This window comes from Crossiella sp. NPDC003009 (assembly GCF_053591555.1).
Map to the genome: position 1 here is coordinate 1 of NZ_JBSFUA010000030.1, position 57,671 is coordinate 57,671.

Sequence of the window (57,671 nt, forward strand, 5' to 3'; positions counted from 1 at the left end):
ATCTCGCTGGATCAGACCATCGGCGATGAGGGCGACTCCCAGCTGGGTGACTTCATCGAGGACTCCGAGGCCGTGGTGGCGGTGGACGCGGTGTCGTTCACGCTGCTGCAGGACCAGCTCCAGTCGGTGCTGGCCACCCTCTCGGAGCGGGAGGCGGGTGTGGTGCGGCTGCGGTTCGGGCTCACCGACGGCCAGCCCCGCACGCTGGATGAGATCGGTCAGGTCTATGGCGTGACCCGGGAGCGGATCCGCCAGATCGAGTCCAAGACCATGTCCAAGCTCCGGCACCCCTCGCGGTCCCAGGTGCTGCGCGACTACCTGGACTGATCGCCCGGAACAGCTGTCACAGGGCCTGCCACCGAACGCCGGGGCGGGCCCTGTGGCATTTCCCACCAACGGGTCCGGGACCGGTGGCACACGGCGAGTGGGCTGCTACGGTCCGGCCCTATGAGGCGTGCCGTGTGCCCCGGCTCCTACGACCCGGCCACCAACGGACATCTGGACATCATCGAGCGGGCCGCTGGCCAGTTCGACGAGGTCACCGTCGCGGTCATGATCAATAAGAGCAAGCGTGGACTGTTCACCGTCGAAGAGCGGATGGACATGCTCTCCGAGGCGACCGCGCACCTGACCAACGTGCGGATCGACATCTTCCACGGCCTGCTCGTCGACTACTGCAAGGCCCACGACATCCGGGCGATCGTCAAGGGCCTGCGCGCGGTCAGCGACTTCGACTACGAGCTGCAGATGGCGCAGATGAACCACCAGCTCTCCGGTGTGGACACCCTGTTCGTCTCCACCAACCCGCTCTACAGCTTCCTGTCCAGCTCCCTGGTCAAGGAGGTCGCCACCTACGGCGGCGACGTCTCCCACCTGCTCCCGCCGTTGGTCAACGAGCGGCTCACCAAGCGCCTCGCCGAGCAGCGCGCGGAGAAGGAACAGGGCTAGCTCAACCCGAGCTTCATGCCCACGTGGCTGGCCACGAAGCCCAGCCGCTCGTAGAACCGGTGCGCGTGCTCGCGGCTGGCGTCGGTGGTCAGCTGCACCAGGCCGCAGCCGCGGGAGCGCGCCTCCGCGATGGCGAACTCCACCATCCGCTGACCGAGGCCGCCGCTGCGCTGGTGCTTGCTCACCCGCACCGCCTCGATCTGCGCCCGCCACATGCCCAGCCGGGACAGGCCGGGGATGAAGGTCAGCTGGAGGGTGCCGACGACCTCGCCGTCCACCTCGGCCACCAGCAGCAGCTGGTTCGGGTCGGCGTCCAGGGCGGCGAACGCCTCCTGATAGGCCGGGTCGCCCGGCCGCTCCCGGCCGGCGCCCAGCTGGTCGTCGGCCAGCATGGCCACGATGGCCGTCACGTCGGCCGCGCGTGCTCGCCGGAACTCCGGCTCTACCCCAGATGACATGGCCCCAAGCCTGCCATCGAAGGTTCAACTGGACGTCTGTCCCCGATCATCGGCGCTGGTTAGTTTCCGATCTCATGAGCCAGATCACATCTCGTGCAGTGAAAACCCTGCTCGCCGCCCTGATCACGCTGGCCGCCCTGCTCGTGCCCGTCGCGGGTTCCGCCACCGCCGACACGCTGTCGGTGAGCGCGGCCTGCGGGGACACCTCCGGATTCCGGCGCACCAACCTCTCCGCCCTGCCCAGCCAGGCCCGCGACACGGTCAACCTGATCAAGAAGGGCGGGCCCTACCCCTACCCGCAGGACAACACCGTCTTCCAGAACCGGGAGCGCCTGCTGCCGCTGTGCTCGGCGGGCTACTACCGCGAGTACACCGTGAAGACCCCCGGCATCAGCCACCGCGGCGCCCGCCGGATCGTCAAGGGCAACGCCAGCGAGTTCTTCTACACCGCCGATCACTACCGCTCGTTCGTGCTGGTCAACATCAACGCCTAGGGAAACCTTGGCGGACACGCCCCCGGCTGCATCACCCACAAGGCCGGACACGGCACACTGAAGGGGTAACCGTGGTCCAGGGGCGAGGAGTGCGACGTGTACCGGGTGTTCGAGGCGCTCGACGAGCTGGTCACCATCGTCGAGGAGGCACGGGGAGTCCCGATGACCTCCGGTTGCGTGGTGCCGCGCGGTGACGTCCTTGAGCTGCTGGACGACGTCCGCGACGCCATCCCCGCTGAGCTGGACGACGCGCAGGACGTGCTGGACCACCGGGACGAGGTGCTGACCAAGGCCCGGACCGAGTCCGAGACGTCGGTGTCCTCGGCGCGGGCCGAGGCGGAGCAGACCGTGTCGCAGGCCCGGGCCGAGGCCGAGCACATGCTGGCCGAGGCCCGGGCCCGCGCGGAGCGGATGGTGTCGGAGGCCCAAGCCGAGGCCGAGCGCACGGTCACCGCGGGCCGCCGCGAGTACGAGGACCTGGTCGGCCGGTCCCAGGACGAGGCGGACCGGATGATCCAGGCCGGGCGGACCAGCTACGAGCGCGCCGTGGAAGAGGGCCGCGCCGAGCAGGCCAGGCTGGTCGAGCAGACCGAGGTGGTGCGCGCCGCGCACGCCGAGGCCAGCCGCCTGGTGGACGCCGCCAACGCCGAGTCCGAGCGGCTGCGCGGGGAGTGCGACGCCTACGTGGACAGCAAGCTCGCCGACTTCGAGGACCTTCTCGGGCGCACCCTGCGCACCGTGACCAAGGGCCGTCAGCAGCTGCGCGGGCCGATCGGCGGGCCCTCCGCCGTGCCCTTCGACTACCAGGACGGCTATCGTGAGGAGGAGGTCGGCGGCCGCCTGCGCCGCTGATTTCCCTCTGCGCGTGCTCGTCCCGTACCCTGTTCAGGTTGCTCGAGCACGCGTAGCGCGACCCCCTTTGAAGACTGTGAGCATGTCCAGACACCACTCCGCCGACATCCGGCGCACCCCGTCCGGGCCTTGGGTCATCGACACCAGGGACCTCGGCCGTCGTGCCGGGCTGAGCCGTAGGTACCACCGCACGGTGACCACCGACGGCGACTTCGGCCTGGACCTGATCAGGTTGGCTCCCGGCCAGGACGTCGATGTCGAGGTGCTGGCCGAGGCGGTCGTGGAAGGCGTGTTGATCTCCGGGAGCGTGAGCGGTCCGACGACCGCGGAGTGCTCCCGCTGCCTCGACCCGTTCACGGGTGAGGTGGAGATCAGGCTGACCGAGCTGTTCGCTTACCCGGACAGCGCCACGGACGCCAGCACGGACGAAGACGAGGTCAGCCGGATCGTGGATGATCTGGTCGATCTTGAACCGGTGGTGCGGGACAGCTTGCTGACCGCGTTGCCGTCCTCGCCGCTGTGCACCCCGGACTGCAAGGGATTGTGTCCGGAGTGCGGCGGCAAGTGGGCCGATCTCGGCCCGAACCACACGCATGAGACGATGGATCCTCGCTGGGCCGCGCTACAGAAGCGGTTCGGCGGGACCGAGGAGGAGAACTAGTCGTGGCCGCTCCGAAGCGCCGTATGTCGCGGTCCAACACGCGTTCGCGGCGGGCCCAGTGGAAGGCCACCGCGCCGACGCTGGTCGCCTGCGAGAACCGTGCGTGCCGCAAGCCGAAGCTCCCGCACACCGCATGCCCCACCTGTGGCCAGTACGACGGCCGCCAGGTCGCCCGGCCGGCCTGATCGGGCGGGCGGGCATGGGAAGCAAGGGATCCCGAGGCCAGCCAAGTGACCGCAGCCTGCTGCTGAAGGCGCTCGGCGTCGATCTCGACGCCGAGCTGCTCACCCTCTCGCTGACCCACCGCTCGTACGCGTACGAGAACGGTGGGTTGCCCCCCAACGAACGGCTTGAGTTCCTGGGGGACGCGGTGCTCGGACTGGTGATCACTGATCACCTGTACCGAACGCATCTGGATCTGCCGGAGGGCCAGCTCGCGAAGCTCCGGGCCAGCGTGGTGAACATGCACGCGCTGGCCGGGGTGGCTCGTGAGCTGGGCCCCGGCGGGCTGGGTGCGCACCTGCTGCTGGGCAAGGGCGAGGAACTCACCGGCGGCCGGGACAAGGCGAGCATCCTGGCCGACGGGCTGGAAGCCGTGATCGGCGCGGTCTACCTGCAACACGGGGTGGAGGCCGCGCGTGCCCTGGTGCACCGGTTGTTCGACCGGCCGCTGGCCGAGGCCCCGCTGCGGGGCGCCGGCCTGGACTGGAAGACCAGCCTCCAGGAGCTGACCGCCGCCGCCGCGCTCGGCGTGCCCGAGTACCGGGTGGACGAGTCAGGGCCGGACCACCGCAAGGAGTTCGAGGCGACGGTGCTGGTCGGCGGGCGACCGCTGGGCAACGGCGACGGCCGGACCAAGAAGGAAGCCGAGCAGAAGGCCGCCGAGGCGGCCTGGCGCACGCTGTCCGAGCAGGTCCGGGTGGCCGCCGAGGAGAAGGCAGCCGCGGCGGGCGGCGAGACCGGCAAGCCGGAGGGCAACGGCAACGGCAAGGCCGGCCACTAGCCCCGGCCGACACTGGCTTTACTCAAAGACGCGTCAAGGTGACTTGACGCGTCTTTGCTGTTTTCCTGCGGTAGACCACTCCCGCCAGCTAGCGTTCGTTCGTCTACGGCCCTCTCAGGGGCCAGTACGGGCGTTCCGGGGCGGCGCCGGGGGGTTTCTCAACAGCGTTGTCAACGACTCGCCCGCGGGGCGGAGCGCACGGAGGGAGTCGGAGTGCCTGAGCTGCCCGAGGTGGAGGTCGTCCGGCTGGGCCTGGACCGGCACGTGGTCGGCCGCACGGTGGCCGCGGTCGAGGTGCTGCACCCGAGGGCGATCCGCCGGCACGAGCCGGGGCCGCTGGACTTCGCGGGCCGGCTGGCCGGGCGCACGCTGCACGCCGCGGTGCGCAGGGGCAAGTACCTGTGGCTGGAGCTCGACGGGCGGACCGAGGCACTGCTGACCCACCTCGGCATGAGCGGGCAGATGCTGGTGCAGCCGGAGGGCACGGCGGATGAGAAGCACCTGCGGGTGCGGATCAGCTTCGCCGACGGCGGACCGGAGCTGAGGTTCGTGGATCAGCGGACCTTCGGCGGCCTGGCGGTGGCTGAGCTGGCCGAGGTGGACGGGGCGCTGCTGCCGGACCCGGTGGCGCACATCGGCCGCGATCCGATGGACCCGGACTTCGACCTCGAACGGGCGGTGGCCGCGCTGCGGGCCAAGCGGACCGAGCTGAAGCGGGCGCTGCTGGACCAGACGCTGGTGTCCGGCATCGGCAACATCTACGCCGACGAGGCTCTCTGGAGAACTCGGCTGCACTGGGCCCGTCCGACCGCCACGCTGACCCGCCCGGCCGCGAGGGAGGTCCTGGGCGCCGCGACGGCGGTGATGGCCGAGGCATTGGGCGCGGGCGGGACGTCCTTCGATTCACTCTACGTAAACGTGAACGGACAGTCGGGATACTTCGACCGTTCGCTCGCCGTTTACGGAAAGGCTGGGCAGCCCTGCCCCCGCTGTGGCACTCTGATCGTACGCGAGCCGTTTATGAACAGGTCTTCGTATTTCTGCCAGAGTTGCCAACGACGGCCGGTGGCGCGCCAACGTTAAATCTATCCCAAGTTTCCCTGGGAAAAATGTCAACTTACGGCGAAGTAGATTCCGCCGCGTTGTTTCGCGGGCTGAACTGCTCAGTCTCTTGAACAAAAAAGTGGGCGGGCCCGAGGTTCGGGCCCGCCCACTTGAAGGCGCTGCTGATCTGTGTTCAGCCGGACTTGAGCTGGCTCCTGAGCTGGCTGGTGGCCCACTCGAAGCTGGTCGCGGGGCTGGGTTCACCAGGGCGAACCGACAGCTCCTTGATGCTGTCGATCAGCATCAGCACTGCCCGGACCGAAGGTAGGATCATCTGACCTTCTCGGGTGAGCCGGGCACCAGCGGGATCGCGGGTGAACAGCTTGGTCCCGAGGGACTGCTCTAGAGACTTGATCTGGTAACTGATTGCGGGCTGTGAATACCCGAGGGACTTCGCCGCCAGGTCCATACGGCCGAGGTCCGCAATCGAGACGAAAGCCCGGAACTCCCGCTCGTGCATTGTTTCTCCCCAGTGTCGCGCTGCGCTAAGGGCCCCAACGTGTCCGGCAGAAGTGCCCCGGATCACGCCATAATGAGGACATTACCAACGGCTCATGTGGAAGTCCACCGTTTGGGTACCCGTACCTCCGAGCGGAGTACAAAGTTACTCCCGGTTCACTACGGAGCGCCGTTGGGCACCGCAAAGTAGTGAGCGGATCGGGCAAAGCGCCGGGACAACCGGCTGGCAGGAACGCCGAACGCTCGTTCGCCTAGTTACCTCATCACAGTCGCATCTCGGGGCGGTATATGTCCAGCCACATCGTTATGTCGAGCAGCCGCTCCAGGAACTGTCTGGTGGCCCGGTCGATGTGCGCGGGCGCCGCGGTGGCCACCGCGCGCACCCAGTCCCGCTCGATCAGGTCGAAGACCGGGGTGTCCCGCCTGGCCAGCAGTTCGTGCAGCTGGTCCTGCACCGCGAGCAGGTACTTCACGTCCTGGGTCGACGGGTAGGGGCTCTTGCGGCGCTCCAGCACGGCCCTGGGCAGCAGCCCGTCGGCGGCCCCGCGCAGCAGGCTCTTCTCCTTGCCGTCAAAGGTCTTCAGCGCCCACGGCGTGTTGTAGACGTACTCGACCAGGCGGTGGTCGCAGAAGGGCACCCGCACCTCCAGCCCGGTGGCCATGCTCATCCGGTCCTTGCGGTCGAGCATGTTCGTCAGGAACTGGCTCAGGTGCACGTGGCAGATCCGGCGCAGCCGCTGCTCGCGCTCGTCGTCGGAGTCCAGCACCGGCGCCTGGGCCAGCGCGTCGGCGTAGCCCTGGCGCAGGTGGCCCGGCACGTCCAGCCGCGCGGCCAGCCCGGCGTTGACCAGCGGCCTGCTCTGACTCTGCGCACCGCCGATGCCGTGGATCCACGGGTAGATCGGGGCCTGCTGGGCGCCCTCGTCGTGGAACCACCAGTAGCCGGCGAACACCTCGTCCGCGGACTCCCCGGACAGCGCCACCGTGGCGCGGGCGCGGGCGGCCCGGAACAGCAGCAGCAGGGAGACGTCCATCTCGCCCATGCCGGTGGGCAGGTCGCGGGCGCGCACCGCGGCCGCCCGGTTGGCCGGGTCGGCCAGTGCGGTGTGGTCGAGCACCAGGTCGGCGTGCTCGGTGCCGACGTAGCGGGCGACCTGCTTGACGAAGGGCGCGTCCAGGCTGTCCTGCAGCACGTGCGGCACGAAGCCGTCCTGCTCGCCTGCGAAGGAGACCGCGAAGGTGCGCGGGATCTCGCCGTGCTCGTGCAGCACCTCGGCGGCCAGCGCGGTGAGCACGCTGGAGTCCAGGCCGCCGGAGAGCAGCACGCACTGCGGCACGTCGGCGACCAGCTGGCGGCGGGCGATGTCGTGCAGCAGCTCGCGCACCCGCGCCACCGTCTCCGGCACGTCGTCGGTGTGCGGGGCCGCGGTCAGCCGCCAGTAGGTCCGCTCGCGCAGGCCGCGGCGGTCCAGCACGGCCAGCGTGCCGGGCCTGAGCTCGCGCATGCCGGACCACACCGCGGAGCCGGGCACCTTGACGAAGCCGAAGATCTCCCGCAGCCCGTCCTCGTCGAGCACCTTGCGCGCCAACGGGTTGGCCAGGATCGCCTTGGGCTCGGAGCCGAAGAGCAGGCCGTCCGGGGTGGGGTAGAGGAACATCGGCTTGACGCCGAACCGGTCGCGGGCCAGCAGCAGCCGCTCCCGCCGGTCGTCCCAGATGGCGAAGGCGAACATGCCGTTGAGGCGCTCCACCAGGTCCTCGCCCCACTCCAGGTAGGCGGCGAGCACCACCTCGGTGTCGCTCACCGTGCGGAAGCGGTGCCCGCGCCCGCGCAGCTCGGCGCGCAGCTCGCGGTAGTTGTAGACCTCGCCGCTGTAGGAGAGCACCACCGCGCCGCCGGGGGTCTCGGCGATCATCGGCTGCGTCCCGCCCGGCAGGTCGATCACGGCCAGCCTGCGGTGGCCGAGCCCGGCATGCCTGCCGGTCCACAGGCCCTCGCCGTCGGGACCGCGGCTGGCCAGGGTAGCGGTCATGGCACGCAGGGTGACGGCTTCGGTGGTCAGGTCCCGGTCGTAGGCCACCCAGCCCGTCACACCGCACACGGAGCGCCTCCTCGCGCTTGGTCCCACGCCTTGGACAGGGAAGTTACCCACTTCCGAGTCGGGTTGGTTCCGCCGAGCAGACCTGTTCTCAGACGAGTGAGTCGACCAGGCAGATGCATGCGGAACGTAACCGCATCCGACCATCGGATCCCCTCGATGGGTGGAAACCGGGCGAGAGGTGGCTCACCGGGCGCGTAAAGATCACGTCAATGCCACCGTCGGTGCCGTCAAGGAGTCATCAGGCCCGGTCAGCGGCCCGGAACCGGGATGCACGCTGACGCCCGATGTGAACGACCTAGTCGAAAGGGGAGCGCGCAGATGGCCGACCTGGCCTACGCCGTGCTGCTGATCGGTGGCTTCCTCGTCCTGGCGCTGACGTTGCGCGGACTGGAGCGGCTGTGATGCCCGAAGCTCTGCTTGCAGGAGCGAGCATGGATACCGCCGCCGTGTTCAACCTGGTGGGCGGGGTAGTCGCGCTCTTCCTGTTGGTCTACCTGTTCCTCGCGCTGATCCGACCGGAGAAGTTCTGATGACCTCCCTGTGGACCGGCCTGCTCCAGGTCGGCCTCCTGCTCGTCGCCTTGGCCGCGGCCTACCGTCCGCTGGGCGACCACATGGCCAGGGTGTACGAGGACAAGCGGCACTGGCGGCTGGAGCGTGGCGTCTACGCGATCGTTCGGGTGAACCCGGAGACCGAGCAGCGCTGGACCACCTACGCCGCGGGCGTGCTCGGCTTCTCCTTCGTCTCGGTGGTGCTGCTGTACCTGTTGCAGCGCTTGCAGAACTGGCTGCCGTTCGGCTTCGACCGGGAGGTCAACCCGGCCACCGCGTTCAACACCGCGGTCAGCTTCGTGACCAACACCAACTGGCAGTCCTACGTGCCGGAGCAGACCCTCGGCCACTCGGCGCAGATGGCCGGGCTGACCGTGCAGAACTTCGTCTCCGCCGCGGTGGGCATGGCGGTCGCGGTCGCGGTGGTGCGCGGGTTCGTCCGGGCCAAGACCGACCGGCTGGGCAACTTCTGGGTGGACCTGGTGCGCGGCTGCGTGCGGATCCTGCTGCCGCTGTCGGTGCTGGCCGCGATCGTGCTGCTGGCCTTCGGCGCGGTGATGAGCCTGTCCGCCGGCGTCACGGTGACCACCCTGGACGGGCAGCAGCACGTGCTCTCGCTCGCCCCGGTGGCCAGCCAGGAGGCGATCAAGGAACTGGGCACCAACGGCGGCGGCATCCTCAACGCCAACTCCGCGCACCCGTTCGAGAACCCGAACTCCTGGACCAACCTGTTCGAGATCTTCCTGATCCTGCTCATCCCGGTCGCGCTCACCCGCACCTTCGGCAAGCTGGTCAAGGACGTGAAGCAGGGCTACGTGCTGCTCAGCGTGATGGGCCTGCTGTTCGCGATCATGACAACGGTGGCCTGGTGGGCGGAAAGCAACCCGAACGGGCTGGCCGCGCTGGCCGCCGGTGGCGCGATGGAGGGCAAGGAGGTCCGCTTCGGCATCCCCGGCTCCGCGCTGTTCGCGGTGGCCACCACCGGCACCTCCACCGGCGCGGTGAACTCGCTGCACGACAGCATGACCGGGCTCGGCGGCGGGGTGGCCCTGCTGAACATGCTGCTCGGCGAGGTCGCCCCGGGCGGGGTCGGGGCCGGCCTGTACGGCATCCTGGTGCTCGCGGTGATCGCGGTGTTCCTGGCCGGGCTGATGGTCGGCCGCACCCCGGAGTACCTGGGCAAGAAGCTGGGGCGCAAGGAGATCACCGCCGCGGCCATCGCCATGCTGGCCATGCCGACCGTGGTGCTGATCGGCGCCGGCCTCGCGCTGGCGCTGCCGGACACCCAAGGCGCGCTGGGCAACCCCGGCGCGCACGGGCTCTCCGAGGTGCTCTACGCCTTCGCCTCGGCTGGCAACAACAACGGCAGCGCCTTCGGCGGGCTCACCGTCACCAGCGACTTCTTCCAGGTGGCGCTGGGACTGGCCATGCTCTTCGGCCGGTTCGTGCCCATCCTGGCCGTGCTCACCCTGGCCGGAGCCCTTGCCCAGCAACGGAAGGTGCCGCCCTCGGCGGGCACCCTGCCCACCTCGGGCCCCCTGTTCGCCGGGATGCTCACCGGCACCGTCGTCCTCGTCGCCGCGCTGACCTTCCTGCCCGCGCTGGCCCTCGGTCCCATCGCGGAGGCCCTGTCATGACCGCACCCACCACCGAACAGCCCCAGCGCAGCCCGGCGCAGGCACAGCACGTGCACGCCGAACGCACCGGCCGGGTCTCGGCCGGGGTGTTCAACCCGCGCCAGCTGCTGGTCTCGCTGCCGGACGCGCTGCGCAAGCTCGACCCCCGGCACCAGCTGCGCAACCCGGTGATGTTCGTGGTCTGGGCCGGATCCGTGCTCAGCACCATCTTCGCCGTGGTCCAGCCGGACGTGTTCAGCGTGGCCACCGCGGCCTGGCTGTGGTTCACCGTGGTCTTCGCCAACCTGGCCGAGGCGGTGGCCGAGGGCAGGGGCAAGGCGCAGGCGGAGTCGCTGCGCAAGATGAAGACCGACACCGTCGCCTACCGGCTGCTGCCGGGGCTGCGGGTGGCGGGCGCGGCCAAGGCGACCAGCCTGACCGTGGAGGAGCTGGCCGCCAACCGGCTCGCGCCCGGCGACCTGGTGCTGGTGGAGGCCGGTCAGGTCATCCCTGGCGACGGCGACATCGTGGACGGCATCGCCACCGTGGACGAGTCGGCCATCACCGGGGAGTCCGCGCCGGTGATCAGGGAGTCCGGCGGCGACCGGTCCGCGGTCACCGGCGGCACCACCGTGCTCTCCGACCGGATCATCGTCAAGATCACCTCCAAGCCGGGGGAGACCTTCGTCGACCGGATGATCGCGCTGGTGGAGGGCGCGCAGCGGCAGAAGACGCCGAACGAGGTGGCGCTGACCATCCTGCTGTCCGTGCTGACCATCATCTTCCTGCTGGTGGTCGTGGCGCTCCAGCCGATGGCGGCCTACTCCGGCTCGCAGCAGTCGGTGATCGTGCTGGTCGCGCTGCTGGTCTGCCTGATCCCGACCACCATCGGCGCACTGCTCTCCGCGATCGGCATCGCGGGCATGGACCGCCTGGTGCAGCGCAACGTGCTGGCCAAGTCCGGCCGCGCGGTGGAGGCGGCAGGCGACATCGACGTGCTGCTGCTGGACAAGACCGGCACCATCACCTTCGGCAACCGGCGGGCCACCGAGCTGCTGCCGGTAGCCGGGTCCACTGTGGACGAACTGGCCGCGGCCGCGCGGCTGGCCAGCCTGGCCGACCAGACCCCCGAGGGGCGCAGCATCGTCGAGCTGTGCGTGCGGGAGTTCGGGCTCAGCCCCGAGGCCAGTGCGGCGGAGGCGGCGGCCGAGTCGGTGCCGTTCACCGCGCAGACCCGGATGAGCGGTATCGACATCGGGAACCGGTTGGTGCGCAAGGGCGCGGGCAGCGCGGTGCGGGCCTGGGTGAGCGAGCACGGCAGCGAGGTGCCGGCCGATGTCCAGGAGATCGTGGACCGGATCTCGGCCGAGGGCGGCACGCCGCTGGTGGTGGCCGAGGCCGTGGGCGGGACTGCGTTGGTGCGCGGGGTGATCCGCCTGTCCGACGTGGTCAAGCCGGGCATGCGCGAGCGGTTCGCCGAACTGCGCGCGATGGGCATCCGCACGGTGATGGTCACCGGGGACAACCCGTTGACCGCCAAGGCGATCGCGGCCGAGGCCGGGGTGGACGACTTCCTCGCCGAGGCCAAGCCCGAGGACAAGATGGCGCTGATCCGCAAGGAGCAGGAGGGCGGGCGGCTGGTCGCGATGACCGGCGACGGCACCAACGACGCGCCCGCGCTGGCCCAGGCCGACGTCGGCGTGGCGATGAACACCGGGACGGCCGCGGCCAAGGAGGCCGGGAACATGGTCGACCTGGACTCCGACCCGACGAAGCTGATCGAGATCGTGGAGATCGGCAAGCAGATGCTGATCACCCGGGGCGCGCTGACCACCTTCAGCATCGCCAACGACCTGGCCAAGTACTTCGCCATCCTGCCCGCCATGTTCATGGCCATCTACCCGCAGCTGGACTCGATCAACATCATGCGGCTGGCCACCCCGCAGTCGGCCATCATGTCCGCGGTCATCTTCAACGCGCTGATCATCATCGCGCTGATCCCGCTGGCCCTGCGCGGCGTCCGCTACACCCCCTCCAGCGCCTCCGCGCTGCTGCGGCGCAACCTGCTGATCTACGGCCTCGGCGGCATCGTCACGCCGTTCCTCGGCATCAAGCTGATCGACCTGCTGGTCGCTCTCATCCCGGGATTCGGGGGCTGAACGTGCACACCATCGGAACCCTCTGGAAGCAGACCATGGCCGGTCTGCGCGTCCTGCTCGTGCTCACCGTGCTGCTGGGCGTGCTGTACCCGCTGCTCATCTGGGGTGTCGGCAGGCTGCCCGGCCTCTCGGCCAACGCGGAGGGCTCGCTGATCTACCAGAACGGGCAGCCGGTCGGCTCCGAGCTGATCGGCATCGACCTGGTCGACGAACGGGCCAAGGACGACCCGGCCAAGGACCGCTGGTTCCACAACCGGCCCTCGGCCGCCGCGGACAGCGCCACCTCTGGCGGCTCCAACAAGGCAGGCGACAACCTGGACCTGCGCAAGGCGGTCGAGGAGCGCACCGCGCTGATCGTGCTGCGCGAGCAGGTCGACCCGGAGGGGGTGCCCGCGGACGCGGTGACCGCCTCGGCCTCCGGGCTGGACCCGCACATCAGCCCGGCCTACGCCGAGCTCCAGGCGGCCAGGGTGGCCAGGGAGAACGGCGTTGACCTGGCCGTGGTGCGGCGGCTGGTCGAGGAGAACACCAGCAGCGGGGTCGGTGATCCCGGTGTCAACGTGCTCAAGCTCAACCTCGCCGTGCAGGCCGCGCGGCGTTGATACCCAGGATCCGGCTGGTCCAGGTGCAGACTGAACCGGTGAGCCAGGAGTACGGCAGGCGGCGGCGCCGGGGTGAGCTGCGCATCTACCTCGGCGCCGCGCCGGGCGTCGGCAAGACCTACGACATGCTGTGCGAGGCGCACCGGCGGCTGGAGCGCGGCACCGACGTGGTGGTCGGCTACCTCGAGACGCACGGCAGGGAGAAGACCGCGGCGCTGGTGCGCGGGCTGGAAGTGTTGCCGCGCAAGGAGATGAGCCACCGCGGGGTGGAACTGACCGAGCTGGACATCGACGGGCTGCTGGCCCGCGCGCCCGAGGTCGCGGTGGTCGACGAGCTGGCGCACACCAACGCGCCCGGCTCGCGCAACACCAAGCGCTGGCAGGACATCGAGGAGCTCCTCGACGCCGGGATCGACGTGCTGTCCACGGTGAACGTGCAGCACCTGGAGTCGCTCAACGACGTGGTGCAGCGGATCACCGGGGTGCCGCAGCGGGAGACCGTGCCGGATGAGGTGGTGCGGCGGGCCGAGCAGGTCGAGCTGGTCGACGTCACCCCGGAGGCGCTGCGGCGGCGGATGGCGCACGGCAACATCTACCCGGCGCACAAGATCGACGCCGCGCTGGGCAACTACTTCCGGCCGGGCAACCTGACCGCGCTGCGCGAGCTGGCGCTGCTGTGGGTGGCCGACCAGGTCGACGTGGCGTTGCAGCGCTACCGGGCCGAGCACGAGATCACCGACACCTGGGAGACCAGGGAGCGGGTGGTGGTCGCGGTCACCGGCGGGCCGGAGAGCGAGACGCTGATCCGCCGGGCCAGCCGGATCGCCAACCGGGCAGGCGCGGAACTCCTGGCGCTGCACATCCTGCGCGGCGACGGGCTGGCCGGGGTGCCCGCCCAGGCGGTGGCGCGCTGCCGGAAGCTGGCCGACGACGTGGGCGCCACCTTCCACACCGTGGTCGGCGACGACGTGCCCACCGCGCTGCTGGACTTCGCCAGGGGGGTCAACGCGACCCAGCTGGTGCTGGGCACCTCGCGGCGCAGCCGGGCGGCCCGCGCCTTCGACGAGGGCGTCGGGTCCAGGGTGGTGCAGCAGTCGGGGCCGATCGACGTGCACATGGTCACCCACGACGAGGCAGGCGGCGTGCTGCGGCGGCACGGCACCGTGCCGCGCAGCGTGATCACGCCGTGGCGCAAGGCCCTCGGCTGGGTGGCCGCGCTGCTGCTGCCCGCGCTGGTCACCGTGATCGGGGTGGTGGCGCAGGAGACGCTGAGCATCTCCACCGACGTGGTCGGCTACTTCCTGGCCGTGGTGGTGGTCGCGCTGATCGGCGGGGTCGGTCCGGCGGTGCTGACCGCGGTGCTCAGTGGGTTGCAGCTGAACTTCTTCTTCAGCCCGCCGCTGTACACCCTGGACATCGCCAACGAGGAGAACGTGATCACCATCATCGCGATGGTGGTGGTCGCGGTGCTGGTCGCGCTGGTGGTGGACCGGGCGGGGCGGCGGGCCGAGCAGGCGGCCAAGGCACGCACCGAGGCCGCGCTGCTGGCCTCCTACGCGCGCACCGTGCTCACCCATCCCGAGCCGCTGCAACGGTTGCTGGAGAAGATCATCGAGAACTTCGGGCTGACCTCGGCGGCGATGCTGGAGGAGCGCGCGGACGACGAGTGGTACGTGGTCGCCGCGGCCGGCCCCGACCCGGCCACCGACCCGGACCAGGCTGACGTGGACGTGCTGATCAGCAGCGAGGTGCACCTGGCGCTCAAGGGCCGCGCGCTGCCCGCGGCCGACCGGGGCCTGCTGGAGGCGGTGGCCGGGCAGGCGCTGCTGGCGTTGCGGCAGCAGCGGCTCACCGTGAAGACCGCGGCCGCCGAGCGCAAGGCGGCCACCACCGAACTGCGCACCGCGCTGCTGTCCGCGGTGGGCCACGACCTGCGCACCCCGCTCACCTCGATCAAGGCCGCGATCAGCAGCCTGCGCGACCCCGAGCTAAAACTGTCCGAAGTGGACACCGCGGATCTGCTGGCCACGGTGGAGGAGTCGGCGGACCGGCTGGTCGGGCTGGTGGACAACCTGCTCGACTCCTCCCGGCTGGCCACCGGCGCGGTGACGCCGCAGCTGCGCGCGGTCGGCTACTACGAGGTGGTGGCCCGGGCGCTGCGCAGCGTGGACGACCCGGCCAAGGTCGAGGTCGAGGTGGACGAGAGTCTGGTCCCGGTGTGCGCCGACGTCGGCCTGCTGGAACGGGTGATCGCGAACGTGGTGGACAACGCGCTGCGGCACGGCCGGCGGACCGGGCGGGACGGCCCCGTGGTGGCGGTGCGGGCCAGCGCGCACGCCAACCGGGTCGAGCTGCGCGTGGTCGACCAGGGCGCCGGTCTGCCCAAGGGCGCCGCGGCCACCGTGTTCCAGCCGTTCCAGCGCCTGAACGACCGCGACACCCGGGGCGTCGGCCTGGGGTTGAGCGTGGCGAAGGGATTCACCGAGGCGATGGGTGGCAGCATCCATGCCGAGGACACCCCGGGCGGTGGGCTCACCGTGGTGATCTCGCTGCCCGCCTACCGGATGGCCGAAGAGGAGGCAGCCGGATGACCAAGGTCCTGGTCGTCGACGACGAACCGCAGATCGTGCGGGCGTTGCGGATCAACCTGACCGCCCGTGGCTACCAGGTGCTGACCGCGCACGACGGCGCCACCGCGCTCAAGGCCGCCGCCGAGGGCAAACCCGACGTGGTGGTGCTGGACCTCGGCCTGCCCGACATCGACGGCACCGAGGTCATCTCCGGCCTCCGCGGCTGGACCAGGGTCCCCATCCTGGTCCTCTCCGCCCGCACCGACTCCACCGACAAGGTCGAGGCCCTGGACGCCGGCGCGGACGACTACGTCACCAAACCCTTCGGCATGGACGAGCTCCTGGCCCGCCTGCGCGCCGCGGTCCGCCGCGCCAGCAACACCGGCGAGGAGGAGGAACCCGTGGTGCAGACGGCCTCCTTCTCGGTGGACCTGGCGGCGAAGAAGGTGCTCAAGGACGGCGCGGAGGTGCACCTGACGCCGACCGAGTGGGGGGTGCTGGAGGTGCTGGTGCGCGGTCGCGGGCGGCTGGTGGCGCAGCGGCAGCTGTTGCAGGAGGTGTGGGGGCCGAACTACGCGACGGAGACGCATTACCTGCGCGTGTACCTGGCGCAGCTGCGCCGCAAGCTCGAACCGGAGCCCGCCCACCCGCGGCACCTGCTCACCGAACCCGGCATGGGGTACCGCTTCGAGCCCTGAACCGCCCGAGAAGTTGCCCGGCCGGTCGGCGGCGTGCCCTCCGGCCCGGCGCGGACCTCCGGGAATTCTCCGTATTCACCCCAAGATCGGTTATCCCGACTTACTTGATTAAGTTACCGGGAATGGGCCAAATGGCCGCGGTTGGGCCGTTCGAGTCATCCTCGGGTCTTCCGGGCAGCATAAGCACAGAACCGGTTGACACCCGTCCGCGGGCGGCACAAAACTGGGCCACGGTCCTTGTGTGGCCGTTGTGTGAGGGGAAAAGGGGTGGGGATCCCGACGCGTTCCACGTGCTGAGTCGATCAATCGCGGTGTGCTGTTGATCGTTCTTGCCGTGGTTTCTGGGGGCCTTGTTTCGGCATGTGCTCTTTTCCTTGAACGCCGCTGTTTCGAGGAATGGAGGTGGCATGCCCGTCACGCCGACCTATCCAGGCGTCTACATCGAGGAGCTGCCCAGCCGCGTCCGCACGGTCACCGCGGTGTCGACCTCGGTGACCGCCTTCGTCGGCTACACCAGCCGCGGCCCGGTCAACGAGGCCGTCACGATCACCAGCTTCGCCGACTTCGAGCGCCGGTTCGGCGGCCTGGCCGGCGCCAGCGCGGTCAGCTACGCCGTGCAGCAGTTCTTCCTCAACGGTGGCGCCACCGCCGTGATCGTCCGGGTCGCCAAGGGCGCGGAGCACGCCACCGCCGGGATCTACAACCGCGGTGAGGGTGGCAAGAAGCACGTGCTGACCTTGCGTGCCCGCGAGCCCGGGAACTGGGGAAACGGGCTCCGCGTCGCCGTTGACCACGGCACCCCGACGCCCGATGCCACCTTCAACCTGCACCTGTCCCACCCCAGCGGGCAGCGGGAGTCCTTCACCGACCTGTCCATGGACGCCGAGCACGAGCGGCACGTGGCCGAGGTGGTCAACGGCAGCTCCCGGCTGGTCACGGTCACCGTCGAGGGCAGCCCGGCGGCCGGTCAGCGGCCGGACCAAGTCGGCACCTCCTCGGCGAAGTTCCCCGACGGCCCGCCCGACCCCTCCGGCGAGCTGGAGGTCTCGGTGCTCGGCGGGTCGACGGTGCACAAGCTGACCCTGGTCGAACCGGGCGATCCCAAGCCGGCCAACCTGATCGAGCTGGCGCTGCTGCTGGAGAACCGGCTGCGCACGCTGCCGGACGCGCCCGGCGAGCGGACCTTCGGCGCGGCCACGGTCACCGTGCGCGGCCAGCGCCTGCAGGTCGTCTCCGGCGCGGCCGACCCGGGTGTGGTGCTCAAGCTGGAAGGCGCGGTGGGCAACAACCTCGGCTTCGGCGGCGGGCGCAACGTCACCGCCTACGCCTTCGGCGGTGCGGAGCACGAGAGCCAGGCCCCCGGCACCCCCGGCGGCGACGGCGACCTGCCAGGGCACACCGAGCTGATCGGCAACGAGGGCGCCAAGACCGGCCTCTACGCGCTGCGCGACATCGAGGACGTGGGCCTGCTCGCGCTGCCCGAGGCGGCCGCGCTGCCCGGCGACACCGGCCTGACCCGGATGGTCGACGTGCTCGGCCACGCGACCAGGCTGTGCCGGACCAAGCGGATGTTCCTGCTGGTGGACAGCCCGGCGGCGTGGCGGAGCGTGGACGACGTGCGGGCCAACCTGCACCGGCTCGGCGCCATCCGCAGCGACCACGCCGCGCTCTACTTCCCCCGCCTCCAGCTGCTCGACCCGCTCAGCGGCAGGCTGCGCGCGTTCCCGCCCTCCGGCGCGGTCGCCGGGGTGATGGCCCGCACCGACGCCGAACGCGGGGTGTGGAAGGCGCCCGCCGGCACCGAGACCAGGCTCAGCTCGGTGCAGGGCCTGACCGTGCCGATGACCGATCCGGAGAACGGCCTGCTCAACCCGCTCGCGGTGAACTGCGTGCGGTCCTTCCCGGTGATCGGTCCGGTGGTCTGGGGCGCGCGCACCCTGGACGGGGCGGACGCGATCGCCTCGCAGTGGAAGTACGTGCCGGTCCGGCGCACCGCGCTGATGATCGAGGAAAGTCTCTACCGCGGCACGAAGTGGGTCGTTTTCGAACCCAACGACGAACGCTTGTGGGCGCAAATTCGGCTGAATGTCGGCGCATTCATGCACTCGCTGTTCGAGCGCGGCGCATTCCAGGGCACCTCGGCCCGGGATGCCTACTTCGTGAAATGCGACAAGGACACCACTACGCAGAACGACATCAACAGCGGCGTGGTGAATGTCCTGGTCGGCTTCGCCCCGTTGAAACCGGCGGAGTTCGTGATCATCAAGATCGAACAGCTCGCCGGACAGATCGAGGTGTAGGGATGGCCGAGTTCACCGTCAACCCACAGCGGTTCGACCCGTACAAGAACTTCAAGTTCCTGGTGGTCTGCGACGGCCGCGTAGTGGCAGGCGTGTCCAAGATCAGCCCCCTCAAGCGCACCACCGAGGTGGTCAAGCACCGCAGCGGCGGCGACGCCAGCTCACCGCGCAAGTCCGCGGGCCGCACCGAGTTCGAGGCGATCACCCTGGAGCGCGGGGTCACCCACGACCCGGACTTCGACCGCTGGGCGAACAAGGTCTGGCTGGTCGGCCAGGGCAGAGGCGCGGAGGTCTCGCTGCGCGACTTCCGCAAGGACATCGTCATCCAGGTGCTCAACGAGGCAGGTCAGGTGGCCTTGGCGTACAAGGTCTACCGGGCTTGGCCGAGTGAGTACCAGGTGCTGGGCGAGCTGGACGCGAACGCCAACGCGGTTGCCATCCAGAGCCTGAAGCTGGAGTGCGAGGGCTGGGAACGGGACTACGAGGTCGCCGAGCCTGAGGAACCCTCGCTCAGCAACCCGGCCTGATCCGATGACATCGGCGAGCGAGCTGCTGGCGGCCTGGGAGCACGGACTGCCGTCCGGGCACACCCAGCGGGCGCTGCTGCTGCACCGGCTGGTCCGCCCGGCTGCCGGTGCGGCGCAGCTGCTCGGCGTGCCGGTCGGGCAGCGGGACCGGGAGCTGTTCGGCCTGCGCCGCGAGCTCTTCGGCGACCGGCTCACCGGGCGGCTGTCCTGCCCGGACTGCGCCGAGGAGCTCGAGTTCGACTTCGCCGCGGGCGCGGTGCTGGCCATCGACCCGGCCGACGGACCGGTCTGGGTCGAACACGGCGGCTACCGGGTGCGGTTGCGGCCACCCACGCCCGCCGACGTGCTGGCCGCGGGACAGGCAGGCCGGAACGCGCGCGGCGAGCTGCTGCGCCGGATCGTGCTGACCGCCACCCACAACGGGAAACCGGTCGGCGCGGAGGAGCTGCCGCCGCCGGTGCTGGCCGCGGTGGCCTCGGCCGCCGCCGAGCTGGACCCGGCCGCCGAGGTGCTGCTGGACGTGCCGTGCGTGGCCTGCGGCGGCCGGGCCAGGGCGCTGCTGGACATCGCCGGCTACCTGTGGGCCGAGCTGGACTCCTGGGCCCGCGGCCTGCTCCTGGAGGTGCACGCGCTGGCCGGCGCCTACGGCTGGACCGAACCGGAGGTGCTCGCGCTGAGCCCGGCCCGCCGCCGCCACTACCTGGAGCTGGTGGGACATGAGTGAGCCCGACTTCCTCGACCGCCTGCTCGCCCGCTGCCTGCCCGGGGCGGGCCTGCCCACCGACGCCACGCCGGTGCGACCCCGGCTGGCCCAGCTGTTCGAACGCGGCGAACCCGCGGCGGCGGAACCCGGCTCCGCCGAGCCGCCGCGGGCCGCCACCCCGGGCGTCGTAGGCCCGGGGAGCCCGGCGGCAGCGCCGAGCGCCGTCCCACCACCGGCCGCCGCTGTCTCGGCGGAACCGGTTCCGGCGCACTCGCCGACGGCAGGCCCGTCGGCGACCGCGTCCGCCGGGGCCGGGCCGGTGCCGACGCCGGCGCTGCCGCCGGTGCGCACCGTGGTTGAACCGGTGCGCCACGAGATCCGTTCTGTCCACGAGAAGACCATCACGGAGCGGCGGATCCCGGTTACCGCCGCTCCACTCCACGGGCCGGCCGATGTGGAATCCCCAGCCGCGTCGGCCGGCCCCGCAGCCCCACCGCGGCCCGGACCCCGGCTCCGGGCCGCGGTGACCTCCCGCCGGGGGCGCGCGCCGGAACCGGCCGCGCCGTCGGTGACGGTCACCATCGGCCGGGTCGAGGTCACCGCCGTGCTGCCGGAAACCCCCGCGCGGCAACGGGAACAGCCCCGGCGGGCGGAACCGGCGGTCGGCCTGGCCGAGTACCTCGGCGGTGACCGATGAGCAACACGCTCGCCGTCGCGCACGTCACGCACGCGCTGTGCGCCTACCTGGCCCGCTCGCTGGACATCGACGTCGCGGTCAACGTGCATCCGCAGAAGCCACCGACCGAGCCGCCGTCGGACCCGCTGATCTCGGTGTTCCTGTACCAGGTCACGCCGAACGGCTCGCTGCGCAACGCGGACGCGCCCACCAGGGGCCCGGACGGCGCGGTGCTGCGCAGGCCACAGGCCGCGCTCGACCTGCACTACCTGGTCAGCTTCCACGGCGAGGAGGCCAGCTCGCTGCCGCAGCGGCTGCTGGGCAGCGTGGTGCGCGCGCTGCACGAGGGCCCGATCCTGTCCCGCAAGGACATCGAGGACGCCGCGCTGTTCCACCCGTACCTGGCGGGCAGCGACCTGGCCGCCGCGCCGCACAAGGTGCGCTTCACCCCGGCCCAGCTGGACCTGGACGAGAAGTCGAAGTTGTGGTCGATGCTGTTCCAGACCCCGTACGCGCTCTCGCTGTACTACCTGGCCTCGGTGGTGCTGGTGGACGGGCGCAGCCTCCCGCAGGCCGGTAAACCGGTGCTGCGCAGGCACATCCAGGTCGAGCCGTTCGTGCGGCCGGTGGTCGAGCAGGTGCTCTCGCTGCCTGCGGGCGCCGCGCCGGGCACCCAGCCGGACACCGCGCCGATCACCGGTGACCGGGACCTGGTGCTGACCGGGCTCAACCTGGGCCGCCCCGGCCCGGTGGCGCTGGTCGGCGGGCTGCCCGCGCCGGTGCGCCGGATCGCCGAGGCCCAGGTGGTGCTGGGCCAGCCGGCGAACCTGCCGCCCGGCGTGCACACCGTGCAGCTGCGCTACCCGGTCCAGCTCGACCCGGCCAGCGAGCCGAGGCCGCTGCTGGAGTCCAACGCCACGCCGTACGTGCGCAGGCCGAAGGTGGTGCGCGCGCAACGGCAACCGGGCGGGGTGCGGGTCCGGGTGGACCTGCCGGTGCGGCCGGAGCAGCGCGCGGTGCTGCTGCTGGACGGCAGCGGCGCGGGCGGCTACCAGTTCACCGCGCCGTTCCCGCTGTTCAGCGGCAGTGCGCCGGGGCACGAGTTCACCGTGCCGATCAACGACGTGGTGCCGGGCCGCTACCTGGTGCGGGTGCAGGTGGACGGCGCGCAGAGCCCGCTGGAGTTCGCCGACGGCGCGTTCACCGGACCGAGCGTGGAGATCACCGGCTGAGGAGAGGGGGTCGGCGGGTGCATCAGGACGCGGTGGTCACGGCGGTGCGCCGGGTGCTCGCGCGCCTGGACGCGCACGCCGCCGGTCTCGGCCCGGCAGTCGAACCCGTTGCCGCGCCGGGGGAACTGACCGCGCTGGACGCCTTGTGCGTGTGCTTCGGCCTGTCCGGCTTCGAGCGGGACGTGCTGCTGCTGTGCGCGGCGATGGAACTGGACCCCAGCACCGCGGCCCGCTGCGCCGCCGCGGCCGGTGATCCGGAACGCGGCTACCCGACCTTCTCCCTGGCCCTGGCCGCGCTGGCCGAACCGCACTGGAGCGCGCTGCCGCCGGTCGCGCCGCTGCGCCGCTGGCTGCTCCTGGAACTGGACCCGGGCTCGCTGACCACCGCGCGGCTGCGGATCAGCGAGCGGGTGCTGCACTTCCTGGTCGGACTGCCCTATGTGGACAGTCGGCTGCACGGCCTGCTGCACCGGGTCGGCGCGGAGGCCGAGCTGCCGGACTCGCAGTGGCAGGCGGCGCGGGAACTGCTCGCGCACTGGCACGAGCCAGGCGGCCGGCCGCAGGCGGAGCTGGTCGGCGCGGATGAGCGCACCCGCTGGGAGGTCGCCGCGGCCGCCGCCGAACAGGGCGGGCTGTCGCTGCACGTGCTGCGCGCGGAGGACCTGCCTGCCGACCCGGCCGAGCGGGAGCTGCTGGGTCGGCTGTGGGAGCGGGAGGCGTTGCTGCTGCCGGCCGCGCTGCTGCTGGAGGTCGCCGAGCCGAGCCCGAGCCGGCGGGCGGCGGTGGCGCGGTTCGCCAGCGGACTCGGCGCGCCGGTGGTGGTCTCCAGCACCGACCCGGTCTCCGGTGACAGCGCGATCCGGGCCCGGATCACGGTGCCCGCGCCGACTGAGGGCGAGCAGCGGGAGCTGTGGGCGGGTGCGCTCAACGGCTCCGGCGCGGCCATGTCCGACACCGACCTGCGCCGGCTGACCGCCCAGTTCTCCTTGCCCGGCCACGTGATCAGGGCCGCCGGTGAGTCGGTGCGCCGGGGCGCCGGCGAGGGCGGGGACCCGGCGGAGCTGGCCTGGCAGGCCGGTCTGGACCAGGCCAGGATGGCGCTGGAGGAGCTGGGGCGACGGGTCATGCCGCGCGCCGGGTGGACGGACCTGGTGCTGCCGAGGGCACAGCGCACCATCCTCACCGAGATCATCGCGCACGTCCGGCAGCGCGCGGTGGTGCACCAGGACTGGGGTTTCGAACGGGTGCTGCGCCGGGGGCTGGGCGTCACCGCGCTCTTCGCCGGGGGCAGCGGCACCGGGAAAACTCTGGCCGCCGAGGTGCTGGCTGGTCAGTTGGGCCTGGACCTGTTCGTGGTGGACCTGTCCCAGGTGGTCAGCAAGTACATCGGCGAGACCGAGAAGAACCTGCGCCGGGTGTTCGACGCGGCCGAGCGCGGCGGCGCGCTGCTGCTCTTCGACGAGGCGGACGCGCTCTTCGGCAAGCGCAGCGAGATCAAGGACAGCCACGACCGCTACGCCAACATCGAGGTCAGCTACCTGCTGATGCGGATGGAGTCCTACCGCGGCCTGGCCATCCTGACCACCAACATGAAGAAGGCCCTGGACTCGGCCTTCCTGCGGCGCATCCGGTTCGTGGTCGACTTCCCGTTCCCCGGCCCGGCCGAACGCGCCGAGATCTGGCGCCGGGTCATCCCGGCCGCCACCCCGACCGACGGCCTGGACGTGGCCCGGCTGGCCCAGTTGACGGTGGCGGGCGGCAGCATCCGCAACGTCGCGCTGTCCGCGGCCTTCCTGGCCGCCGAGGAGGGCGCGGCGCTGGGCATGCGGCACCTGCTGGCCGCCGCGCGCACCGAGTACCTGAAGCTGGAGCGCGCGCTCACCCCGCCGGAGGTGGCCGGATGGGTGTGAACATCGAGATCGGCGAGCTGTCCTTCACCGGCTTCGGCCGGGTGGACACCGAGCGGGTGGCCGAGTCCTTCCAGCGCGAGCTGACCAGGCTGCTCACCGAACATCCCGTCCGGTTCACCGGCCGGGAGATCGACCTGGTGGGCGGGGTGCCGCCGCTGCCGCCCACCAGGTCCGCCCGCGGGCTCGGTCAGGCGCTGGCCAGGGCAGTCCACAGTGGACTGACCGGGGCGGCCCCATGACCAGGTCACTGGACCGCAGGCCCAAGCAGCCGGAGCGCACAAAGCCGGAGGCCACCGCCGCCCGCGTGCCCCGCGAGCTCCGCGAGGTGCTCGCCGCACCAGGCCACCCGGTCGACCCGGCCCTGCGCCGCGAGCTGGAGTCCCGCCTCGGCCACGACTTCAGCCGCGTCCGGGTGCACACCGACACCGACGCCGCCACGGTCGCCGAGCTGGTCGGGGCCGAGGCGGTGACGGTCGGCCAGGACATCTTCTTCGCCAAAGGCCGCTACCGCCCGGAAACCGTCGAGGGCAGGCACCTGCTCACCCACGAGCTCCTGCACACCATCCAGACCCCGCACCCCCTCGGCGACCTGGCGGCGGGCCGCGACCCCGGCGCGGTCAGCACCCCGGACCAACCGGCCGAACGCGAGGCCGAGTCCCTGGCGGAGGCGCCCGGCGAGGTCAGGGAGAAGTCCAGGGCAGCGGGCTGGATGCGGTATGCCACGGTCACCGCCGACCAGCTGCGCACCGAACAGCTGGACCCGGCGACGCTGGTGGACCGCCTGGTGGCGGCGGTGCTGCGGAGCCTGCGCGGGGACCCGACGGACGCGGCGGGGCGGGTGCGCGCGCAGCTGGGCCGGTTCACGCCGGAGCTGCGGGAGACGGTGCTGGCGCGGCTGGAGAACCGGTTGCCGTCCCCGGAGTACCGGCGGGTGCTGGAGCTGCTGGCGGAGGTCGACCAGTCAGCGGCCGCTCCGGAGGTCGAGACCGGTGCCGTTCCCGAGCCCGTGGTGGAAACCCCAGAGCCGCAACCGGAACCCGAGCCGGAAGTGGAACCGCAGCCGGAGCCGGAGCCGGAGCCGGAATCCGAGCCGGAGCCGGAATCCGAGCCGGAGCCGGAACCCGAGCCGGAGCCGGAACCCGAGCCGGAGCCGGAGCCGCGTCCCGAGGAGCCCAAGCCCGAGGAGGAGAAGAAGGAGGACGCCGAGCAGGAAGACACCGCGAAGGAGGAGATGCCCCCAGCCGAACAGCCCGCCCCGGCGCAGGAAGCCGTCCCCCAGCCCGCGGCCCAGCTCCCCGCCGCTCCCGCCGCCTCCGCGCCCCCGGCAGGCGCCACCCCGGCCCCCACCGCGCCCCGAGCCGAGCCCCAGCAACCCTCGGCCGAGCCGGAACGCGTCGAAGCCGCCGTGACCGGCCCCGACAGCCCCCTGGCCCGCCACGGCCCGCTCGACCGCGAAGAGCCCCCGGAACAGGAAAAACCCCTCGGCCTCGAACCGGACGCCGAGTCCGAAGTGGACACTCCGGACCCCGAGCCGCCCCCGGAGCCAGCCGAGCCCGAGCTGAAGCCGGAGGACCACCTGCCGGCGGCTGACCTGGATGTCTCCGGGGTGCCGACGGCGGATCGGTTGACGCTGCCCGCGAGCGGGACGCCACCGGCTCCGAGCTTCCCCGCACCGCCGCCGACCAAGGCCGAACAGACCCCGGAACCGTCCGAAGTGGACGATCCAGAGCCCGAGCAGCCGACCGCCCCGGCGATGCCCGCGGCGACAGAACCCGCGCCGGAGCCCGCCCACCCGGGAACGCCCGCCGCAGCATCCGTCGCTGAGCCCTCCGCCCCTCAGCCCCCCGCCGAGACCCGCTCGCCTGACTCCACAGCCCCGACGACCTCCGCTCCGGAGCCCGCCACTCCGGAGCCCGCCACTCCGGACCCCGCCACTCCGGACCCCGCCGGTCCGGTGCCCGCCGGTCCGGTGCCCGCCGGTCCGGTGCCCGCCGGTCCGGTGCCCGCTGCCGCGGAGCCCGCCGCCCCAGCCCCGGTAACTGCCACGCCTGGCCCCGCCGCCACGCTTGGCCCCGCCGCCGGACCTGGCCCCGCCTCCACCGCCTCCACCGCCTCCGCTTCCCCCGCCTCCGCCTTTGCGCCCGCTGGTCCTGGCCCCGCCCCCGTCCTCGCGCCCACCACCCCGACCACCGCTCCCGACCCCGCCGACCCGTCCCCGGGCGGCCCTGCTCCCGTCGGCACCGCCCCCGAAGCCTCCCTCGAACCCGGTGGCGGAGCCTGCGCCGGAGCCCCCGAGGCCACCACCACAGCCGCCGCCCCCGAATCCGCTCCCACCGGCGGGGGCGGCGGCGCGGCCCCGGCCCCAGCCCCAGCCGAACCGGAACCCGCCGCCCCCGACGTCTCCGCCCAGCCCCCGGAAGCCGCGCTCGCCTCGGTCGGCGCCCTGCCGATCGACCGGATGCAACCCGCACTGTCCCAAGTGGACTCCTCGGTCACCCGCAGTGTCGGCGAGCAGCAGTCCGCGCTCCAGGCCGCGCCGCCCAGCATGGAGCGGCCGGTGGGGGCGCCGCGGACGCTGAGCGGGCCGCCGCAGGTCGCGCCGCCTGCGGAGGCGGAGCGGGCGGAGCTGGAGCGGGTGCGGGCGGCGGAGGCGGATCGGCAGCAGCAGGCCAGGGCGGAGCAGGTGCGCAGCGAGCAGCAGCCGGTGCCGCGCCCGCACCTGGCTGGTGACACCCAGGGCAAGGTGACGCCGGGAGACGTGCAGAACGTGCAGCAGGCGGTGCGCAATGTGCCGACCACCGACCCGGCGATGAACACCACGGTCGCGCCGCCGCCGAAGGTCGAGCTGACCGGGCAGGCCGATCCGGCGCGCACCGACCAGCAGAAGACCCAGCTGGCCGAGCAGTCCCAGCAGCTGCACAGCACCGGGCGCGCGGAGTCGGCCAAACCCCTTGGCGAGGACCAGGTCTTCCCGGACGTGCCCGGGGAGACCCTGGCCGCCGAGGTGCCCGCGCCCGCAGGCGGGCAGGCCGCCGGTGGCGCGGGCGGGGCTCCGGCGGACAAGGGCGTCGCCGTGGTGGCGCAACAGGAACGCGGGCCCCAGGTGCGGGCCGCGGTGTCCCAGGGACAGGGTCAGCTGGGCGCCGAGCGGCAGAACCACGAGCAGTCGGCGGCGCGGGAGAACGCCAGGCACGAGTCCGAGGTGACTCGCACGGTCGCGGAGAACTCCGAGGCGCAGGCCGCCGAACGCGGCAAGGTCGCCACCGACGCCGCGGCCAAACGGGAGGAGTGGCGGGCCGAGCAGGACCAGAAGATCGAGGAGAACAACGAGCAGGCGAGCAAGGAGCACACCAAGGCCAACGGCGAGGTGGTCAAGAAGAAGACCGAGACCGACGAGGCCAACGCGCGCAAGGAAACCGAGGAGAACCAGCGGATCCAGCGCGAGCGGCAGGAGGCCGAGCGCAAGGCCGAGGAGGAGAAGCGGCGCAAGGAGAAGGAGGCCGAGGGCGGCGGCTTCTTCAGCTGGCTCGCCTCGAAGGTCACCTCCTTCTTCAACGACCTGCTCGACGCGGTCACCGGCTTCTTCAACGCCGCGATCCAGGCGATCAACGGCATCGTGCGCACCTTCACCGACCTGGTGATGAAGGCGATCGACCTGGTCAGGGACGCGATCGTGAGCCTGATCAACGTGCTGGCCGACGTGCTGATCGCGCTGTGCGACGTGCTCGCGGTGTTCTTCCCCGAGCTGGCCGCGCGCATCCGCAAGGGCATCGAGGACCTCCGCGACGCCGCCATCGCCGCGGTCAACGCCCTCGCCGAAACCCTGAAGGCGGGCGTCAAAGCCCTGCTCGATCTGCTGGCCAAGGCCCTTACCGGCCTGCTCCGCCTGCTGGAGGCCGGGCTGAAGGCCGCGGTCGAGGCGGTCCGCGGCGCGGTCAACGCCGCCATCGAGTTCGCCAAGGCCGCCATCCAGATGCTCGGCGAGTTCGCCGCGATCATCGCCGACATCGCCGCCGACGGCGTCGGCACCTGGCTCGGCAAACTCGGCGGCAGCGCCAAGGACGGCGTGCAGAACCACCTGTGGGGCGCCATCCAGACCGGCGTCAAGGAATGGTTCAACGGCAAGGTCGAAGAAGTCCTCGGCCTGGGCAAAGCCGTCATGGACATCCTCATCCGCGGCTGCCTGTCCACGGGCAAGATCGCCAAAATGGCCTGGGACGGCATCATCGCCGCCCTGCCCGTGATCATCGTCCAGGTCGTCGTCGAACGCCTGGTCTCCCTGATCATCCCCGCCGCCGGCGCGGTGCTCGCCGTCGTCCAGGGCCTGATGGCCGCCTGGGGCACCATCAGCAAGATCCTGGCCGCCATCGGCGCTTTCGTCGCCTTCCTCAAGGCGGTCCGCGCGGGCCCGGCCGCCGCGCTGTTCGCCAAGGCGGTGGCCGCGGGCGTGGTCGCGCTGCTGGAGTTCATCACCAACTTCCTGATGACCAAGCTCAAGGGCGCGGCGAAGGGGGTCGGCAACACGCTCAAGGGAATCGCGGCCCGGATCGACAAGGGGCTGGGGCGGGCGGCTCGCGGCACCCGCCGGGCCGCGGGCAACGCGGTGAACTCGGCCCGGCGCGGCCTCCGGTCCGCGAGCCAGGCGCTGCGGCCACCTCGGCGGTCAGCGGCTCCGGTGGGTCGGCGGCGGCCAGGTGGGGCGGTGGCTGGTGCCAGGGGTCGGCCTGGTGCGGCCCGGCGTCCGGCGGCCCGGCGTCCGGCTGCGCCTGCCCGGCGACCGTCCATAATGGATAGAGCGAAGGGGGCGGTCCGCACCGGGCTGACCCGGGTGCGCAACGCGGCCAAGGCGCTGGGCACGCGGCTGCGCAACAGCAAGCTCGGCAAGGCGCTGGCCAACAGCGCCCGCCGGATCCGCGACCGCTTCAACCGGCTGCGCGACCGTTGGCGCGAGCGCCAGCGCCGTCGTGCGGCCGCGCGTCGCCGCCGCCAGGAAGCCGAGCGCGGCAAGCACCACGAAGACCGGCTGGCCAAGGCGGTCGAGCGGATGCGACCTCGCGTCACCGCGCTGCTGCGCCGCGGTGTGCGCCCGTCGGTCCTGCGCGCGGTGCTCGCGGCGATGCGCCTGTGGTACCGGCTGTCCAGGGTCGCGGCGGAGGGCTCGCGGAAGTTCCAGGTGAAGGCGTGGGCCAGCCCGCCCAAGGTCGTCGTGCCCGGCCTCAACGTGGAGATCGAGCCGCGCGAGGTGCTGGCCTTCATCGAGGCGTTGAGCGGCAAGCTCGCGGAGAACGCCCGGTTGCGCGCACAGCCCGGGGACATCCAGAACAAGTCGAGCGAGAGCGTTCCGGGTGAGATCGAGTCCGTGTCGGCTGGGTCGAGCGTCGGCGCGGGACAAGTCTTCGAGCACTTGGAGGGATTGGAGCGAACCGGCGGCTTGCCCAAGCCGAGCAGGCAGACGCGGGCGGCGACCGAGACCGAACCGGCGAAGGAGGTCACCGTCCCCGGCAAGTGGTCGCTGAAATGGGGTGACACCAGCGCCGGTGACACGTTGTTCCACGAGCAGGGTGGGGCTAACCGGATCGGTCACCGCAGGCCGGCAGGCATGGCGAAGGGGCACGACCTGACCTATGCCGAGATCGCCGAGGACGAGCGCAAGTTCGGCGAACTGCTGAAGCTGGGCCAGGACTACCTGAACCTGTTCGCGGGCAAGGCGGTCAATCCCGCTGCTCCCGTGCAGCAGATCATGAAGGCGCGGTTCCTGATCACGCTCACCTCCTACATCGAGGGCCGGCGGGACCGGACCGCGCGGGTCTACGCCGCGATGCTGGCGCTGCGGATCTCCTCGGCCTCCCAGCGCAGCGACGCGCTGCAGATCATGCAGGCAATCGAGGACTTCCCGATGGCGGCCAGGGGAGCGCAGGCCGCCGCCCCCGGCAAACGCAGCTGGGTCGAAGGCGCCGAGGTGGACCAACAGGTCGCGTCGGTGAACGACCGGGCCACGCAGGCGCGCAAGCAGATCAGGGAACGGACCGATATCGACGCGAACGAGCGGAAGCGGTTGCTCAGACAGGTCAACAGCCGGGCCAGCGCTGAGCGATTCGCGATCAAGGGCGGTATGCGAAAGGCGAAAGGCAGGGCTGGAAAAGGTCCGGATGGGAAGCGCGAAATGGTCGTGGGCGCTGAAGGGCTGGCGAGCCGGGAGCTCGCGTATGTGCAGGCATGGTTGCGCGACTACGACTTCAGCTACCTGGAGGGCACTGATCCGGATCAGGTGAAGCGAGAGGTTTTCGAGAAGATCGAGAAGTTGGTGATGTCCACGTACGGCGTTTGAACGAGGGGTCCCTATCCTGCCGATGTCCGATTTCGTTGACCGCGAAGAGGTTTTCCGGTGAGTTCAGCCCAGACGTACCGCACCAGGCGACTAGTGCTCCGTGACGGTCGCCAGGCCGTGCTGCGCAAGATCGAGGAACTGGGCTGGCCGTTGACGCGAACCAGGTATGACGAGGACCGCAGCTTTGAGCTGGGCTGGACGGTCGGCGGGGAAACCGAGTTCTGCTACGTCGAGGATCTGTCCTCCGGCGTGCGGTGCTGCTTCCTGCGGGGAACCGACCGGACGCGGTTCGACGAGTTGTTCAACCTCGTACGCACGCTCCTCGATGTCTGGACCATGACGGAGCTTGTCGACGAGGTGCGGAAAGACCTGCCCCCGATGGAGCTGGTGACCGCCGTGTTCCAGCTCGGACTGGGCGCGCCGACCGGATATTCCGAGGACTATTTCGCCGTGCTGAGCGAGTCGCTCGCACATCCCAATCCCATGATCCGCGCGGCCGCGGTGCGAACCATGGCGTACACGGAATGGCCGGAACTGCGGGACGCACTTGTCTTCGTGGCCGAGAGCGACTCGGACACCAGGGTGGTGGACGAGGCCCGGCTGGTGCTCAGAGCCTTCGACGAGGTGGGGGATCCCAACACATGACCCGATATCTCGACATCCCCAAACCCATCCGCTCCGGCATCGTGATCGTCGACCCGGAACGCGGCACCCCGCAACGCGTCATCGTCATGCAGTTCAACCCCGACACCCTCGAACGCACGCTCGCCCCCCAAGCCTCCGGCGCCGAACAAGGCGACCGCACCGAGGCCCTGCGGCTCAAGGGCCCCGCGATCGAGACGTGGAAGTTCACCGCGGAGATCGACGCCACCGATCAGCTCGACGTGCCCGCGCCGTTCGGCATCCACCCGCAGCTGGCGGTGCTGGAAATGCTGGTGCACCCCACCAGCGCCCAGCTCCGCGCCAACCAGCGACTGGCGGCCGCCGGCACGTTGGAGATCACGCCCATGGAAACCCCGCTGACGTTGTTCGTGTGGGGCACCAGGCGGGTGATGCCGGTGCGGATCACCGAGCTCGCGGTCACCGAGGAGGCCTTTGATCCTGAGCTGAATCCGATCAGGGCGGCGGTGAGTCTGGGGTTGCGGGTGTTGTCGGTCAACGATCTGCCCGCGGGGCATCGGGGGGCGGAGCTTTATCTGGCGCATCTGGCGCAGAAGGAGCGGTTGGTGGCCGGCAGTGGGGTTGGGCGGTTGGCGCAGCTGGGGTTACCCAGCATCTAGGGAGGGGACGAGGATGGCTGATCCGCTGGAGTTTCTGCCTGATCCGACGGCTTATCCGCGGACCAGTCGGTACCACGGGATTCCGGCCGCGGAGCTGGTGACCGGGGATGGGCGGCGGGTTCCTTTTCTGCCCCGGCGGTTGTTGCCGGATCCAGCGGAGTTCGCCGAGCTCGGTGCGCACGTGGTGCGGGAGGGGGAGCGGGTGGACCTGATCGCGGACCGGCAGTTCGGGGACGCCGGGCTGTGGTGGCGGATCGCCGACGCCAACCCGGTGCTGGATCCCCGGGAGCTGGACGCACCGGGGCGGCGGTTGCGGATCACCTTGCCAGCCGGGGTTCCCGGGCCGGTGCTGGACTAGCCATGGCCGCTGACCGCACGCCGATCCACCTGACCCTGTTGCTGGGCAGGCGGATTCCGGTGCCCGCGCCCCGGGAGGTGACAGAGGCCCTGCTGTCCGCGCAGGTCACCGTGACCGCGGGGCAGCGCAGCGGGTTCCAGCTCTCCTTCGACCTGTCCAAGAAGGGGCTCATCCACAACGAGCTGCTGCCGGCCGGGTTCTTCGACCCGCAGGTGCGGGTGGTGCTGATGGCCACCGTGCGCGGCACGCCGTCGGTGCTGATGGACGGGGTGTGCATCCGGCAGGAGGTGGGCATCAGCAACCAACCTGGGCAGTCCACGCTGACCGTCACCGGCGAGGACCTGACCGTGCTGATGGACCTGGAGGAACGCGCGGGCGTGCCGTTCCCGGCGATGCCGCCCGCGGCCAGGGTCGCGGCGATCATCGCGCAGTACGCGGGCTACGGCATCGTGCCGGTGGTCATTCCCGAGCTGTTCCCGCAGGCGGCCATGCCCACCCAGCGGATCGACTTCCAGAAGGGCACCGACCTCGGCTACCTCAACGAGCTGGCCAAGGCCAACGGGTACGTCTTCTACCTCGACCCCGGCCCGGCGCCGGGGGTCAGCAAGGGCTACTGGGGGCCGGAGGTGCGGCTCGGGGTGCCGCAGCACGCGCTCACCGTCAACTCCGACGGATCGTCCACAGTGGACCAGCTCACCTTCAGCTTCGACGGGTCGGCGCGGGAACAGCCCGTCGCGATGGTGCAGATCCCGTTCACCAGGGTGTCCGCGCCGGTGCCGGTGCCCGAGGTAGGCGTGCTGCGCCCACCGCTGGCGCTGCGGCCGGCGCCCGCGCTGAAGAAGAAGGTCATCGCCGACACCGCCAAGAAGGACACCCCGATGGCGCTGGCCGAGACCCTGGCCAAGGCGGCCGAGTCCGCGGACGCGGTCACCGGCTCCGGGCAGCTGGACGTGGTGCGCTACGGCCACGTGCTGCGGCCGCGCGAGCTGGTCGGCGTGCGCGGCGCGGGCATCACCTACGACGGCCTCTACTACGTCAAGAGCGTCACGCACAACCTCCAGCGCGGCAGCTACACCCAGAACTTCACCCTCGCCCGCGAAGGCCTGATCGCCCTGCAGCCCAGGGTGATCCCGTGAACCCGCCAGGAGAGCGCCGATGAGTCCTGAGCCGAACCGGTACCTCGGCAAGTTCCGGGGCACGGTGGTGGTCAACGTGGATCCGCTGCGCCAGGGCCGGATCCAGGTCCAGGTGCCGGACGTGCTGGGCAGCGTCCCGTCGTCCTGGGCGATGCCGTGCCTGCCGGTGGCCGGGCCGCAGATGGGCCAGTACGTGGTGCCGCCGGTCGGCGCGGGTGTGTGGGTGGAGTTCGAGCAGGGCGATCCGAGCTTCCCGATCTGGACCGGCTGCTGGTACGGCTCCCAGGCCGAGGTGCCCGCGGTGGCGCTGCTCGGGCCGCCGGTCGCGCCCAACATGGTGCTGCAAACCGTTGCCGGGCACCACGTCCTGCTCTCCGACCAGCCCGGCAACGCGGGCATCACCCTGCGCACCGCCACCGGCGCCACCCTGTCGGTCACCGATCGGGGAATCGTGCTCGACAACGGGCAGGGCGCGGTCATCTCGATGGTCGGCGCGACCGTCACCGTCAACCGGGGAGCGCTCACCGTCAACACCTGAATGGGGGCAAGGCATGTCGATGAACCTGTTGCACGTCAACGCGACCGTCACCTGTCCGCACGGCGGCCAGGCCACCGTGCGCCCAGGGCAGAGCCGGGTGGCGGTGAGCAGCCAGCCGGTCGCGGTGCAGACCGACGTCTACACGATCGCGGGCTGCGGCTTCACCGTCAGCGGGTCCCCGCACCCGTGCGTGACCATCCGCTGGGTCCAGCCCTCGACCGCGATCCGAGTCAACGGGGTGCCCGCGCTGCTGGAGAACTCGGTCGGCCTGTGCCTGGCCGCGGACCAGGCGCCGCAGGGGCCGCCGAGGGTGATCACCGTGCAGCGCCGGGCGGGGGGACGCTGACATGGCCGCCAGCGAAGACCGGCGAGTGGTGGAGCTGCCCGCCGCGCGCACCCGGCCGGGCAGGCTGGACTGGGCGTTCCCGTTCCGGATCGACAGCCGCGGCCGCACCGCCGACCGCGGCTACGACGAGCACGTGCGGGACATGATCGAGGAGCTGCTGTTCACCAGCCCCGGTGAACGGGTGATGCGCCCGGACTTCGGCTGCGTCCTGCTGGACCTGGTGTTCGCGCCGAACAGCCCCGAGTTCGCCTCCGCGCTCCAGCTCTCCGTGCAAGCCGGGTTGCAGCGCTGGCTCGGCGACGTGATCGACATCTACTCGCTGGAGGTCATCAGCGAGGAGAACCTGCTGCGCGTGCACCTGGTCTACCTGGTCCGGCCGACCGGAACCCAGCGCACCGACGTGTTCGAGCGGAGGGGGACGGCGTGACGGCCGAACAGGACTGCCGCACCGACGGCAGACGCCGCAAGATCCGCGCCGCGCGGTGGAACGGGATCGACGGCGTGGAGGTGGCCGAGGACGGCCGCACGCTCACGGTCACCTTCCTCGGGAAAGTACCCAAGGACCTGGCCCGCAACAACTTCCGCGTCGACGGTGGCCGCCGGATCACCGGACTGCGGGTGGTCGAGGTCCACCTGGAGACCCAGCCGGACCCCGAGCTGGACGACCGGGTGCGCCTCCTGCTGGACCGCGCGGGCGACTCCTCGACCTACACCCTGCACCTGGTCCGCCCCAACGCCTACGGCCGCCCCGGCACCGAGCCGCTGCCCGGCTTCGACCCGCGCTACTCCAGCGCCACCTTCGACTTCCGGCGCGACTGTCCGTCCGATGTGGACTGCTTACCCGTGCCCTGCCCGCCGGGTGGCGACGGCCCGGCACCGGAGATCAACTACCTGGCCAGGGACTACGACACCCTGCGCCGCCTGCTGCTGGACCGGATGACGCTCACCGTCCCGGCCTGGCTGGAACGGCACGTGCCCGATCTCGGCGTCACCCTGGTCGAGCTGCTCGCGCACGCCGGCGACCAGCTCAGCTACCGCCAGGACGCGGTGGCCACCGAGGCGTACCTGGACACCGCCCGCCGCCGCACCTCCGTCCGCCGCCACGCCCGGCTGGTCGACTACGCCATGCACGACGGCTGCAACGCCCGCGCCTGGGTGGCCCTGGAGACCGCGCACCCGCACACCATCGACGCCGGGGACTACCGGTTCATCAGCATCGACCTCAGCCACCTGCCGCCCGGCGAACGGCCGGAGCTGGGCACCGTGCTCTCCGACGAGCAGCTGGAAACCCTGCCGCCCGGCGCGGTGGTGGAGGTCTTCGAGCCGGTGCGGGACTGCCCGCTCACCGTCCGCCCCGAGCACAACGCAATCCGGTTCTGGACCTGGGGCGATGAGGAATGTTGCCTGCCCGAGGGCACGACCGCGGCCACCCTGCGCGATGACAAGGACCGGCCGCTGTGCCTCAAACCCGGCGACGTGGTGATCATCGAGGAGGTCCGCGGCCCGGTCACCGGCGCGCCGGCCGACGCCGATCCCACGCACCGCCAGGCGGTCCGCCTCACCTCGGTCACCCGCGGTTGCGACGACCTCTACGACCAGCCGGTGCTGGAGGTCACCTGGTCCGCCGAGGACGCGCTCACCTTCAGCGTGTGCCTGTCCGCGGTCGGCGGCCCGGACTGCTGCCTGCTCACCGACCTGAGTGTGCTGCGCGGCAACGTGGTCCTGGTCGACCACGGCCGCACGCTCACCTTCTGCGGCGCGGCGCCGGAGGAGGTCCTGGTGCCGCCGGGACCGGTGGACCCACCCAGTTGCGCGCCGCCGGAGTTCGGCTGCCCGGACCGCGCCGCCGCCGATCCCGCCGTCGGTCAGCTCCAGTCGCTGATCAGCCAGACCGGCGCGCACCAGCCGCTGGAAACCGGCGACGTCCGCGGCCTCACCGAGGTCTTCGGCGCGGCCGCGGTCGCCCGCGCCGGACTCGGCATCTCGCTGTCCAGAGACAGCACCGAGCACGAGGTGGTGGTGCCCGAGGTCATCGCCGACCAGCACACCGCGCTGCGCACCCTGCTCGCCCAGGTCAGCTACCCGCCGCTGCCGCGCCCGTTCCGGCCGCTGCCGCGCCCGTTCCGGCCGGTGCTGCGCAACGCCCCGGTCACCCAGCGGGTCCCGTTCCCGTTGCCGCGCATCGCGGCCGCGAGCCAGGCCGAGCTGCTGCGGGCCATTCCCGGCCGGGTGCACGCCTGGCTCACCGACCTGTGGCGGGCGGCCCGCGACGGCACCCCGCCCGGACGCCGCGAGCTGGCCGCGCTGGCCGTGCTGTTCACCGAGGAGCTGCTGACCCGCCTGCGGATCGCCGAACGCCCCGAGCCCGCGCTGCGCGAACTCCTGGCCCGCCAAGAAGAACTGCTCAAACCCAAGCTCGACCGGCTGCACGTGCTCGCCGGACGGGCCGCCGCCGGGGTGGTGCTGACCGAGGGGATCGCCTGGGAGATCAGGCAGAGCTGGGGCCGCGAGCACGCCGAGGGCCTGCACCCCGGCTCGCCGGCCCTTGCCGGATCCGCCCGCTCCGCGCTGCGCACCGATCCCAGGGCCGCGCTGCCCGCGGTGCTGGTCACCGAACAGTCCGAGGACAGTCCACAGTGGACACCCCGGCGAGACCTGCTGGCCAGCGGAGCGCGCGACCGGCACTTCGTCGGCGAGCTGACCGAGGAGAACCCGGCCCAGATGCAGCTCCGCTTCGGCGACGGGAAACGCGGTCTCGCGCCCCGGCCGGGCAGCACCATCGAGGTCGCCTACCGGGTCGGCACCGGTGTGGCGGGCAACGTCGGCGCGGAGGCGATCACCCACCTCGCGCTCTGTTGCGGGGTCATGCACGACGGCGTCACTCGGGTGCGCAACCCGCTCGCGGCGGTCGGCGGCGTGGAGCCGGAGCCGATCGAGCAGGTCCGCCAGCTCGCCCCGCTCGCACCCCGGCGCGGCCTGGTGCGCGCGGTCACCGCCGCCGACTACGCCCGGCTGGCCGGAGAAGTCCCTGGCGTGCAACGGGCCGCGGCCCAACTGCGCTGGAACGGCAGCGGCCGCGAGGCGCACGTGGCCATCGACCCACTCGGCGAAGCCAGTCCCAGCCCGGCACTGCTGGCCGCCGTCACCGCAGCCCTGGAACCCGCGCGCCGCATCGGACACCGGCTCTTCGTCGGCCCGGCGGCCCTGGTGCCACTGGACATCGAGCTGTTCGTCTGCGTCGACCACGGCTACCAGCGCGGGCACGTGCTCGCCGCGTTGCGCGCGGTGTTCGGCACCCGGCGGTTGCCTGGCGGGGCGCTCGGCTTCTTCCACCCCGACGCGCTCAGCTTCGGCGAACCGGTCCGGGTGTCCCGCCTGATCGCCCGCGCCGCCGCCATTCCCGGCGTGGTCACCGCCCAGGTCCGCCGCCTGCGCCGCCGCTTCGGCCAGGACAACGGTGAGCTCGCCGCCGGTCTGCTGGCACTGGGGCCACTGGAGATCGCCCAGCTCGACAATGACCCCGACCGGCCGGAGAACGGCCGCCTGAGCTTCGTGCTCGGAGGTGCGAGATGACCGAATGCGACTGTTGTGCCGGGACCGCGGTGGTGACCCCGGCCGAGGTGGTCAACCCGCCGTCCCGCACCGAGATCACGCACCGGGCCGGCACACACGCCGAGTTCCTGGCCACCATGCGCGCCAGGCTGTCCAGCCCCGCCTACCCGGCGCTGGCCGCGCTCACCGTGCGCGGCACCGAGGATCCGGCGATCGGCCTGCTGGACGCGGGCGCGGTGCTCGGCGACCTGCTCACCTTCTACACCGAGCGGATCGCCAACGAGGGCTACCTGCGCACCGCCACCGAGGAACGCTCGCTCACCCTGCTCGGCCGCCTGGTCGGGCACACCCCGCGCCCGGGAGTGGCCGCCGGCGCGTTCCTGGCCTACACCCTGGACGCCGATCCCAGGCAGGGCAGGGACTTCCAGGTGCGCATCCCGCGCGGTGCGCGCACCCAGAGCGTGCCGGGGCCCGGCGAGGAGCCGCAGTCCTTCGAGACCGTGGAGGACCTGCTCGCCCGCTGGTCTTGGAACGACCTCAAGGTCCGGCAGACCCGGCCCTACCAGTTCGGCAAGGAGGACCTGGCCAAACGCACCGCGGTGCACGTGGCCGGGGTGGCCGCCAACCTCAAGCCCGGCGACCAGCTGCTGTTCGTCTTCGGCGCGGAACCCGGCCGCCAGCAGCTCACCGTGGTGCCGGGGATCACCCTGGACCGCGAGCGCGATGTCACCACCATCGGCCTGCCCCAGCCCGCGCTGCCCACCCTGACCGAGCTGAACACCAGGCTCAGGAAACTGCTCAAACCCCTGGCGAACCCGGAGACCGGTGACCCGGACCCGACGCCGGAGGTGGTGCAGCGCAGCGCGATCCTGCGCCGGTTCGTCGAAGGCCCGGTCACCCTCCTGTGGCAGGACCTGGCCAAGCTGACCACGCCCACCCGGTTCGCCGACGCGGTGGCCGGACTGCGCGGGCACACCGCGGAGACCATCGCGCTGGCCGAGCACTACCGGCACATCGCGGGCTGGCTGGAAGCCTTCGACGGCAGGCTCCGCGAACTCGAGGAAACCGCCCGCAAACTGGAACCGGCCCAGGAATGGGAACCCGAAACCGAACGCCTCTACCACGCGCTCGCCCTGGACGCCGAGGTCCCGGACCGCAGTGAAGCAGTGCTCGGCCTAGGAGCCCTGCTCGGCGTGCTGCGCACCAGCACCGTCCGCCCACCGGCCGGCTCGCGTTACCTGGCCCGGGAGCTCAGCCGGATCTACGCGCCCGGCTCCGACCTCGGCGCGCAGCTGCTGTCCACATTGGACGACCGCCTGCGGGACACCCTCTACCCGGCCTGGCGGCAGGCCGACCTGAGCGCCCCGCAGGCGTTGCAGGAACTGCACGTGATGCGCGTGGTGGCCACCCCCTTCGGCGCCACCGCGCCGGCCGAGGACTCACTGCGCACCCTGCAAACCCTGCGGGTGCAGGTCGACTACGACGAGCAGGTGAAACCCAGCCGGACCCTGCTCAGCTTCACCTCGGCCAAGGACACCTGGGAGCACAACCTCACCGACCTCACCGAGGAGGTCACCATCGACCTCGGCCCCGGCCGGTTCACCTTCAACCCCAGCGGCACCCGGCTGTCCTTCACCTTCGCCAGGCAGCTGCCGGAGCGGAAGCTGGAAGTGCACCAGGAGAACGCGGAGAAGAAGATCAAGGTCCGGCTGGAGGGCCTGACCGGCTCCGGCCTCGACCCGGTCGAGCACAGCCTGGCCGTGGGCGACGCGCCACCGGGACAGGTGCACGGCAAGGGCTTTGTGATCTGGTTCCGGCGCACCGCCGCCGACGAGAAGGACCCGCAGCGGGTCGTGTTCACCATCCAGACCTACGCGCTCAACCCGCCCACCATCCTCGCCCTGGACGGTGTGTACGAGGGCATCGGGCCGGGCAGCTGGGTGGTGGTCACCAGGCCGCGCAAGGGCCAGGAGATCGGCGGCGACGAGCAGCTGTCCACCGTCACCGCCAGGGTCACCACCGCGCGCACCGTGGCCAAGCAGGCCTTCGGCATCAGCGGCAAGGTCACCGAGCTGACCCTGGACCGGCCCTGGCTGGACGAGTACGACACGCTGCTCTCCCACCTGCGCGACGCCACCGTCTACGCCAGGGGCGACCGGCTGGAGCTGGCCGAGGAGCCGGTGCCGGAACCGGTGGCGGGCAACGTGATCGAGCTGGCCGAGCTCTACGACGGCCTCACCCCCGGCCGCTGGGTGATCGTCACCGGCGAACGCGCCGACCTGCCGGGCGGCACCACCGGGGTGCGCGGCACCGAGCTGGCCATGATCGCCGGGGTGACCCAGACGGTGCAGAAGAACAGGCCGGGGGAGAAGGTGCACACCACGATCACCCTGGCCGCCGCTCTCGCCTACCGCTACGTGCGCAGCACCGTGCGGGTGCACGGCAACGTGGTCCGCGCCACGCACGGAGCCAGCCGGAACGAGCCGATCGGCAGTGGTGACGCGAGCCAGCCCAACCAGTCCTTCCTGCTCCGCCAGGGACCGCTGACCTGGCTGGCCGCGGACAACCCGCTCGGCGCGGAGAGCACCCTGGAGATCAGGGTGGACGGGGTCCGCTGGCGGGAGGTGGACAGCCTGGCCGGACACGGCCCCACCGACCGGGTCTACGTGACCGCGTTGGCGGACAACGGATTCCTCAAGATCACCTTCGGCGACGGCAGACGGGGCGCGCGACTGCCCACCGGCGTGGAGAACGTGCGCGCGAGCTACCGGGTCGGCCTCGGCAAGGCGGGCAACCTCACCGCGGGCCAGCTCACCCAGCTCACCACCCGCCCGCTGGGCGTCTCCGCGGTCACCAACCCGCTGCCCGCCGACGGTGGCGCCAACCGGGACGACGCCGGTCAGCTCCGGCGCAACATCCCGTTACGGGTCACCGCCTTCGACCGGCTGGTCTCGGTGCCCGACTACGCCGACTTCGCCCGCGCCCGCGCCGGGATCGGCCGGGCCGAGGCGCGCCGGCTCTACAACGGCACCCGGCAGGTCGTGCACGTCACGGTCGCGGGCGTCGAGGACATCCCGCTGCACCCGGACTCCGACATCGTGACCACGCTGCGGGCCGCCTTCGCCGCGCACGGCGACGCCGGGCTGCCCGCCGAGGTCGCGGTCCGGGAACCGGTGCTGCTGGTGATCGCGGCCAACATCCGGGTGCACCCCGACCACAGCTGGGACCTGGTCGAACCCGCCGTGCGGGCCGCGCTGCTGGCCCGCCTCGGCTTCGCAGGCCGCGAGCTCGGCCAGCCCGCCTACCTCTCCGAGGTGCTGGCCACCGCGCAGGCCGTGCCCGGCGTGGACCACGTGGACGTGGACTCCTTCGCCGGGGTGCCCGGCAGCATCACACCCGTTGGCCTGCAACAGCTGGCCACCGACCTGGCCCGCCCCAACCCCTCGGTGTCAGCCCGGCTCGCCCAGTACACAGTGGACAGATACCGGGTCGAGCCCGCGGAAGGGAAGACCGAGACCCTCACCGCAATCTGCGCCAAGCACGGCATCTCGCTGGCCGAGCTGCTGCGGCTCAACCCCGACATCACCGACGCCAGCCCGCTGGAACGCGGCCGGGTGGTCGTGGTCTTCCGCGGTGTGCGACCGGCCCAGCTGGTGCTGCTGTCACCGACCCTGCCGGACACGCTGATCCTGAAGGAGGTGCGGTGATGCCCGCGCCCGAACCCGACCGCCTGTTCGACCGGCTGCCGCAGTTCCACCGGCTGCGCGACGCCGAGACCGGCGGCCAGTTGCGCGCGCTGCTGGCCGTGCTGGCCGAACAGGTCGAGCTGGTCGACGCCGATGTGCAGGCCCTGTACGAGGACTGGTTCATCGAGACCTGCGCCGACTGGGCGGTGCCCTACCTCGGCGACCTGGTCGGCTACCGCATGCTCCGTGGCTACGAGGAAGCCGTCAGTCGCGGGGACCAAGCGGCCCAACGGTTGACCGCCCGCCTGGCCCCACGCGCCGACGTCGCCGACACCGTGGCCAACCGCCGTCGCAAGGGAACGTTGCCGCTGCTGGAAGAACTCGCCCGCACGGTCGCGGACTGGCCGGCCCGTGCGGTGGAAGTGCTGCCGCTGCTGACCACCCACCAGCCGATCCGGCTCTACCCCAACCGCCCCGCCGCGGCCGACGCCCGCGCGGCCTTCGGCGGCGGCTACGTCGACCTCCGTCGCGGGGCCGACCTGGACCTGCTCGGCTCGCCCTTCGACACCAGCGCGCGCGGCCCGGCCGGGAACCACGGGCCGCCCGAGGTCGGCGTGTTCCTGTGGCGGCTCAAGGCCCACTCGGTCACCCGCGCCCCCGCCTACTGCATCGACCGCGCCCGCAACCTGTTCACCTTCTCCATCCTCGGCAACAACCTGCCTCTGGTGGCCAACCCCGAACCGGAACCCGGACCCGCGCACCTGGCCGGCGCGGCGAACGTGCCGGGGTTCATCCGCCGCCGCGCCCTCGCCGACGCCCTGCCCGACTACTACGGACCGGGCAAGAGCTTCCAGCTCTGGCGGGACCGCGAGGACGAGCCGGTGCCCCTGCCGGACCTGGTGGTGGCCGATCTGACCGGCTGGGCCTACCGCCCGCGCGGCAGACAGGTCGCGGTGGACCCCGTGCTCGGCCGGATCGCTTTCAGCCCGCGCACCGCGCCCCGCACCGGCGTCTGGGTCACCTACCACCACGCCTTCAGCGATGACCTCGGCGGCGGCGAGTACCCACGCCCCGCCCAGCATCCGTCCACAGTGGACAGATATCTGGTCGGGCCTGGCGAGCACGGCGGGATCATGGCCGCCTTCCAGCAGTGGCGCGCCGACCAGCAGAGCGGCCAGGCCGGTCCGGAGGCGGTCATCGAGATCACGCACAGCGGCGCCTACCAGGAGCAGATCGAGCTTGCCCTGACCCACGGCGAACGCCTGGAGGTCCGCGCCGCCGAGGGCGTTCGCCCGGTGATCCGGCTGCTCGACTGGTACAGCAACCGCCCGGACGCGCTGCTGGTCCGCGGTCCCGGTTCGGACGCCGAGGAGGGCTGCTGCCCGGACAAGCCCCGGCTGGTGCTCGACGGCCTGATCGTGGCCGGACGCGGCGTGCACGTCACCGGACCGCTCGGCGCGGTGGTGCTGCGGCACTGCACCCTGGTGCCCGGCTGGTCGCTGGAACCGGAGTGCCGGCCCTCGCACCCGGAGGAACCCAGCCTGGTGCTGGAGGACACCACCGCCTGCGTGCAGGTCGAGCGCAGCATCCTGGGCACCATCCTGGTCATCGCCAACGAGGTGGACACCGACCCGCTGCCGATCTACCTCACCGACAGCGTCCTGGACGCCACCGCACCCGACCGCGAGGCGCTCTCCGCGCCGGAATGCCGTCACGCGCACGCGGTACTGGCCGTGCGGCGCAGCACCGTCATCGGCGAGGTGCACACCCACGCCATCCGGCTCGGCGAGAACAGCATCTTCCACGGCCGCGTGCACGTGGCCAGGCGGGGCATCGGCTGCCTGCGGTTCTGTTACAGCACACCGGGTTCGCGCACCCCGCGCCGCTACCGCTGCCAGCCCGGCGGCGTGCGCGGTGAGGTCGAGCAGCTGCGCGTGCGGCCCCGGTTCACCAGCACCCGGTACGGCACACCGGGTTACGCCCAGCTCGCCGCCGACTGCGCCCCGGAGATCAGCCGCGGCGCCGAGGACGGCAGCGAGCTGGGCGCTTTCCACGACCTGTGCCAGCCGCAGCGCCTGGACAACCTGCGCGCCCGGCTCACCGAGTTCCTGCCGGCCGGTATGACCGCCGCGACCGTCTTCGTCTCGTAAGGGGGACAACGAACATGCACGGCGACTTCTCCCGGCTGACCTTCCGGCCGGACAAGCGGTTCTCCGCGGTGCTCGCCCAGCAGGGCCGGGTGCAGCTCGACGCCGAGGCCAACGAGCAGGTGCTGATCAGCCAGCACCGGCACCGCACCGCGATCAGCGACCTCATCGGGCGTCGCGGCGGACCACGGGATGCCAACGGCTTCCGGCTCGCCTTCGTGCCCAAGGGCAAGGAACCCGCGGACCTGAAGATCCACGGCGGCCGCTACTACGTGGACGGCATCCTGGTCGAGGCCACCCGCCCGCCCCGCGGCGTGCCGGTCCCCGACGACCCGGAAACCGATCCCGCGCCCCCACCGGCCGCCGAGTGGACCTACTGGGACCAGCCGGACGCCCACCGCGACCGGGAACGCCAGGACGAGGCGCACCACCTGCCAGGCCTGCCGTTCCTGGCCTACCTGCTGGTCACCGAGCACCTGGTCACCGCGATCCAGGATCCGGAGATCAGGGAGACCGCGCTCGGCCCGGCCCTGCCGGACACCACCGCGCGCACCAAGGTCAGCTGGCAGGTGCTGCCGCTGACCGCCAAGGACGGCCTCCAGATCCCGGACCGCCCCACCCCGGAAAGCCTGACCGCCGCCTTCGACGGCTGGGTCGAGCGCGGCCGCGCCACCGGCCGCCTGGCCGCCCGGGCCGAACGCCCCGCCCGCACCGAGGACGACCCCTGCCGGTCCGCCCCCGACGCCCGCTTCCGCGGCCTGGAGAACCAGCTGTACCGGGTCGAGGTGCACCTCGGCGGCAAGCAGCCCACCTTCAAGTGGTCGCGGGAGAACGGCTCCGTCACCCTCCCGGTGTCCACAGTGGACAGGACCTGGGTGACCCTCGCCGAGGGTGCGCGGGACCGGAAGCTGGGCCTGTCCATCGGCGACTGGGTCGAGCTGGCCGACGACGCCTCGGTGGCCCGCGGCGAGGCCGGCCCACTGGCCCAGGTCCGCGACATCGACACCGAGGCGCTGCGGGTCGAGCTGTCCAGGGAGTCCGGCACCGGCGTGGGCAGACCGGGCAGGCACGCCTTCCTGCGCCGCTGGGACCAGCGCGGCGACGCGGTCCGGATCGAGGAGGGCAGGTGGCTGGACCTGGAGGACGGCGTCCAGGTCTGGTTCGCCGCGGGCGGGAAGTACCGCGGCGGCGACTACTGGCTGATCCCGGCCCGCACCCTCACCGGCGAGGTCGAGTGGCCGCGCAACGAGCGCGGCGAGCCGCTGCTCCAGGAACCGCACGGGATCCGCAGGCACTACGCCCCGCTGGCCTGGATCCCGGCCGGGAACCAGCTCACCGACCTGCGCCTGACCTTCGCGCCGCTGGCGCAACACGTGGCCAGCGGCACCTAGTCTCGGCCGCATGACCGCCGAGCTGACCGTGCACGAGACGATCGCGCTGCTCCAGCAGCACGGTCGCACCGAGTACAGCATCTGGTCCGAGCGCAACGGCCTGCCGCTGCGCCGGATCGACACCGGCTGGCAGGTCACCGACACCGGCCACGACTGGCTCATCTACCGCACCGAAAGGGGCGAACGGGTCACCCAGTGCCGCTGCTACACCAGCGAGTCACAGGTGTGCGCCGAACTGCTCGCCAGCCTGCTCGGCGCACCCCCGCCGCCCCCGCGCCCTGGCGCCGAGGCCGCCTTCGGCACCCTGCTGGCCCGCTGGCGGCACACACACCCCGTGGCGGCTGCGCCCGGCCACCCGCGCCCAGCTCAGGGACGCGCTGGCCTGGCTCGGCGTGCCCGGCAGCGCGTACTCGCTGCACGGCGGCGCCTTCGAGGGCAGGCTGTGCCTGGAACAGCGGACCGAGGGCTGGCGGGTCTACCGGATCCGCTCCGGCCAGACCGAGTCCGGCACCGCCTGGATGTCCGAAGCCGAGGCCTGCGCCGAGTTCTGGCACCGCCTGGTCGATGAGGACCTGCCCACCCTGCTCGGCGCGGACCCCGCCGCACTGCCCGCCCGCCCCGAACCCGTGGCCGCCCCCGACGACCTGACCATCCCGGAGGCCCTGGCCATCCTCAACCGCTCGGGCTCCCGCCCACCCCTCGGCCTGCTCGCACCCAGCCACGGCATCCACCAGCCGATGCCCGGCGGCGACGACGTGGCCAACCTGCACGAGCTGCCCAACGGCCACTGGGAGCTCCGCTACACCGAACGAGGCCAGACCAGCGTCCGCGCCGGCTACGTCCGCGAAGGTGACGCCGCCGCCGACCTGATCGCGCCCGGCCTCACCGTGCCCGGCATCGCCTCCCCCGACCGCCACGCCGACCGCTTCGCCCCCCACCCGCTACGAACAGCTCCTGCACCACTGGCGCCAACACCCCTGGCACACCACCCCTGCCTCGATCCATGACCTGGCGATCGCCTTGCGCGACTTCGGGTTCCCGTACGACAGCTACCGGCTCGCGGGCGGCCGGGCCGGCGACGGACTGCGGCTGGCGGAGCGGCTGGACTCGTGGCGGGTGTACCGGGTGCACGACGGCGAGCTGCTGGGGGAGACCCGGCACGCCGCGGCAGGGGAGGCCTGCGCGGAGTTCTGGCGGCGCGCGGTCGACGAACTGCTCCCGGGGTTGTTCACCCGGTAGTGCTAGGCCACGGCGTGGTGTGCCCTCGTGGCAAGCACTACGAATGTGGTTATGGAGCACGTCCCCGAGCACAGTGGACCCGTCGAGGTCTCGCCGTTCGCGAGGCTGGTGGCCGAAGGAAAGATCATCCCGGCGGCCAGGGCCGGTCCGATTCCGATGCCGACGATCCCGGGCGGAGACAGCTCCGGGTCCGATGCGCTGATCGCCATGCGTGCGGAGGAACGCTGGTGATCGCACCCGTCACCGGCTAGTCCCGTTTCGCCAGCTCCGCGCGCACGCAGTCCGGGATCCGCCCGGTGTGGTCGATCGGCGTCCACCCCTCCGACCGGATCCACTGCGACCCGCACCCCCGGCAGGCCAGCACCGGCAACCCGTCCAGCTCCGCCCTGGTCTCCGCCCACGCGCACAGCGAGCGGCACGGGTGGATGGCCAGCCCGCTCAACTGCCGGTGGGTGGCCGGGAGGCGCTGGTGGTGGTCGAGGTGGTGCTCGGCACCGTCGACTGGCTGGTGGTCGTGGAGGTCGTGGTGGTGGTCGTCGTGGTCGTGGTGGTACGCGGCGGCAGCTCGATCTGCTTGCTGGTGGTCGGCTGGCCGGGGTCGGAGCTGCCGGTGGTGGTGCTGGTGCTGCTGTTGCCCGAGGTGCCCGTGCTGCCGGTCTTCGAGCTGCTGGTGGCGCTGGCGGACGGGGTGGTGGACACCGTCTCGGTGACGGTCACGGTGGTGCCGTTGGAGACCGTCGTGCGCAGCACCACGTTGTCCAGGCGACCGTTGTTCGTGGTCACCGGCGGGGGCTTGCCGGTGGAGCTGAGCGCCGCGATCCCGGCGAAGGCGGTGGCGGTGGCCAGCGCGACCGCGGCCAGCGCGGCGCCGCGCGGCACGTCGGAGCGGCGTGGGCCAGTCTCGGCAGGAGGGGTGTCCATGCTCATCGGCCGAACACCTGCACCCAGTGCGGCCCTCTGGCCTCATGGCCGACGCCGATCGCGACGAACGAACAGTTCAGGATGTTCGCCCGGTGACCTGATGAACCCATCCACGACTCCATGACCTTCTCGGCGGTGCGTTGCCCCTTCGCGATGTTCTCACCGCCTGGCGCTGGGTAACCAGCCGATCGCGCACGGTCAACGAAGGACGTGCCCTCCGGTGCGGTGTGCGAGAAGTAGCCACGGTTGGCCATATCGGTGGCGTGCCGCTGAGCGGCCGTAACCAACCGCTCGTCCACTCGGAGGCTACGGCAGCCCGCCCTGGCCCGCTCCTGGTTCACCAGCTGCACCACCCGCATCGCCGGCGAGGCCGCCGGGTTCTCCGCGGGCGGCGGGGTGGTCGGCGGCGGCTTGGCCACCGTGGTGGTGGGCGCCGGCGGCGGGCTGCTCGGCCCGGTGGCGGGCGGGGGCTGCTCGGCGCTGCTCGACGAGGGCGGCGGCGCGGAGCTGCTGGTGGGCTGCTCGCTGCTGGTGGCGGAGGTGGGCGTGGTGCTGCCGGCCGAGGTGGTGGTCGCGCTGGTGGGGGCGGCCAGTTCGCCGTCGCCGTTCCACTGCGGGAGCGCGCCGTCACGGGCCTGGCCGGTCACCTGCTCGCGGGCGGCCTCGGCACTGGCGATGAGGTCCATCCCGGTCAGCGCCTGGAAGGCGGTGGGCGCCATCAGGGTCAGGCCGCAGGCGCCACCGGCGCCGACCATCATCGCGACGAGACCGAGCACCCCAGGGTTGCGTTCCTTGCGCCGGGTGGTCACGGCCAGGAAACGTACCACTATCGAGTTAACCCGGTTGGTCCTGCGTAGCCGATTTGTCTTGTCCGGCAGGATGAACCCGTGTCGAACGAGGCAGAAGTGGTGCGACTCACCGCCTGGGTGCACGGCCGGGTACAGGGTGTCGGTTTCCGCTGGTCTACCAGGGCAAAAGCGTTGGAGCTCGGGCTGGTTGGCTGGGCCCGCAACGCCAGGGACGGCCGGGTGGAAGTGGTCGCGGAAGGAGCCCGCGAGCTCTGCGGAGAACTACTGCGCTACCTCCAGTCAGGTGATACCCCAGGTCAAGTGACCACCGTGGTGGAGCAATGGGCAGGCGCTAAGGGTGGTCTGACCGGTTTTACCGAACGTTGAGCGGATCCCTCTCCCACGAAAGATCAAGTAAGGTCAAGCCCATGGCGGGTAGGCCCAGCTTCACCGGTGTCGCAGGTTCGGTCGCGCGCGCAGTCGACGAGATCGGCGACCTCCAAGTCCTGCTCATCCTGGAACAACTCTTCGCGGGCACCAGCGACCAGGTCGAACTGCGCCGTGGCCTGGGCATGAAGGCAGAGGACTTCGACCCGCTGCTGGCCTACACCGTCGAACACGGCTTCGTCCGCCGCCGCCCGCGCCCGGAAAGCGGCGCCATCGTCTGGGAGTACGTCGCCACCGAGAAGGCCGAACCCCTCCGCGAGGTCCTCTCCGCACTGGACCGCTGCGGCCTGGCCTGGCCAGCGCTCGGCGACGTCCGGCTGCCCCGCGCCGCCCGCCGCGGCGGCGCGAGGGCCAAGCCGGACGGGCCGGAGGACGAGGTCAGCCGGGTCGTGCCGTTCCCAAGGCCGATCAGGTAAACCCCGGCACACCAGCCCGGTTCCGACCCCCGAACGGCTGACCTGGGTACCCTCTCCCGGATACCCCACCGGTGAGCGCGGGAAGGAGCGGGCGCACGTGCACCTCAAGAGCCTGACGCTGAAGGGCTTCAAGTCCTTCGCCTCGGCCACCACGCTGCGCTTCGAGCCGGGCATCACCTGCGTCGTCGGCCCGAACGGCTCCGGCAAGTCCAACGTTCTGGACGCGCTGGCCTGGGTGATGGGCGAGCAGGGGGCGAAAGCCCTGCGGGGCGGCAAGATGGAGGACGTCATCTTCGCCGGGACCTCCGGGCGGCCGCCGCTCGGGCGGGCCGAGGTGACCCTGACCATCGACAACTCCGACGGCGCGCTGCCCATCGAGTACACCGAGGTCAGCATCACCCGCCGGATGTTCCGCGAGGGCTCCAGCGAGTACGAGATCAACGGCACCCAGTGCCGCCTGCTCGACATCCAGGAACTGCTCTCCGACTCCGGCATCGGGCGGGAGATGCACGTCATCGTCGGGCAGGGCATGCTCGGCCAGATCCTGCAGTCGCGGCCGGAGGAGCGCAGGGCGTTCATCGAGGAAGCCGCGGGGGTGCTCAAGCACCGCAAGCGCAAAGAGAAGGCCATTCGCAAGCTGGACGCGATGCAGGCCAACCTCACCCGGCTCACCGACCTCACCGCCGAGCTGCGCCGCCAGCTCAAGCCGCTGGGCAAGCAGGCCGAGATCGCGCGCAAAGCCCAAACCGTGCAGGCCGACCTGCGGGACGCGCGGCTGCGACTGCTCGCCGACGAGCTGGTCACCCAGCGCACCGACCTGGCCAGGGAAGAGGCCGACGAGGCCACCGCGCGGCGCAGGCGGGCCGAGGTCGAGCAGATGTTGCAGCTCGCCCAGTCCGAGCAGAGCGAGCTGGAGGAGCGCCTCGCGATCGAGGCGCCGATGCTGGCCAACGCGCAGGAGACCTGGTACCGGCTCTCCGCGCTGGAGGAACGGCTGCGTGGCACGGTCCGGCTGGCCGCCGAACGCGCCCGGCACCTGTCCGCGCCGGTGGAGGCCAGCCGCGGCGGACGCGACCCCGACGACCTGGAACGCGAGGCCGAGGAGGTCGCGCTCCAGGAGGCCGAACTCCAGGAAGCGGCCGAGATGGCCGCCGAGGCGCTGACCGTCGCGCAGGCCACCCGCGCGGAGTTCGAGCAGGCGCTGAAGAACGCCGAGCGCGCGCACCTGGCCGCCATCCGGGCCATCGCCGACCGGCGGGAGGGCCTGGCCAGGCTGGCCGGGCAGGTCGAGGCGCTGCGCAGCAAGACCGGCGCCACCGCCGAGGAGATCGAGCGGCTCTCCGTCGCGCTGGCCGAGTCGCGGGAACGCGCCGAGCTGGCCCAGGTCGAGCTGGAGGAGGCCAAGGCCGCCAGCGGGATCGAGGAGGACGACGACACCGGCATCGGCGAGCGCCAGCAGGCCACCCAGGCCGCGCACAAGCAGGCCCGCGCCAGGGTCGAGGAGCTGGTCACCGCCGAGCGCAAGGCCGAACGCGAGATCGCCTCCTGGAAAGCCAGGGTTGACGCGCTCTCCCTCGGCCTGACCCGCAAGGACGGCGCGGGCGCGCTGCTGGCCGCCGGCTCCCGGCTGCCGGGCCTGCTCGGCTCGGTGGCCGCGCTGATGACCGTGGAACCCGGCGCCGAGGTGGCCATGGCCGCCGCGCTCGGCCCGGTCGCCGACGCGGTCGCGCTCACCGGCACCAGCGACGCCATCGCCGCGCTGGAGCTGCTCAAGACCTCCGACTCCGGCCGGGCCGGGCTGCTGGTCGGCGCCAACCAGGTGCTGCCGGACCGGGCGGGCTGGCCGCAGCTGCCGCCCGGCGCGCGCTGGGCGGTAGACCTGGTGCACGTGCCGCAGCAGCTGCGTCCCGCACTGTTCCGGGCGCTGGACCGGATGGCCGTGGTGGACGACCTGCCCGCGGCCGGCGCGCTGGTCAGGGCGCATCCCGAGGTCCGGGCGGTGACCACCGAGGGCGATGTGCTCGGCGCGGACTGGGCGGTCGGCGGCTCCGGCCGCAGCCAGAGCGTGATCGAGGTGCAGGCCGCGGTGGACGAGGCCCGCGAGCAGCTCGCCGAGGCCGAACGCAGGCTGGAAGCCACCGGGGCCGCGCTGGAAGGCGCCCGCGCCGAGGAGAAGGCCCGGCGGGAGGAGGTCGGCCTCGCCCAGGAAGCGGTCAACGACGCCCGCGTGCAGCGCGCCCGCAGCTCCGAGCGGCTGGCCAGGCTGGGCCAGGCCGCCCGCTCCGCGCTCGCCGAGGCCGAGCGACTGGAAGGCCAGCGGGCCAAGGTCGAGCACTCCCGCGAGGAGAACCTGACCCGGCTCACTGAGCTGGAGGAACGGCTGCTGGAGGTCGAGGGCGAGCAGGAGACCGACGACGAGCCGGACACCAGCGCCCGCGACGAGATCGCGTCCAACCTGGCCACCGCGCGGCAGGAGGAGATGGAGGCGCGGCTGGTCCAGCGCACCTCCGAGGAACGCGCCCGCGCGCTGCTCGGCCGGGCCGACTCGCTGCGCCGCGCCGCCCGCGCCGAACGCGAGGCCAGGGAACGCGCCGAACGCGCCCGCGCCGCCCGCGGCCGGGGCGCCACCGTGGCCAACGCGGTGGTCTCGGCCGGCGAGACCGCGCTGGCCCGGATCGCGCACTCGCTGGCCCGCGCCGCCGCCGAACGCGACGCCGCGCAGGTGCGCAAGGCCGAGCACGAGGGCCTGCTGGGCAAGGTGCGCAACCGGGTCCGCGAGCTGGGCACCGAGCTGGAGAAGCTGACCGACGCGGTGCACCGGGACGAGGTGCTGCGCGCCGAGCAGCGGCTGCGCATCGAGCAGCTGGAAACCAAGATCGCCGACGACTTCGGCATCGGCCTGGACGACCTGGTCACCGAGTACGGCCCGATGGCCTTCATCCCGCCCAGCGCACTGGAGGTCGCCGAGTACGAGGCGGCCAAGGAGCGCGGCGAGGAGGTCACCGCGCCGCAGCCGATGCCCTATGACCGGCCGACCCAGGAGCGCAGGGCCAAGCGGGCCGAACGCGACCTCGCCCTGCTCGGCAAGGTCAACCCGCTGGCGCTGGAGGAGTTCGCCGCGCTGGAGGAGCGCTACAAGTTCCTCTCCACCCAGCTGGAAGACCTCAAGGCCGCCCGCCGCGACCTGTTCAACACGATCAAAGAGGTCGACGAGCGGATCCTGGCCCTCTTCGCCGACGCCTATGAGGACGTGGCCAGGGAGTTCGTCCAGGTCTTCCAGACGCTGTTCCCCGGCGGCGAGGGCAGGCTGCTGCTCACCGACCCCGAGGACCTGCTCACCACCGGCGTCGAGGTCGAGGCCCGCCCGCCCGGCAAGAAGGTCAAGCGGCTGTCCCTGCTCTCCGGCGGGGAGAAGTCGCTGACCGCGGTGGCCATGCTGGTCGCGATCTTCCGCGCCCGGCCCTCGCCGTTCTACATCATGGACGAGGTCGAGGCCGCGCTGGACGACACCAACCTGCGCAGGCTGATCACGCTGTTCAGCCAGCTGCGGGAGAAGTCCCAGCTGATCGTGATCACCCACCAGAAGCCGACCATGGAGATCGCGGACGCGCTCTACGGGGTCAGCATGCGCGGCGACGGCATCAGCCAGGTGATCTCGCAGCGGATGCGCGGGATGGACACCGCCGCGCCCGCCGCCGAGGAGCCCCCGGCGAAAATCACTCCGGAAAACGAAGCCACGGCGGAACCGGCGCCCGCCTCCTGACCCTCTAAGGTCACGCGCATCCGGAACCGCACCCACTCGGGGGAGAGCACCTTCGTGAACCAGCCCTACGGCCAGCAGCCTTACCAGCAGGGCCAGCAGCCCTTCCCCGGCCAGCAGCCGCCTTACCCCGGTCAGCCGACCGGCCCGCAGCCCATGCCCGGCCAGCCGTTCCCCGGCCAGGCCCCCGGACAGCCGTACCAGGGACCGCAGAGCGGCGGTTTCCCGGCGCAGCAGCCCCCGCCCGGCGGCTACCCCGGCGGACCCGGCGGCCCTGGCGGCTACCCCGGGGGTCCCGGTGGCTACCCCGGCGCGCCCGGCATGCAGCCGCAGCCGCAGCTGCCGCCGCCCCCGCCCGGTCAGGGCCGCCTGCTGCTGGACACCTCGTTCTTCCCGCTGGCGTTCATCCTCAACTGGTTCAAGCCCACGCTGATCATCAACGGCAGGCCGGGCCCGATCAACTGGGGCCAGACCCCGATCGACCTGCCGCCCGGCCAGTACCACGTGAAGGTGTTCTTCCGTTACATCTTCATGGACGCCGGACCGGCCGAGGCGATGATCCCGATCGGCGAGGGCCAGACCGTGCCGGTGTTCTACAAGGCCCCGGCGATCATGTTCGTGGACGGCGCGATCGGCCCGGTGCCGCAGCCCATCCGCGGCATCGGCGCGATGATCGGGATCATGGCCGCCATCTTCCTGCTGGCCTTCCTGATGCCGCTGCTGATCCTGCTCTGATCCTTCGCCGCTATCGCCGGGCCCGCCCGCTCGGCCACGATCGCTGTCATGAACGGACACAGCGATGTGATCGTGGTCGGCGGCGGGCACAACGGCCTGGTCGCGGCGGTGCTGCTGGCCAGGGCCGGGCGGTCGGTGCGGCTGCTGGAACGGGCCGGGCACCTCGGCGGCGCGTCCGTCGGCAACCGGGTCTTCACCGGTCAGCCCGCCCGGCTGTCCCAGTACTCCTACCTGGTCAGCCTGCTGCCGGACGCCCTGGCCGCTGAGCTGCGGCTGCCGCTGGAGCTGCGGTCCCGCGCGGTGTCCTCCTACACGCCGGTGCGCCGCGGCGGCCGGGACCTGGGCCTGCTGGTCGAACGCGAGCCCGGCCCGGCCACCGAGGCCTCCTTCGCCGAGGTCACCGGCTCCTCGGCCGCCTGGACGGCCTGGCAGCGCTTCTACCGCAGGGTGGACGCCTTCGCCGCCGCGGTCGGGCCCGCCCTGGACGGTCCGCTGCGCAGGCGGCGCGAGGTGCGGGACCGGGTGACCGCGCTGGCCGGCGCGCAGACCTGGGACGACCTGGTGGAGCGGCCGCTGTCCGAGGTGCTCGCGCGGGAGTTCGCCGACGACCTGGTGCGCGGGGTGGTCGCCACCGACGGCCTGATCGGCATCGACACCTCGCTGCGCGACCCCGGCCTGGCGCAGAACCGCTGCTTCCTCTACCACGTGGCGGGCAACGGTTCGGGGGAGTGGCGGGTGCCGGTCGGCGGCATGGGCGCGCTGGCCGACGCGCTCACCCTGGCGGCGCGGGCGGCCGGGGTGGAGATCCACCTGGACAGCGCGGCGGAGTCGGTGCGGGAGCACGGGAACCGGGTCGAGGTGTCCACTGTGGACGGCGCGACGCACACCGCGGGGCACGTGCTGGCCGCGGTCGCGCCCTCGGTGCTGGAACGGCTGCTCGGCCGTCCCGCGACCGACCCGGAGGGCAGCCAGCTCAAGGTGAACCTGTTGCTGCGCAGGCTGCCCCGGCTGCGCAGCGGCGCCGACCCGCGCCAGGCCTTCGCCGGGACGCTGCACCTCGGTGAGTCCTACACCAAACTGGAGGCCGCGCACGCCCTTGTCGCGCAAGGGAAACTGCCCGATCCGCTGCCCTGCGAGGTCTACTGCCACTCGCTGACCGACCCGTCCATCCTGGGTCCGCTGGCCGCCGAGGGCTACCACACGCTGACCCTGTTCGGCCTGCACGCGCCGGCCCGTCTCTTCCGCGCCGGGACCACCCGCGAGCAGGCCACCGCCGCCGCGCTGGCCGCCCTGCAAGCCTGCCTGGCCGAACCCCTGGACGAGGTGCTCGCCCTGGACGCCGAGGGCAGGCCCTGCGTGCAGGCGGCCACCCCGGTGGACCTGGAGGCCGACCTGGGCATGCCCGGCGGGCACATCTTCCACGGCGACCTGAGCTGGCCGTGGCTGGCGGACGACGAACCGGCCGAGACCCCGGCGCAGCGGTGGGGGGTGGCGGTGCCGGGCCAGCGCCGGGTGCTGCTGGCCGGCGCGGGCAGCCGCCGCGGCGGCGGGGTCAGCGGACTCGGCGGTCAGGCCGCCGCGCGTGCGGTCGTCGAAAGCGGCTGAGTTCCGCACCTGCGGCACCAAGTCGGAGGGCCTTTGTGCTGGTAGCGGGCCTTTCCGGTCTCAAGCAGGTAACGCAATCGCCTGCGATTTGTGCCTTACGTGACAACATGTCACCATTGCGCGTCGCCCATGTGGGCGAACCTCAACAAGGAGACACTGGGGATGACTAACCCACAGCCTGACGCGCCTCAGGGCCAGCCCGTTCCGCCTGCCGCCGAGCAGGCGCCGGCGCCGAAGAAGAAGAGCGTCCTGCCCAAGGTGCTCGGCATCGTGCTGGTGGTTCTGGTCGCGGGTGGTTTCGCGATCTACCGCTACATGAACTCCGCCAGCAGCGCCCAGGTCGGCGACTGCCTTTCCGGCCAGCTCACCTCGCAGGAGAGCAACAAGCAGCTGAACAAGGTCGACTGCGGCTCAGCCGAGGCGACCCTGAAGGTGCTCGGCCGCGTGCCCGACGTCAAGGACCCCGACGTCAAGGAAGAGCTCTGCGCCCCGTGGCCGGACTTCGAGGGCTACTACTGGGAGGGCAAGCGCGGCGGCAGCGGCGCGGTCCTCTGCGTGCAGCAGATCAAGAAGTAACGGCTTCCAGCCAAGCGAATGGCGCCGGCCTCGAAATGAGGCCGGCGCCATTCGTCGTTCTGCCGGACTAAGCCGCCTTTGCCGCGCTGGCGGGTTCTTCGTCCACCGGCGCGGGCGGGCGCGGATGCCGCAGTGACAACAGCCCGCCCACGATCAACGTGATCGCCACGCCCATCGGCGGATACCACGGGAACGCCAGCCCCTTGGTCCCGCTGAGCACCGGCGGCAGGATGATCGCCACCATGGTCAGCACGGTCACCAGGAACGCGATGATGGCGTCCGCCTGCCGGGCCCGTTTCACGATCAGCCCCAGCAGGAACGCGCCGAGCAGCGCGCCGTAGGTGTAGCCGGTGATGGACAGGCCCTGTTCCACCAGGGTGTTGCCGCGCGCGGTGAACTGCGCGAACAACCCGGCGAAGACGATCAGCATGCCCGCCCAGACCAGCGTCCAGATCCGGCCCTGGCGGAGCAGGTCGGCGTCGGAGAGCTCGCGCTTGACCACCCGCGCGTAGACGTCGGTCACCGTGGAGGAGGCCAGCGCGCCGAGCGAGGAGCTGAGCGCGGCGGCCAGGATGCCCGCGATGACGAACCCGGACAGACCGCTGGGCAGCTCGGTGACGATGAAGTTGGCGAACAGCTCGTCGTTGTTGTTCAGCCCCAGGTCCTGCACCGGCTTGGCCGCGTTGTAGAAGGCCCACAGCATCACGCCGATGAACAGGAACAGGGCGAACTGGACGAACACCACCACGCCGCTGGCGATCAGCGCCTTCTGGCTGGCCCGGACATCGCGGGTGGCCATCAGCCGCTGCACGATCAGCTGGTCGGCGCCGTGCGAGGCCATGGACAGCACCGCGCCACCGATCACCGCGGTGACCAGCGCGTACGGGCTGTACAGCGGGTCGGAGGTGAAGTCGAAGATCTGGAACTTGTTGGCGTCGAAGGCCTTGCCGAGCCAGTCGCCGGGCAGCCGGTCGGCCAGTGCCCAGATCACCACGCCCGCGCCCAGCAGGTACCAGAGCATCTGGATCGCGTCGACCCAGACCACCGCGCGCACCCCGCCGAAGAAGCTGTAGACCACCATCGCGATGCCCAGCACGAACACGATGGTCCAGTAGCTGGCTTCCACGCCGTAGGCGCCGAGCACCACCTTCACCGGGATCGCGGTGGCGAACAGCCGCAGCCCGTCGGCCAGCAGCCTGGTGAACAGGAAGGTCACCGAGGCGGTGGTGCGCAGCCCGTCGCCGAACCGCTTGCCCAGGAAGGCGTAGGCGGTGACCAGGTCACCGGCCACGTACTTGGGCAGCAGCACGAAGGAGACCACGATCCGGCCCAGCAGGTACCCGATGGCCAGGGACAGGAAGGTCATCCCGCCCGCGCCGGGAGTGGCCAGGTAGGCCACCGTCGGCACGCTGAGCACGGTCAGCGTCGAGGTCTCCGCGGAGACCACGGACAGGCAGACCACCCACCACGAGATCTTGCCCTCGCCCACGAAGTAGTCGTTGGCCGACTTCTGCCTGCCGCCGATCCAGATGCCCAGCAGCGGCATGCCCACCAGGAACACCGCGATGATGGCCAGGTCGAGACTGCGCACGTCCCACCTCCTGCTCTAACCGCCGGTTCGCACCGGCTCCCCAGTGATGTGCCCCCCGTCGGCCCCCGTGTTCCCCTGGACGCAGCGCAGCGCGACCGGTTGCCGCGACCACGGCTCCGGCAGGCGCAGCGCGGTGCGCCCCGGGGTGATGCTGCCCAGCTGGCGCGGGCCGACCGCTCCTGTGGTGGCCGGCAGGTTGCCGGGCTGACCGCAGAAGGTGAGCAGGCCGAGCAGCGCCGCAAGGTAGCCCTCCTTGCCGTCAGCAGGCAGTCCCTCGGCCGCGCTGGTGACCAGCTCAGCCGGGGCGAGATGCCTGCTCAGAGCGGCCATCAGCGTGGCGTTGTGCACCCCGCCTCCGGAAGCCACCACCCGGGTGGCCTCTTGCCGTTCACACTCCCGGGCGACGGTGCGGGCGGTCAGCTCGACCAGCGTGGCGAGCAGGTCCGGTCCCTCGGGCGGCTCGGCCACCCGGTCCAGGGCCGCGCGCAGGTAGCCGGCGGTGTAGTGCTCCTTGCCGGTGGACTTCGGCGGCGCCAGCTCGTAGTAGGGATCGGCCAGCAGGTTCGACAACAGGCCCGGGTGAGGGGAGCCGATGGCGGCGAGCCGGCCCCCCTCGTCGCGCTCGCGACGTTCCGGTAGCAGCCGGGTGGCCGCGTCAAGCAGCGCGTTCCCCGGACCTGTGTCGTAGGCCAGCGGCGGCAGACCGCCACCGACCACGCTGATGTTGGCGATGCCGCCGAGGTTGAGCGCGATCGTCCGCGCCGCCCGGTGGCCCAGCCAGAGCTGGTCGAACAGGCCGACCAGCGGCGCGCCGTGCCCGCCGGCGGCCACGTCCCGTGCTCGCAGGTCGGCCACCACCGGCAGTCCGGTGGCCTCGGCGATCCAGGCGGGCTGGCCCAGCTGCAAGGTGCCCTCGCAGCGGCCGTCCTGCACCCAGTGGTAGATCGTCTGCCCGAGCGAGCCGACCAGGTCGGCCCGCCCGTCGCAGAGTTCAGTCAGCCCGCGCAGCGCGGCCACCCCGAAGGCCCGGCCGACCATGGTGTCCAGCCGGCACAGCTGCCGGGCCGAACACTCCGCGGGCGGCAGCGCGGCCAGCAGTTCGGCGCGCAGCTCGCCGGGATAGGCCAGCTCGAGGCAGCCCAGCGGGCGCAGCTCCAGCCAGCCGTCGTCATCCATGCGGAACTCGGCCGCGGCCACGTCGATGCC

The 57,671-nt window shown here is 71.8% G+C and carries 51 protein-coding genes (1 of these 51 running past the window's edge); 43 read left to right on the forward strand and 8 right to left on the reverse strand.

Annotated elements, in window-relative coordinates; translation table 11 throughout:
• Both ACWDY5_RS26770 and coaD read left to right on the forward strand, forming a co-directional pair.
• Positions 1-327, forward strand: a 327-nt coding sequence (locus ACWDY5_RS26770; RefSeq protein ID WP_449724928.1) for a sigma-70 family RNA polymerase sigma factor, incomplete at its 5' end; no start/stop codon positions are given.
• 120 nt (positions 328-447) lie between these two features.
• The gene (gene coaD / locus ACWDY5_RS26775; RefSeq protein WP_449724929.1) at positions 448-948 is read left to right on the forward strand and encodes a pantetheine-phosphate adenylyltransferase; all 501 of its coding nucleotides are present in this window, start codon (positions 448-450) and stop codon (positions 946-948) included.
• On the opposite strand, the gene ACWDY5_RS26780 is transcribed toward coaD, so the two are convergent.
• Positions 945-1,406 carry an N-acetyltransferase family protein gene (locus tag ACWDY5_RS26780; RefSeq protein ID WP_449724930.1) on the reverse strand — a complete coding sequence of 154 codons (462 nt, stop codon included), beginning with the start codon at positions 1,404-1,406 and terminating at the stop codon, positions 945-947. The two genes, coaD and ACWDY5_RS26780, sit on opposite strands and share 4 nt — an antisense overlap.
• Positions 1,407-1,480: 74 nt before the next feature.
• On the opposite strand from ACWDY5_RS26780, the gene ACWDY5_RS26785 reads away from it, so the two are divergent.
• The 6 genes from ACWDY5_RS26785 to mutM all read left to right on the forward strand — a co-directional run bounded on the left by ACWDY5_RS26785 (position 1,481) and on the right by mutM (position 5,499).
• Positions 1,481-1,900, forward strand: a complete 420-nt coding sequence (locus tag ACWDY5_RS26785; RefSeq protein WP_283661076.1) for a ribonuclease domain-containing protein — start codon at positions 1,481-1,483, stop codon at positions 1,898-1,900.
• A 96-nt stretch (positions 1,901-1,996) separates the two neighbouring features.
• Entirely contained in the window at positions 1,997-2,752 is a 756-nt protein-coding gene (locus ACWDY5_RS26790) for a DivIVA domain-containing protein (RefSeq protein ID WP_449724931.1), read from the forward strand.
• A gap of 82 nt (positions 2,753-2,834) precedes the next feature.
• Positions 2,835-3,413: a YceD family protein gene (locus ACWDY5_RS26795; RefSeq protein ID WP_252486530.1), complete on the forward strand. Its 579-nt coding sequence runs from the start codon at positions 2,835-2,837 to the stop codon at positions 3,411-3,413.
• Between the two features lie 2 nt (positions 3,414-3,415).
• A complete protein-coding gene (rpmF, locus tag ACWDY5_RS26800) occupies positions 3,416-3,598 on the forward strand; it encodes a 50S ribosomal protein L32 (RefSeq protein ID WP_185009150.1) in 183 nt (60 codons plus the stop codon).
• Between the two features lie 14 nt (positions 3,599-3,612).
• Positions 3,613-4,416 carry a ribonuclease III gene (rnc, locus tag ACWDY5_RS26805; RefSeq protein ID WP_449724932.1) on the forward strand — a complete coding sequence of 268 codons (804 nt, stop codon included), beginning with the start codon at positions 3,613-3,615 and terminating at the stop codon, positions 4,414-4,416.
• 213 nt (positions 4,417-4,629) lie between these two features.
• The gene (mutM, locus tag ACWDY5_RS26810; RefSeq protein ID WP_449724933.1) at positions 4,630-5,499 is read left to right on the forward strand and encodes a bifunctional DNA-formamidopyrimidine glycosylase/DNA-(apurinic or apyrimidinic site) lyase; all 870 of its coding nucleotides are present in this window, start codon (positions 4,630-4,632) and stop codon (positions 5,497-5,499) included.
• A gap of 154 nt (positions 5,500-5,653) precedes the next feature.
• On the opposite strand, the gene ACWDY5_RS26815 is transcribed toward mutM, so the two are convergent.
• Together ACWDY5_RS26815 and asnB are read right to left on the reverse strand one after the other, a co-directional pair.
• Complete coding sequence (locus ACWDY5_RS26815) at positions 5,654-5,980, reverse strand: LysR family transcriptional regulator (protein ID WP_086787003.1); 327 nt, start codon at positions 5,978-5,980, stop codon at positions 5,654-5,656.
• Positions 5,981-6,242: 262 nt separating this feature from the next.
• Positions 6,243-8,081 (reverse strand): asparagine synthase (glutamine-hydrolyzing), encoded by a 1,839-nt coding sequence (gene asnB, locus ACWDY5_RS26820; protein WP_449724934.1) that lies wholly within the window; start codon positions 8,079-8,081, stop codon positions 6,243-6,245.
• Between the two features lie 267 nt (positions 8,082-8,348).
• Here asnB and ACWDY5_RS26825 point away from each other — a divergent pair, with 267 nt between their 5' ends.
• From ACWDY5_RS26825 to ACWDY5_RS26965, 29 genes are all read left to right on the forward strand, one after another.
• Positions 8,349-8,483, forward strand: coding sequence for a hypothetical protein (locus ACWDY5_RS26825; RefSeq protein WP_256510665.1), 135 nt, complete (start codon positions 8,349-8,351; stop codon positions 8,481-8,483).
• Between the two features lie 29 nt (positions 8,484-8,512).
• Positions 8,513-8,611, forward strand: coding sequence for a K(+)-transporting ATPase subunit F (kdpF, locus tag ACWDY5_RS26830; protein WP_449724935.1), 99 nt, complete (start codon positions 8,513-8,515; stop codon positions 8,609-8,611).
• A complete protein-coding gene (gene kdpA, locus ACWDY5_RS26835) occupies positions 8,611-10,269 on the forward strand; it encodes a potassium-transporting ATPase subunit KdpA (protein WP_449724936.1) in 1,659 nt (552 codons plus the stop codon). The genes kdpF and kdpA overlap by 1 nt, the downstream gene beginning before the upstream one ends.
• Positions 10,266-12,407, forward strand: a complete 2,142-nt coding sequence (gene kdpB, locus ACWDY5_RS26840) for a potassium-transporting ATPase subunit KdpB (protein ID WP_449724937.1) — start codon at positions 10,266-10,268, stop codon at positions 12,405-12,407. The genes kdpA and kdpB overlap by 4 nt, the downstream gene beginning before the upstream one ends.
• Positions 12,408-12,418: 11 nt before the next feature.
• Entirely contained in the window at positions 12,419-13,009 is a 591-nt protein-coding gene (locus ACWDY5_RS26845) for a potassium-transporting ATPase subunit C (protein WP_449725003.1), read from the forward strand.
• Between the two features lie 38 nt (positions 13,010-13,047).
• Positions 13,048-15,600, forward strand: coding sequence for a DUF4118 domain-containing protein (locus tag ACWDY5_RS26850; RefSeq protein ID WP_449724938.1), 2,553 nt, complete (start codon positions 13,048-13,050; stop codon positions 15,598-15,600).
• Entirely contained in the window at positions 15,597-16,277 is a 681-nt protein-coding gene (locus ACWDY5_RS26855) for a response regulator (RefSeq protein ID WP_252486522.1), read from the forward strand. Before ACWDY5_RS26850 ends, ACWDY5_RS26855 begins: the two co-directional genes overlap by 4 nt.
• Before the next feature lie 407 nt (positions 16,278-16,684).
• Entirely contained in the window at positions 16,685-18,577 is a 1,893-nt protein-coding gene (locus ACWDY5_RS26860) for a phage tail sheath family protein (protein WP_449724939.1), read from the forward strand.
• A 2-nt stretch (positions 18,578-18,579) separates the two neighbouring features.
• Positions 18,580-19,104, forward strand: a complete 525-nt coding sequence (locus tag ACWDY5_RS26865; RefSeq protein ID WP_252486519.1) for a phage tail protein — start codon at positions 18,580-18,582, stop codon at positions 19,102-19,104.
• Positions 19,105-19,108: 4 nt separating this feature from the next.
• The gene (locus tag ACWDY5_RS26870) at positions 19,109-19,828 is read left to right on the forward strand and encodes a hypothetical protein (RefSeq protein WP_449724940.1); all 720 of its coding nucleotides are present in this window, start codon (positions 19,109-19,111) and stop codon (positions 19,826-19,828) included.
• A complete protein-coding gene (locus ACWDY5_RS26875; RefSeq protein ID WP_449724941.1) occupies positions 19,821-20,504 on the forward strand; it encodes a hypothetical protein in 684 nt (227 codons plus the stop codon). The genes ACWDY5_RS26870 and ACWDY5_RS26875 overlap by 8 nt, the downstream gene beginning before the upstream one ends.
• Entirely contained in the window at positions 20,501-21,715 is a 1,215-nt protein-coding gene (locus tag ACWDY5_RS26880; RefSeq protein ID WP_449724942.1) for a DUF4255 domain-containing protein, read from the forward strand. The genes ACWDY5_RS26875 and ACWDY5_RS26880 overlap by 4 nt, the downstream gene beginning before the upstream one ends.
• A 17-nt stretch (positions 21,716-21,732) precedes the next feature.
• Positions 21,733-23,625 (forward strand): ATP-binding protein, encoded by a 1,893-nt coding sequence (locus tag ACWDY5_RS26885; RefSeq protein WP_449724943.1) that lies wholly within the window; start codon positions 21,733-21,735, stop codon positions 23,623-23,625.
• Positions 23,616-23,864, forward strand: a complete 249-nt coding sequence (locus ACWDY5_RS26890) for a hypothetical protein (protein WP_449724944.1) — start codon at positions 23,616-23,618, stop codon at positions 23,862-23,864. The genes ACWDY5_RS26885 and ACWDY5_RS26890 overlap by 10 nt, the downstream gene beginning before the upstream one ends.
• Positions 23,861-29,953: an eCIS core domain-containing protein gene (locus ACWDY5_RS26895; protein WP_449724945.1), complete on the forward strand. Its 6,093-nt coding sequence runs from the start codon at positions 23,861-23,863 to the stop codon at positions 29,951-29,953. The genes ACWDY5_RS26890 and ACWDY5_RS26895 overlap by 4 nt, the downstream gene beginning before the upstream one ends.
• Positions 29,954-30,070: 117 nt before the next feature.
• On the forward strand, positions 30,071-30,598 hold the full coding sequence (locus tag ACWDY5_RS26900) for a HEAT repeat domain-containing protein (RefSeq protein ID WP_449724946.1): 528 nt from the start codon (positions 30,071-30,073) through the stop codon (positions 30,596-30,598).
• Positions 30,599-30,639: 41 nt separating this feature from the next.
• A complete protein-coding gene (locus ACWDY5_RS26905; protein WP_449724947.1) occupies positions 30,640-31,233 on the forward strand; it encodes a hypothetical protein in 594 nt (197 codons plus the stop codon).
• Positions 31,234-31,246: 13 nt separating this feature from the next.
• Entirely contained in the window at positions 31,247-31,591 is a 345-nt protein-coding gene (locus tag ACWDY5_RS26910) for a LysM domain-containing protein (RefSeq protein ID WP_449724948.1), read from the forward strand.
• Positions 31,592-31,593: 2 nt separating this feature from the next.
• Positions 31,594-32,727 carry a hypothetical protein gene (locus ACWDY5_RS26915; RefSeq protein WP_449724949.1) on the forward strand — a complete coding sequence of 378 codons (1,134 nt, stop codon included), beginning with the start codon at positions 31,594-31,596 and terminating at the stop codon, positions 32,725-32,727.
• 19 nt (positions 32,728-32,746) lie between these two features.
• A complete protein-coding gene (locus ACWDY5_RS26920; protein WP_449724950.1) occupies positions 32,747-33,265 on the forward strand; it encodes a phage baseplate assembly protein V in 519 nt (172 codons plus the stop codon).
• A 13-nt stretch (positions 33,266-33,278) separates the two neighbouring features.
• A complete protein-coding gene (locus tag ACWDY5_RS26925) occupies positions 33,279-33,611 on the forward strand; it encodes a hypothetical protein (protein ID WP_449724951.1) in 333 nt (110 codons plus the stop codon).
• Position 33,612: 1 nt separating this feature from the next.
• Complete coding sequence (locus ACWDY5_RS26930) at positions 33,613-34,038, forward strand: GPW/gp25 family protein (protein ID WP_449724952.1); 426 nt, start codon at positions 33,613-33,615, stop codon at positions 34,036-34,038.
• On the forward strand, positions 34,035-37,184 hold the full coding sequence (locus ACWDY5_RS26935) for a putative baseplate assembly protein (protein WP_449724953.1): 3,150 nt from the start codon (positions 34,035-34,037) through the stop codon (positions 37,182-37,184). Before ACWDY5_RS26930 ends, ACWDY5_RS26935 begins: the two co-directional genes overlap by 4 nt.
• The gene (locus ACWDY5_RS26940) at positions 37,181-40,870 is read left to right on the forward strand and encodes a putative baseplate assembly protein (RefSeq protein ID WP_449724954.1); all 3,690 of its coding nucleotides are present in this window, start codon (positions 37,181-37,183) and stop codon (positions 40,868-40,870) included. The genes ACWDY5_RS26935 and ACWDY5_RS26940 overlap by 4 nt, the downstream gene beginning before the upstream one ends.
• Complete coding sequence (locus ACWDY5_RS26945; protein WP_449724955.1) at positions 40,870-42,999, forward strand: hypothetical protein; 2,130 nt, start codon at positions 40,870-40,872, stop codon at positions 42,997-42,999. The genes ACWDY5_RS26940 and ACWDY5_RS26945 overlap by 1 nt, the downstream gene beginning before the upstream one ends.
• A gap of 14 nt (positions 43,000-43,013) precedes the next feature.
• Positions 43,014-44,387 (forward strand): DUF6519 domain-containing protein, encoded by a 1,374-nt coding sequence (locus ACWDY5_RS26950; protein WP_449724956.1) that lies wholly within the window; start codon positions 43,014-43,016, stop codon positions 44,385-44,387.
• 392 nt (positions 44,388-44,779) lie between these two features.
• Positions 44,780-45,394 (forward strand): hypothetical protein, encoded by a 615-nt coding sequence (locus tag ACWDY5_RS26955; protein WP_449724957.1) that lies wholly within the window; start codon positions 44,780-44,782, stop codon positions 45,392-45,394.
• A gap of 13 nt (positions 45,395-45,407) precedes the next feature.
• Positions 45,408-45,626 carry a hypothetical protein gene (locus tag ACWDY5_RS26960; protein ID WP_449724958.1) on the forward strand — a complete coding sequence of 73 codons (219 nt, stop codon included), beginning with the start codon at positions 45,408-45,410 and terminating at the stop codon, positions 45,624-45,626.
• Positions 45,627-45,677: 51 nt separating this feature from the next.
• On the forward strand, positions 45,678-45,857 hold the full coding sequence (locus tag ACWDY5_RS26965) for a hypothetical protein (protein ID WP_449724959.1): 180 nt from the start codon (positions 45,678-45,680) through the stop codon (positions 45,855-45,857).
• A 16-nt stretch (positions 45,858-45,873) separates the two neighbouring features.
• Here ACWDY5_RS26965 and ACWDY5_RS26970 read toward each other — a convergent pair whose 3' ends face one another.
• The 3 genes from ACWDY5_RS26970 to ACWDY5_RS26980 are packed head-to-tail and all read right to left on the reverse strand — an operon-like array spanning position 45,874 to position 47,356.
• Positions 45,874-46,068 (reverse strand): hypothetical protein, encoded by a 195-nt coding sequence (locus tag ACWDY5_RS26970; protein WP_252481974.1) that lies wholly within the window; start codon positions 46,066-46,068, stop codon positions 45,874-45,876.
• Positions 46,065-46,553 carry a hypothetical protein gene (locus ACWDY5_RS26975; protein WP_449724960.1) on the reverse strand — a complete coding sequence of 163 codons (489 nt, stop codon included), beginning with the start codon at positions 46,551-46,553 and terminating at the stop codon, positions 46,065-46,067. The genes ACWDY5_RS26970 and ACWDY5_RS26975 overlap by 4 nt, the downstream gene beginning before the upstream one ends.
• The gene (locus ACWDY5_RS26980; protein ID WP_449724961.1) at positions 46,550-47,356 is read right to left on the reverse strand and encodes a CAP domain-containing protein; all 807 of its coding nucleotides are present in this window, start codon (positions 47,354-47,356) and stop codon (positions 46,550-46,552) included. The genes ACWDY5_RS26975 and ACWDY5_RS26980 overlap by 4 nt, the downstream gene beginning before the upstream one ends.
• A 78-nt stretch (positions 47,357-47,434) precedes the next feature.
• Here ACWDY5_RS26980 and ACWDY5_RS26985 point away from each other — a divergent pair, with 78 nt between their 5' ends.
• From ACWDY5_RS26985 to ACWDY5_RS27010, 6 genes are all read left to right on the forward strand, one after another.
• Positions 47,435-47,722: an acylphosphatase gene (locus tag ACWDY5_RS26985; RefSeq protein ID WP_449724962.1), complete on the forward strand. Its 288-nt coding sequence runs from the start codon at positions 47,435-47,437 to the stop codon at positions 47,720-47,722.
• A gap of 41 nt (positions 47,723-47,763) precedes the next feature.
• Positions 47,764-48,198, forward strand: a complete 435-nt coding sequence (locus tag ACWDY5_RS26990) for a winged helix-turn-helix transcriptional regulator (protein WP_449724963.1) — start codon at positions 47,764-47,766, stop codon at positions 48,196-48,198.
• A gap of 97 nt (positions 48,199-48,295) precedes the next feature.
• Positions 48,296-51,961, forward strand: a complete 3,666-nt coding sequence (smc, locus tag ACWDY5_RS26995) for a chromosome segregation protein SMC (RefSeq protein WP_449724964.1) — start codon at positions 48,296-48,298, stop codon at positions 51,959-51,961.
• Between the two features lie 54 nt (positions 51,962-52,015).
• Positions 52,016-52,693, forward strand: a complete 678-nt coding sequence (locus ACWDY5_RS27000) for a hypothetical protein (RefSeq protein WP_449724965.1) — start codon at positions 52,016-52,018, stop codon at positions 52,691-52,693.
• Between the two features lie 48 nt (positions 52,694-52,741).
• Positions 52,742-54,298, forward strand: coding sequence for a phytoene desaturase family protein (locus ACWDY5_RS27005; protein ID WP_449724966.1), 1,557 nt, complete (start codon positions 52,742-52,744; stop codon positions 54,296-54,298).
• A gap of 162 nt (positions 54,299-54,460) precedes the next feature.
• Positions 54,461-54,874 (forward strand): LppU/SCO3897 family protein, encoded by a 414-nt coding sequence (locus ACWDY5_RS27010; RefSeq protein ID WP_252481981.1) that lies wholly within the window; start codon positions 54,461-54,463, stop codon positions 54,872-54,874.
• Positions 54,875-54,941: 67 nt separating this feature from the next.
• Here the strand turns inward: ACWDY5_RS27010 and ACWDY5_RS27015 are convergent, their stop codons facing one another.
• The gene (locus ACWDY5_RS27015) at positions 54,942-56,465 is read right to left on the reverse strand and encodes a sodium:solute symporter (RefSeq protein WP_449724967.1); all 1,524 of its coding nucleotides are present in this window, start codon (positions 56,463-56,465) and stop codon (positions 54,942-54,944) included.
• Between the two features lie 15 nt (positions 56,466-56,480).
• Positions 56,481-57,671, reverse strand: the 3' portion of a protein-coding gene (locus ACWDY5_RS27020) for an anhydro-N-acetylmuramic acid kinase (protein WP_449725004.1). Its footprint extends 6 nt past the window's final position; the window shows 1,191 of its 1,197 coding nt (coding positions 7-1,197); the start codon falls outside the window, past its right edge — the gene reads right to left on this strand; it ends in the stop codon at positions 56,481-56,483.

Coding starts and splice junctions, on each gene's coding strand:
- ACWDY5_RS26930 (WP_449724952.1), top strand. CDS start 33,613: ATGGCCGCCAGCGAAGACCGGCGAGTGGTGGAGCTGCCCGCCGCGCGC.
- ACWDY5_RS26975 (WP_449724960.1), bottom strand. CDS start 46,553: ATGAGCATGGACACCCCTCCTGCCGAGACTGGCCCACGCCGCTCCGAC.
- kdpA (WP_449724936.1), top strand. CDS start 8,611: ATGACCTCCCTGTGGACCGGCCTGCTCCAGGTCGGCCTCCTGCTCGTC.
- coaD (WP_449724929.1), top strand. CDS start 448: ATGAGGCGTGCCGTGTGCCCCGGCTCCTACGACCCGGCCACCAACGGA.
- ACWDY5_RS26945 (WP_449724955.1), top strand. CDS start 40,870: ATGCCCGCGCCCGAACCCGACCGCCTGTTCGACCGGCTGCCGCAGTTC.
- ACWDY5_RS26950 (WP_449724956.1), top strand. CDS start 43,014: ATGCACGGCGACTTCTCCCGGCTGACCTTCCGGCCGGACAAGCGGTTC.
- ACWDY5_RS26990 (WP_449724963.1), top strand. CDS start 47,764: ATGGCGGGTAGGCCCAGCTTCACCGGTGTCGCAGGTTCGGTCGCGCGC.
- ACWDY5_RS26785 (WP_283661076.1), top strand. CDS start 1,481: ATGAGCCAGATCACATCTCGTGCAGTGAAAACCCTGCTCGCCGCCCTG.
- ACWDY5_RS27010 (WP_252481981.1), top strand. CDS start 54,461: ATGACTAACCCACAGCCTGACGCGCCTCAGGGCCAGCCCGTTCCGCCT.
- kdpB (WP_449724937.1), top strand. CDS start 10,266: ATGACCGCACCCACCACCGAACAGCCCCAGCGCAGCCCGGCGCAGGCA.
- ACWDY5_RS27005 (WP_449724966.1), top strand. CDS start 52,742: ATGAACGGACACAGCGATGTGATCGTGGTCGGCGGCGGGCACAACGGC.
- ACWDY5_RS26915 (WP_449724949.1), top strand. CDS start 31,594: ATGGCCGCTGACCGCACGCCGATCCACCTGACCCTGTTGCTGGGCAGG.
- ACWDY5_RS26860 (WP_449724939.1), top strand. CDS start 16,685: ATGCCCGTCACGCCGACCTATCCAGGCGTCTACATCGAGGAGCTGCCC.
- ACWDY5_RS26880 (WP_449724942.1), top strand. CDS start 20,501: ATGAGCAACACGCTCGCCGTCGCGCACGTCACGCACGCGCTGTGCGCC.
- ACWDY5_RS26865 (WP_252486519.1), top strand. CDS start 18,580: ATGGCCGAGTTCACCGTCAACCCACAGCGGTTCGACCCGTACAAGAAC.
- ACWDY5_RS26870 (WP_449724940.1), top strand. CDS start 19,109: ATGACATCGGCGAGCGAGCTGCTGGCGGCCTGGGAGCACGGACTGCCG.
- ACWDY5_RS26925 (WP_449724951.1), top strand. CDS start 33,279: ATGTCGATGAACCTGTTGCACGTCAACGCGACCGTCACCTGTCCGCAC.
- ACWDY5_RS26920 (WP_449724950.1), top strand. CDS start 32,747: ATGAGTCCTGAGCCGAACCGGTACCTCGGCAAGTTCCGGGGCACGGTG.
- rnc (WP_449724932.1), top strand. CDS start 3,613: ATGGGAAGCAAGGGATCCCGAGGCCAGCCAAGTGACCGCAGCCTGCTG.
- ACWDY5_RS26815 (WP_086787003.1), bottom strand. CDS start 5,980: ATGCACGAGCGGGAGTTCCGGGCTTTCGTCTCGATTGCGGACCTCGGC.
- ACWDY5_RS26895 (WP_449724945.1), top strand. CDS start 23,861: ATGACCAGGTCACTGGACCGCAGGCCCAAGCAGCCGGAGCGCACAAAG.
- kdpF (WP_449724935.1), top strand. CDS start 8,513: ATGGATACCGCCGCCGTGTTCAACCTGGTGGGCGGGGTAGTCGCGCTC.
- ACWDY5_RS26965 (WP_449724959.1), top strand. CDS start 45,678: ATGGAGCACGTCCCCGAGCACAGTGGACCCGTCGAGGTCTCGCCGTTC.
- ACWDY5_RS26780 (WP_449724930.1), bottom strand. CDS start 1,406: ATGTCATCTGGGGTAGAGCCGGAGTTCCGGCGAGCACGCGCGGCCGAC.
- ACWDY5_RS26890 (WP_449724944.1), top strand. CDS start 23,616: ATGGGTGTGAACATCGAGATCGGCGAGCTGTCCTTCACCGGCTTCGGC.
- ACWDY5_RS26940 (WP_449724954.1), top strand. CDS start 37,181: ATGACCGAATGCGACTGTTGTGCCGGGACCGCGGTGGTGACCCCGGCC.
- ACWDY5_RS26910 (WP_449724948.1), top strand. CDS start 31,247: ATGGCTGATCCGCTGGAGTTTCTGCCTGATCCGACGGCTTATCCGCGG.
- ACWDY5_RS26875 (WP_449724941.1), top strand. CDS start 19,821: ATGAGTGAGCCCGACTTCCTCGACCGCCTGCTCGCCCGCTGCCTGCCC.
- ACWDY5_RS26855 (WP_252486522.1), top strand. CDS start 15,597: ATGACCAAGGTCCTGGTCGTCGACGACGAACCGCAGATCGTGCGGGCG.
- ACWDY5_RS26795 (WP_252486530.1), top strand. CDS start 2,835: ATGTCCAGACACCACTCCGCCGACATCCGGCGCACCCCGTCCGGGCCT.
- ACWDY5_RS26825 (WP_256510665.1), top strand. CDS start 8,349: ATGCACGCTGACGCCCGATGTGAACGACCTAGTCGAAAGGGGAGCGCG.